Here is a 49,132-nt window from a genome sequence, read left to right as displayed (position 1 = left end):
AACACCGCCCCCTGTAACCCCCCAAATTTTATATAGCAATATATGGTTTATGCCAGATTATGCTTTGTACGCATATCCAACCGTTGAGCGAACAGACTACACTACGTCTGAGCGTCCAACAGACTTACCATGTCTCAGATAGAAACGGTGAACGTGCCCGATTCCAACTCTTCAGCACGCACTGAAGGGTCAGCAGGCCCGTCGTGGACGCTCATGGATCTCGCTGAGCTCGAGAGCGCGTACTGGGATCACATTGCGCCGGCGATCGCCACCGAAGGCCACGATCCACAGTCCCATCGACCCACGCATGAGTGGCTGTCGGCGAATGGCTTTCGCGGTCTGGTGTACGCGCTGCGGGAGTACCACGACACCACCTTCGCCGAGTTCTGGAATGACGTTCTTGACCTCCAATCCCAGGGGTACGACTGGGAGATCGACCATGAACCGACTATCAACTCGCTCGAACGGTACCTCGACCGCCAACAATCCCGGCTCTCCTGGGCCGAGGGGACTGCTCGAACACACCGGTACCGACTTGCACGCTACGTTCGCGCCTACGCCGGCGTGAACGGTACCGCGGACATCCTTTCGCCGATCGACCCGAATGGTGATATCGATGAGAGCGCGGCTGTGGATGCGTGCTGGGCGACGTTCGACGCCCTGGATCAGCGTGTTTCGAGAACCACACTCCAGCGAATTTATGAAACCACTGCCGATTTCTACGAGAGTCTCCTCAACCGGCGGGAAGCCAAACTAAATCCGACCGATGGCTTGGATTACGACTGGACCGACGACGCCGATGACGATACCGGCAGCAGCGAGAATCCGCCGCTGGCTCCCGAGCACGTCCGGGCGCTGTTCGACGCCGCGACCACCACCCGCGAACAGTTAATTGTCGTCGGGCTTTGCGCCTGGGGTCTTCGCTCTGGTGAGGTGGCGTCGCTGCATGCCTCCCAGCTTGTCCTCGACGAGGAGAATCCTCGTATCGAGTTTGACGAGCGGAAGAACGGTCCCGGAAGCGTGGCGGTGATTTACGGTGCTGACGTTGCTCGGGATCGCTTGACCGAACTTGCCGATCGGAACGACTGGAATGGGTATCTATTCCCGTCTGATCGCTCCGAGACGGGCCATCGCCGGCGTGGAACGATTCTTCGATGGTTCGAAGACCTCGCCGGCCAGGCTGAGCTGCCTGAAACGATCGACGGTCACAAGCCGGTGCCTCAGATGGGTCGGCGATTCTGGTATGATCGGTACACGTCGACGATTGAGGACCTCGTCGAGGAACACATCGATGAGATCGCGTCCGACCAGGGCTCGGCCAGTGCGCAGGTCGTAATGGACGACTACCTCTCGCCGGAGCGAAAGCGTGAACTCCGGCGGCAGTTCATGCGCGAAAAACTCGCCGACGCGTTCGAAGGTGTTCAAGATGGGAGATAAATTCTCAAAGATAACTGAATCAGGCTAGCCATCACACTCCACTACAAGAGTCATTCAGATTTTATCGTTGGCCCCTACAGTCAGGAGACCCATCTATACTGTGTAGCCTATCTGAGCAGCCACATCATATAGCTGTACGTACTAACTATCCCATTCAGCTATACCGTATAGCTATACTGTGTAACTATACTACGTAGCTATACCGTCTGACTAAACTTTATATTCTACTGAGCCAGTTACTCTATCATGCTTACTGCAACGGTCTACAGTGAAGCCGGCGGCGTCGGCAAGACCTCGCTGACGGCGAATCTGGGACGTGCACTCAGCGACGCCGGCCATGAAGTGCTCTTGATCGACCTCGACCCACAAGATGCGAGCCTCTCGTACTTATTGGATGTCGACGACGAGCGCGATAATCCAGAGGCAAACAATCTCGTTCGGTATCTCGTCGGTCGATCCGAGGGCTCGCTTGAGCCAATAATCCGCGAAGCCGAAGGAATGGATATCATACCCAGCCACAATATGCTGGAACAGATATCGAAACACCTCCAGCGACGGGCAAACGAAGCTGCGGACTTCGGAGAATCATTCAACGTAAACAAACAGCTGCTTCGAGTTCTTCGGGAAGCTGGAGTGCAAGACAAGTACGACGTAATCCTGATCGATCCAGCTGCGACGGCCGATACTAAGGTCTACAACGCCATTCATGCGACTCGTTCGCTGATTATTCCCTTCGAACCGACTGGAAAGGGATCACAAAGTGTGAGCGGCTTAGAAGACCTCGTATTAGGACTTGAAGAGCAGCTATCGATTGACGTCGGTGTCATGGGGATTGTTCCGAACAAGTACAAGGACACCAGAGACCAGCAGCAGATCATCACCGAGGTACAAGACGGCCCATATGCTGTTCCAGTGGTGTTCAGGGAGCGCTCATCGCTGATCGAGGGGTGCTGGAACAAGCAATGTACAGCCTTCAAATATATTCCCGAGCACCGCAAGCGAGAACGTGACTACGAGCGTGACACTCTCGAGAAGTTTGAAACGCTGGCTGAGTGGTGCGCTAGTGAGGTTGGTCTGGAGGTGATGGAAGCATGAAATCCGGTGCTGGCGCTGATCCCTTCGCCGATGAAGACGAAGAGAGTGGAAGCGAAGTCGAACTCGAGGATCCGATTGAAACAGAGACCCAACGGGAACGCCAGGATGACGAATCAAAGCAGCTCCCGTATCTGTATGCTCGTGATAACGTGAAAGACGACCGATCACAAACGCCGATGTTCATCCAGGAAGACACTGAGGATGAACTTGGGAAGCTACAACGCGACCTGGAAGATATGCTTTCGGACGACCGGGTCTACAAAACTGACGTCGTCGAAGCGGCTCTTCTAGCTGGCATCCAAAATCCCGACGAAACGGCAGCTATTCTTCGGGACTGGGGCTACGATTATTAAGAAATCGGCTTCATTCAATTGCCGACGGCTATTGTACTCTTGATTCCGGTAGTCCGTCAGCTACTCAAGCGAGGTTACTACAGGCGAAGCAATCCAATTGAATCAGAGCTTGTCTGCGAGACGGTTCACATTTTCCGGAGACGATACACCAATAGTGGATATATACTATATGCGCCCCAAATCTACGGACAACCATGTCAATCAAAACAGATTCACTTCTCCGCTGTCGTTGATCGGGATCTGGGTCGTCAAACTTGCCATTCCACACTAAGTCGAGTACCCCTTGGTGTGCCTGTGACGCACGGTATCAGTTTTTCTGCCCCTGCGATGGGCGAGGGGCTCGAGACACACTGAGTCCCTCGTAACTCCAGTGATTCGAATGGCGACCAGCGATAGCTACGACCATCGATTCGACGAAGACGTACCGAGCGGATCAAACACCGGCTGTCCGGACTGTGGTGGCAGGGTTCGAACGAATTCGATCGAGACGGTCTGTGAAGACTGTGGTCTGGTTCTCCACGAAGAACCGATCGATCACGGGCCGGAATGGCGGTCGTTCGAGGACGACCGGACGAATCCTGAACGCACGGGCGCTCCACTCACGCCGACGAGACACGATCGGGGCATTTCGACGGAGATCGGCCGGAAGACCGACGGAAAGGGAAACGATCTCTCGGGTTCAAAACGCAGGCAACTCGGTCGGTTCCGACGTGAGCACAGTCAAGCGCGTTTCCGTTCGAGAAGTGAACGGAACCTAGCTCATGGTCTCTCCGAAGTCAGTCGGATCGTGAGTGCACTCGACGTGTCGGACGTGATCGACGACCAGGCGTGTGACCTCTTCCGGAGCGCACAGAGCGAGGGCCTGTTTCACGGGCGCTCGATCGAGGCGATGACAGCCGGCAGTGTCTATGCGGCCTGTCGGTGCAATCGACTTCCGTGGACGCCCGACGAGGTGAGCGCGGTCTCGCGGGTGAACAAGGAGCGAGTCGAGAACGCCTATCGGACGTTGAATCAGGAACTGGGGCTTCCCACGGTCCCGCCGTCACCGCAGCAGTACGTACCACGGCTTGCTTCCGAATTGGGGGTCTCTCAAGAGGTGCGTCAGGTGGCGGAGCGATTGGCGAAGAAGGCGGAGAAGCATCGCCTTGCGAACGGTCGCAATCCCATCGGAGTGGCGGCCGGTTGTCTGTACGAAGCGATTCAGCGAGGTGACGAAAGCGTGACGCAGTGTGCACTTGGAGAGTGTGCAGACGTCTCACCGAACACAGTACGTGACCGCTGGCAAGAGCTCCAGCGACTCGAATAGACCAAATAGTGTCTATGGTGTTGTACAGCGGGAAAATAGGTCTTCAATAGGTGCTTATAACTCTCTTTCCACGGTCCTGAAGACTAATCCCTGAGACTCATGACGAGAGGTTTTCGAGGCAATCCTCAAGAGTCGTATACGTTTGTTCTACAGTACCGATCGTTCGCCCCTCCCCTAATCCACCTTCGGTGTTCTGGATGACCTGTTGGGAATGTGCAACCGCATTTCGCAACTCGGTCAAGTCATCAAGTTGGCTCGACGCCCGATGATCGCTCGAAAAGCCACAGGCTTTCCAACACGCTTCGATGTCGCTGACGATCGTCGCGAGTGTCGAAAACTGTGCGTAGTGAATTTCATCGAGTTCAATATTCGATCGACGGGCCTCAGCGTGTCGCTTTTCGATTTCCTCAACCACGTCCGGATCGAGCGCGACCCGCTCTTTCCAGTCGGGCGCAACGTCGACGACGAGTTCACGGAGCCGATCCTCGAGTAACGTGATTCGATCGAACAGGCGCATCCTCGCTGGGGATGTATTCAGATCCGCTCGCGTCAGTATCCCTGTCAAGCGATTTTGACCACCGAGGAAATAGAACGGTTCCTCGTAGAGCGCCGCTAGCACTTCTTCGAACGTGGCGTCAGCGGAGATGATCTCTTCGATCGTTATCGGATTTGTATGATCCACAATGCGGTCGTCGGACGGAGCATCCTGTAGCTCCTCCAGAACGACGTATCCCCGAATGTCCTCCCCGTCACTCACTGGTGCAGCGTCGAAGCCTTCAGCTTCGAGCCACTCGCTCGTCTCAGCAACGGACGCGTCGGGAGGTTTTGTCGCGATCGTTTGCGTCGCGAGGTCGTCTGCTGTACAGACGTACCGATCCTGAACCATCGCTTCGAATCGGTGCCGCTCCGAGTATAACAGTTTGGTCGCCACAAGAAATAAGTTAAAGTAATCATTAACCTAGGAATGATGAGTGTAGGGCATTTCACCGATGCAGGTGGATACATTGACCACGGAGATGCTTCCGTCCTGTTTCCGGTCGAAGAGATCGATGCGGTCGTTCACACCCACCGCGACGCGGAACTCGCACTTAAGGGCGCATCAGCCGATTCCGTCCTCGTTGTTCGCCCCACGGGATTTGCCAGCAGTTACGCACTCACCCAACGACCGTTGACGGCGATCGAGGTCTCGGCACTGGATGATGAACTTCGGGAACATCTCGGAGAAGGTATTGATAGCGACCTTTCGAACTTCGAACTCATCCAGGTGGGGAAAGCGGCAGCGCCGACGAACAATCACAGTCTCGCGGAGTTTTGACGAATTGCTACACGCCGACTAAATTACGCCCAGAGTGACGAAAAGACCGATAATCGCGAGGATCGTCATCACGAACCCCTCGACCAGCGGTTTGTTCTCCATGGCATTCTCGTGAATCGGCATGGTGTCATACTCCTCACGGAACGCTTCGAGGTTCTGCTCGTCGTAGAAGTACTTCGTTTTTAGCGCGAACCGCTCGGTGACCGCACAGCCCGTACAAACTGGCTTACCTTCCAGCTGTTCGGTTTTGCTGTGGCTGTGGCAGGCGATCGCCCCCGCAATTGGGACAGTACGTGTAGGTCTTCTCCACATCAATAATTTCACAGTGGACGCCACGATGGATGCCGTTTTCACGAGTCGGCCGTGAGATACCGGCGACATATACAAATTACTCCAAAAGTCGAATTACGAAATTTCCGTAATTTCTACAACTAATTCGCCCTTACTGTTGAGAACAATAAGTCCGTTATCATTGCGTTCGAAATACTCAGTAAGTCCAGTCCGAAGAAATGAATATAATTCTGAACCCGAGTCATAGTTCCATTTTGAGCAGAGCTCGGCGTTCTTCGTTGGTTCCAGATTCGCGATATCATGAAGGCGTCGAAGCTCCTGGTCAGACAATCCATGATCAATTGTAAGTGACTGAACATCAGGTTCCTGGTTAGAACTATCACTTGCAGACTCAGATTTGGTCTCATTGTCCAAGCCGTCCGGGAGCTCTGGAGACGGATTCGAAGAACCATCTGAGTTGGAAGAGGTTAACGACGAAGTAGTTGATGACTGACCGGACTTATCCGATTTATCAGTTCCAGTCGGTCCATCAAAACTGCTAATATCATCATCCCGATCTTGTGCGACCGTGAGCAGGCGCTTTAGCTCTCCGGGGTCATCTTGGTAAATCGGGTACAACCACCATATCTGTTGGATATCGCTTGGGGAGAGAATACTGTCATCACGCACAGTCTGTATTGTTTCTTCCCATTTTTTCTCCGAAAAGTGGTCTGTATCGAAAGTGAGCTCAGAAAGGATGAGTTCGGCTACGTTGGGTGTGATCGAGTTCAAGATCTCATTGAGCTTGAGTGGCCCATCAATGGTCTCGACTTCCTCGTCTGCAACTAAATCTTCGGCCCAAAGCTCGTTGCCCCGCTGTTTGGCCCGTTCGATAATATCCGGATCAATTCCTGCTGATTCAAAAGTAGGTTGCTGACCGATGCGTTCACCAAGTTCACGAACCCAGTAAAGCTGCTTGGCAAATTCTTTGGCATCAACCCCGTCAAGGTGGGTCTCCTCTTCTGGTACCGCTACGTAGTGGTGGAAATGAGGTTTTTGATCAGCGTGACGGCGGAGAATCCTGCCCATCCGCTGAATCAATTGCAGTTCGGTCTTCGTTCCAGCAACATTTATACCGACTTCGGCATCGGGGACATCGATTCCCTCGTCAAGTAGTTTCGGAGCGATCAAAACCCCATTATCAGTCTTCTTGAATTTATCAATTCGCCTTCTAACGATCCGATCTTTCTTCGCATTTGATGTCGCTACCTGACTATGAACTGCATATACATCATCACAAATCTGGGAGAGGGCGGCCTGAATTTCATCGACCATGTCGATATTCATCGTGAACATTACGATCTTTATCCCGTCCCCATCCACTGTTAGGTACTCTTCTGCAAGGTCAATCGCAGCGTCGAGTTTTGGCCGAGACCGATGTCGGATCATATTCCGGCTCATGATCGCTGCATGGAGGTCCTCCCATGAGTCGGGTACCTCATCGCGCTCTATCTGAGCGGCTTTGTGAGCTCGAATGAAGTCCCCGAGATCTTCGAATTCTATGAATGGGACATCTAAAGACTTGAGAAGAGTGGTTGAATGGTCGGAGTACCGAACCTGTTTAAACAGATCAGTAATCCGGTTAGTTTTTTGTTCCCACTCATCGGCCTCTGTGGCTTCAAGTGGCGTCGGATGGACGGTCCATTCGAAACCGGGTATGATGCCGTCCTCTTGGGCGTCTTCGACAGAATACGAATAAACGACATCACCGAGGAGTTCTTCAAGTTCCTTCCGCTTTGTTCCGCCAGCTCGTCCAAGAGTGGCTGATAACCCGAGCAAAGCATCGGTTTTCAATGCGTTAAGCGCGGCACCAAATCCACCGTCACTGGTGTTAGAATAGTGGTGTGCTTCGTCGCAGATTACTAGGTCATACTTCTTGTCGGGCGGACCACCATATCGGGGCTGAAGAGAATGGATCGTATGAAATTCGACAGTCCCAGTTGAAAAACTGAGATCATCGGGTTGTCCCGACGTATCTGCTCCCGCCACGTTCAGTCCGAGCAAGTCCCGGATTTCTCGCTCCCATTGACTCAGAATCGCGTTGGAGTGGGCAATCACCGCGATAGAAGCGTCTTCTGTGCGGGCCCCAGCCCATTCGTCAAACTGGTGGTTTGGTAAGACACCACAAAGGTTAGCAATAGCTGCGATTCCAGCAACTGTTTTGCCAGTCGCTGTCGCCATTTCGAGTGTACCTTTTCGACCTGCTTCGAGCCATGCTTTGAGGCCCTGGCGTTGGTTCCGCCATAAGGAAACCATCAAAACCGGATACTGTAGCGAATCCACGAGATCTTCGTGATCTAACTCATTGTACTCATTCAGCGCGGTCTGCAGTTCAGTTAGTAGTTTTTCATCCTCGTAGACTTCTTGCTGGGCCGCTGTCGCATAGAGTTCAAGAATATATAATGTCCCGTCTCGACTCATATGGTCGAGATCCATCTGACTGGGATCAAAACCTTCCCGCCGAAGTCGTTTGGTCAGGAGACGTTCAGCAGTTTCAGAGAGGACCTCAAATTCAGTATTTTGTCGATTCGTGAGATTTTTGTTCATTTCAGCGATGTCTTCCCGGAACTCAGCAAATTCAGTACGCTCTTGTGAAGCACGTTGTTGATTTTCAGAGAGCGGCGTCGAGAGCATGTTTGAGTGCTTCGTCACCAGGTTTTCTGTAGAGTTCGCGGCGGAGCTGAAAGGCTCTAAGATACGGTGTTAGCTTGTCTTTTGACACTCCTCGGTGGGGCGAGAGCCACCGTCGCGTCAGCGACGCGTGGCTCTCGCAGGTGTTGACGTGGATGTCGCCGTCAGCGTATTCGCCGTCGCCGTGGACGACGTATTTGCGGGTGAATGCGTCGTCTTCTTCGAGCGGTTCGTACGATCGAAATCCGTCCGTATAGACGGTCAGCGACTCCTCATCGTGGTCAGCAAGCAGGAGTCGAATCGTCGATTCGTCAGCGGATTTCGCTGGCACGACATAGCGCTCGTCCGAGCCACGATCGACCAGCGTGAACACCGGCGGTTTGTCGCCGTCGTACGAACCTCGTCCACGCGTGGATAAGCCACGCGAGCGCGACTCCTGGTCGCGCTCGCGGCCTTTCAGGCCGGCCGAGACGTACACTTCGTCGATTTCGACCGGTCCAGACAGTGTGATCGAAGGCGCGTCGAGCGCGCTGGCGAAGCGCTCGACGCGCCGTCTCACCGTTCTGTACGAAAGATCGAGCTCCGCCTCGATCTGCCGAATACTCGTGTTGAACCGTAAGAACACGTAGATCGTGAAGTACCACTCTTTCAGTGAGAGCTTCGAATGAGCAAAGATCGTGCCGGTCTTGTCGTTGAACGTCCGACCGCAATTCTTACACAGATACCGTTGATACTCCCGATAGCTGCCGTTTCTGACCGTCAGGTCAGAACGGCAGCGGGGGCACTCGACGCCATCACGCCAGCGAACCTGTTGGAGCAGGTCCGCTGCAGCCGATTCCGACACGAACCGGCTTATTGGGAACATATCGGGCACCGCTGGCGCGGTGCCCTTGCCCTCTTCGACTTTCAGCCGCAACTCTCGCTATCAACAATCTACTTCGCAAGAGCGTCTCCTCTATATCTGTTTGTCGTCTGGAAATCCGTGTTTGGGAGTAAAGAAGATATGCGGTGATTGCAGTCAGAGTCGCACCTAAGAGAGCTTCATTCACGGCTAGTGGCTTTGATACGGAAATGATCCCAAAGCTGGTTAGTAGCATAAGTCCGCTGAAAGTAAAAATAAGAAGGGCGAAAGCTGCAGTGACGATTTTATGTGAACGGTTACTCATATCAAATATCTTGGCTGATGGCAACATAATAGCATCGAAGAGGGGTACCGAATAGAACTGATGTGTAGCATCGTTTCTTCATTTCCAAGACCCTGTGTAAGATCCTTTTTAATCTGAAGTGGACTATAACGTATTACTCGGTTGGTCCTTCGATGAGGACTATATCGCCATCTTCTAACTCGTCCAAATTCACGTTCACGGCCCTGATTCGATCAAGTACCGTGTTTGCGTCCGATAGCAGTTCGCTCACGCGCTCCTCGCCTGGTCTCTCCTCACTATCGACGACCGTCGTCACCTCGTCGGTAACGTCGGCGTTGGGAAGCTCCTGTCGGAGCTCCTCGGCAACGACCTGCAATTCAGCCCAGACAGTGTCATCGGCGCCAGGTGGCTGGGGATCGTTGGCACGTTCGATGAGTTGGCGAACACGCCGTTCAGTGGGTGGTCGAGAGGAGGAAAGTGCTCGCTCGATTGCGTCAGTAGTCGGTGACTCGGGGTGGTTAGTCCGCAGCGCTTCGCCTGCCTCCTGTAATTGTGTCCAGAGACTCGGACCCTTGGTATCGTCGAGGAGCTCGCGAACCTGCTCATACGTTTCGGCCTGCTGAATGAGGGAAGCATCGATAACATCGCTTTCCGACATGTCATCACCGTCCCAAACAGCCTGAACAAGCTCTTGGAAGTCGTCTAGAACGATATCGTTGAACTCGTCGGTGGCAACATCAAGAATATTCTGAACCTCGCGCTCGTTCGACCGAAGCCACGAGGTGAGTTGCTCACAAATCTCTTCGGGATCCGACGAAATAGTATCACCTGTGATTCGTCGATACTGAGCAGAGACCTCATCGATTCGATGCTCCCCAGCATCCTGGAGTCGAGATTCGACGGTCGCGACGCTTGGCACAGTGGTGCTTTCGGCCGTCGCCTGCATGCTGGTGGTGATCGACGCGTTGGGATAGAGTGACGTCATCGTCTCTAGCTCAGCAGTGAATCGTTGCCAGAGAGACGTCCCTTCCGGTCCGGGCTCAAAGAGCTCGCGAGAATCAGCGAACGTCTTGGCCTCTTCGAGCACCACTTCGAGGTTGTCTTCGCTTCCCAGGTTTGACGTCGAAAGCTCCTCACCGCCAAGTGCTGGCCCGATTGTAGCCTCGAAAGTACCAAGTGAAACGTCAAACTCTCGGGAAGTGTTCTTCAACGTCCGTTTGACAGTCGCACTGTGCCCGTCGATCCACTGGCCGAGTTCATCAAGCCACTCATCTGGTCCATCACCTTCCGGTTCCTCGCCGATCACAGTTGTAACGAGTTCTCGCACCGTTTTCGGGTCGATAATATCGACGCCGAACCGAACCTGGAGTGACGTCAGTCCCCCTTTGGTCCGGACTTGTCGGCCGATAGCGGCGGGATCAGACACGTACTCGGTATCCTGCTTGAGCGCGACCGACTCGTTGGAGGTCGCAAGTGTAATGAGCAGCGCCGCGATCGACTCCTGTGGCGTCCCGCGGTAGTCCCCGTTGGCTGTCTGTGTCTGTTGAAGCAGCGTCTCGACGTCGACCGATTTCTGTTCCTCGTACCGGTTGATGAACTCGCGACACCAGCCCGTATCGGCGACCTCCCTCCTGGCTGTGTCGACCCCAAGCATCGCTGCGTCCGCGCTTGAGAGCGGCCACTCACCGCTCCCGCGGAAGAACGTTGCCATAGCCTTTGCGTCGTCGACTTCGACGAGCGGCCGCGAGAGCGTTTTCCGGGACGACCCGAAAACCGCATTGATCTGGTCCTCGACGACGCCATCAAGCTCGCTAGAGCGTGCGCCACGATGTCCATTGGCCGTGTAGACCGACGCATCATCGAGAATCTCGGTCACCGACGATTCAAGCCGACGTTTGTCAGCACGGTGTTCACGTTCGAGTTCCTCGTGGGACTCGGTCTCTTCGTCCAAGACTTGTCCCATGCCGATGACGTTCTGAATCCGCTCCAGCATCGTCTCGGGAACGTCGATAGTAAGCAGAATGTGTTCGCCACCATCGCGACCATTGTTCACGTCCTGCCACGTCTCGACCTGCTTTGAGACAGTATCGTGATCATCAGCCAGCACGCGAACACGTAGCGCGTCGTATACAGGAGCCGGCGCTCGGTCAACCGGTTCGAGGATGGAGTAGTCGTACCGTAGCGGAACGAGGCGTTCGTCGCCGACATCGACTTCGTGGCGCTTTCCGTCACTTCTGAAGAAGTCGTCGTTCTCGCGCAGCCGTGTCTCTAGCCACGCCGACAGCTGGTGCGGCGAGATCTTTGCGGCCTTATCCTGCGCACGACTGAGGATGCTCTCTTGTTCCTCGGAGACGAGCGTGTATACCTCATCGCCCTGGTCGTTCGTCTCGGTGAGGGCTTTCTGCTTGTCGACGAGGGTCTCTAGCCCCGATTCGGCTCGCTCGACAACGTCGTCGACAGACGCTGTGACATCGTTGACCATCAACCGACCGAGGTTCTCGGGTGTCGAGGGAACAGCAGGCGCCTGGTTCAGAAGGTAGAGCCCTTTCGCAAGGCGCACTTCCCACGCGTCCTCGTCACCGTCGAACGTCGGCACAAGGGTATTGTCGATCATTTCTTGGACCCACAGCGGGAGATACGTCGTCTCCTCGACCAACAGATCAAACAGGACATCCCACGTTACGAGCGCACCCTCTTCCCTCGACGCCCACCCGAACTTGGTGAATAGCGACCGAACGAGAACAAGCAATGCTCGACCCTGGATGTAGTCTCGATCGGTCGAGCGACCCTGTGTGATGAGCTCCTGCATCACCGCCCGCAGAAGCGACAGATCATACTCCCGGAATGGGTAAGACTCGATAGGGTCTGGATCTGCGCTCGTCACAGGGGAGTTTGTTTGGAGTGTGAGATCGGGCATCGATGCCACTAGCGACTCGACACGATCCCTACCTCCAGAATCTGACTTCTGGAGCCACCGTTTTCGAACAATGATCTCGGTATCCGCTCCTTCGAGCTGGACCTGTTGGTGCGTCCAGTGGTCTTCGGGTGGCTCTCCGATGAGGCTCTCGCGCGTATCCGGGAGTGAATACTGCCCTGTGGTGACGACGACTGGATTCGGACCACGCTGGAGTGCCTCCATCGTCTCTTCGAACTCACGGTATCGGGGGCGACTGTCGCCGACGAAGAGCGCTACTTCGTCCAGACCGAGCAGCAATTCGGTCCGCTTGTTGCCGTCATTGAGCGAGTCAACCGCCGTTTCTACGCGTGAGACGAGCTCTTCGGGATCAAATGACTCGGAGTCGACGTCAGCTTCCGCGGTCTCGATAGACGCTTTCACGCCCGAACGACTGTCGAATTCAGTCCCGGATGTCTCTGGCATCGCCGGTAACGCCTCGTAGAGCCAGCTGCGGAGCGATGCCCGTTCAGCGAGTACGTCTTCGAACGTCTTCCCCTCATGCTCGAACGCTTGGAGGGCTTCCCAGACCCCATCGTACTCCATGTCTAGCGTCCAGGCCCACTCAAGCAGCCAGTTCGGGTCGGTCGGATATCCGAGTTCTCGACCGATCGCCTCAAAGATCAGGAACGGGAGCGGTGGTTCCTTCGATGCGTCGCGGTCGAGCAGGTTAAGGAAAACCGGTTTGAGGCGGTCGACGTGAGAGTCTGTGATCGACTGCTGGAGTTCATCGAACCCAGGCCACTGTTCGGCCAGTCGATCACCCAGGTAGGCAAAGTCGGACTCGTCATCAGCGAGGAGGCCGACCAGCTTCAGGAGGTGGGTCTTTCCTGACCCGAACGTCGCGTGGATATAGAGGAACCGCGCGGCCTCACCGGGATGCGTCTGGATAGCCTCGCCAAGCGATTCGAGTACCTGCTCGGCACTGTCGGTTTCATAGAACTCTCTAACGTCAGTCTCGGCACGTTCACGGGCGTTTACCTTCTGTACTTCTTCGAGCTCTCGCGTCGGATCGCTGTGGAAGAGTTCGTCGATGCTCATTGGAGATGCACCCCCTGGATCTGGCCGTCAATTTGGTGGGCCGGATAGTAATGCCGCGATTCGCCGCCGAAGAAGCTCAACTTCCCACCGACGACATCACCCGGGAACGGGATGCCGATCGTGGACTTGACGTTCCGTCGGTCGAGTTCGTCAAGGAGTTCTGAGGCACGTGTGAACGGATACAGACTACCGAGATTAAGCAGGAGTACCACGTGGCTCTGGGTCTCTAACTGGGCTTCGCTGAGCTCGAAGTCGATCATTTCCTCAACGAGTTCCTCGGCAAGCCGGTCCTGCATCGTCTCCTCAATACGCTCACCTGGCGACGTATCGCCCTCAAGTTCAGTTAGGGGATCGCCCAGATCAACGAGGAGTTTGTACACATCGGTCCGTGGAAGGAGTTCATCAAGCCAGATCGGCTGTACGGTTACGTCGTCTGGAATCTCTGGTGCTTCCTTGCGACCGTCGGACCAGGTCTCAAGACGGTCTACGACCCGGTGTTCGACTGATGGGTCAACAGCAGCGATGACGAATGGATTACGGATCCCGTGTTGCCCCTGTGCGAACGTTCGTAGTTTTTCCTTAAATTCGCGATAGGGTGACGAACTACCTTGGCTCATCGAATAATCACCCCTTCGTCAGTCTCCTCGATCTCAAGATCTTGCTGTTCCACGAGATGCTCCAACCGGCGATTTAGTTTCTGCCGATCGTCAGGAACGATGCCGATTTGATCGATGTCTTCGGGCGTTCGATCACCAACGATTGACGACAGTTCGTTGAGTCGGCCATCCAGCTCAGTCGGACTGTACTCGATCGCGTCGACGAGTGGCTCTAACCGCGCTAAATCGTCCGTCACCTCGACAATCTCATCTGTATCTGTATCACTCGATAGCGTTGTGAGCGCGTACTCGATCGTTTCGTACCACTGTTGGAGCTGACGCATCGGCGTGATGTATTTTCGCTCGAAAGCGGCGTGGAGAACGCCTGTAGGGAGGTCAGTTGCCGAGCGTACCCATGGATGCTCCTCAATGCGACTGCCTAGTTCACGCAAGCCTCGCTCGTCGACGAACGTGTTCCACCCCCTCTCAAGTTCGGGTGCAAGATCGGGAACTAATTCCTCGGAAAGTGTACTCCATCCGTCGGTCGTCCACCACTCACCATCGAAAGAAGAAACCGCAGATGAGCGGGACTCGATGGATGCTTGAGCGTCCTCGTCTACCCAGTCGAATTGGCGGTTCCGAATCGTTAGTATCGCATCGAGCCGTTGTAGCGTCGAAAGACGTCGGTTCCAGACGTCAGTTACCTCTTCGATCCACTCTTGGGCCTCATTAGTTTCGTCGATAACATCCGCGATACCGTCATCTTGTGACTTAACGGCTGAGATACGATTTTCGGTAGCATTGATTCGTTCTGCCAGCTCATCAGCAAACGCATTGAGTAAGCCAGCGACTTCGTCGGTTCGCACGTCAGTGTCGGCGACCAGGGTGATGTCTTCGCGAAGTCCGGTCAGCTTCGAGCGCATCTGCTGGTTAGTTTCTTGAAGGTGGATGAGACCATCAGCGACTGTTTCAGTCGTCTCCTTGAATCCACCCTCTTCCAGCAGCTTGCTCAAGTTTGTGCGTGGAAGGAGTTTCAACCTCGTCGTCGAGAGGCTGTCGAGGGCAAGGACAGCTTCATCCTCCAACGTGTTTCCGTCTTCGTCGATCGGTAGTAGTCGCCCCTCCCGACAGAATCCCCAGATGATCGCACAGAGGGCAGGCCGGGCCTCGTCGTAAAATGGTTTCTCCTCGACGATTCCGTCGAGAACGGTGTTCATATTGAGTCCCTCGTCGCGGCCTTTCAATTGTCGGCCAGTGAGAGACATAACGTTTCGCTGTATGGTTTGTTTGCCCTGCGCTCTATCCTGGTTCGACGAAGGGACTTGAATTGTCCGTGCCCAAGGGGGGAGCGGTGCGTCACCGTCAAGTTCACGTAGTTCTTGAAGCCGACTTTCGTTGACCTGGAGCATCATCGGGTGGAAATCGTCGGGATAGGCGACGTCGACAGTGGCTTGTATCGCCTTTGAGAGACCGCTGATGTCCGTCCGATCTTTTACCGCATAGGTACCACTCATCATTGCGCTCGTCAGCTTACTTCGGACGGCGTTGGCACGTTGTTCGAGGTCACGCTCGACCGCTGGCGGTGCGTCACGAGTGGCAATTGCGTCGCGGAGCGCCCACCACTCAATCATTCGTTTGCGAAGGTCCTGGAGGCCAGCCGTGTCGATCTCCCAGTAGAGCGTGTCCTCGTCGGTTTGCTCCGGTTCTATGTCTGGGCGGACACCCTGCACATCGACATCGATATCCAGCCCTCCCTCGGCTTCGATAGTGCTCTCGAATGTTGTCCCGTCGAGTCCGAATTGATACGATACGGGGTACTCGTCATTAGATTCTCCGTACGGGACTGACTCTGGAAGTGATAGGTCCTGAGTGATGCGATTCCAGAGATGTTTGTCCAAGGTTTCGACGATGTTTTCCCAGTCGGGGTTGGTTTCATTTTCCTCAGTCTCGTCGTAGATGAGGCGTTCTTCCTGCGTCGCGAACCGGTATCGAGCCCCACTTTCGTCCTGCGTCGGTCGAATGTACTTCTGCAGCCGATCCAGTGATTCCTCGACCCGATTGGTCGTGCTAATCCACGATTGGCCGTTCAGATCATCCATAACGGCGACCGCGATATTCCCTTCGTTCAGGGGAACGATTTCGTGGACGTGCTGAAGGAGGAGGACCGCCTTCGCTACGTCGAGGTCGAACTCTTGAAGCTCACCTTCGTCGTCGGCTACTTCGTCAGCGATGCCGGTCGTCTCATCGGCGCCTTCGACGACCCGCATGTCCTGTGGTAAGATTTCACGGAGTTCAGGCTCGATCAGGTCGAAGAAGTCGACCAGCGAGACGATAGTATCCCCCTTGCCCTCGTCGACCCAGTCGTCGAGCAACCTATGCATTAGTGCGAGGATGGCCCGGGCAGTTCCCGAGAAGATCGACTTTGCGGGGTCGTTCGCCTCCCGACGGAGATTGAACAGGATTTCGAGGAATAGTGGGGCGTGGTACGGCAGGAACGGATAGAACTCCACGAGTTCCTCACCATCGATAGCATCGAGTGGCGGCTTCGTGTTCTGTTTAATTTCGTTGTACACGAGCGACTCAGCAGGTTTGACGTCGGCGTCAGCCAAGATGCGCCGAACCGCATCTTCCCCTACGTCAGACTTCTGGAAGAGCCGCCGTTTGGCGATCTCCCCGACATGCTTGCTCGGAAGCTGATACCGGTGCGGGAACCGGTCTTTGACGATACTGAAATCGGCCCCGTGGGCCGCGAATTTGGGTTGGACGTCTTCGATTTTTGCCTGCGCCGTCGCAACGAGCTGAATGTCGCCGTCTCCGATGTCGTCGACGTTTTCCGCGAGCGTCTGCAGCTCTGTGAGCCGTTCGAAGTCGGTTCCGATGAAGAGGCTCACCTCGTCGAGCAGGAGGACGAGTTTGACCGGTTCCTCAAGCTCCGCTTCACGCTCCTGCCGCAGTGATTCCAACCGACTGATAACCTCTTCTGGGTCAATATTCGAGGGTTGAAGGTCGGTGTAGCCGTCGCGTGTACCCGTTACGCCCTCGAACAACTCCGGGAGCACAACATCAGACAGCGCACTGTACTGTTGGATGTCGGTCCAGAGACCATCAGTTCTCCACTCGTATTGCGGTTGGTCCGGTGTCACTCCCTCGACAACTGATGCTGCTCGATCCTGTCGTTCCGGCCAGGATTCGGTCGTTTGATACCAGTCTTCGAAATACGCGATATCAAGCTGGGAGGACAATCCAGTAGAGATACTGTCATTGACGCCCGTGAGAATCGGATTCTGGTGGGCATGACGAAGAACGATCTCACTAAAGCTGCGTTGCTTCTGGCCCTGATACTTGAGCAGGTTGACGGAGACAGGGATGACGTGATACTTGGAATGAACGGCACTCCACTGAGTGCGGAGCGTATCGAGGTCCCCACTCGTTGACGCATCCGGAACGAGGTTTCTCCACACCTTGTCGGAGCGGCCTTGGAGCCACTTGGTATCCATCAGCCCGTCCAAAACTGTTAACAGATGGCTCTTTCCACTCCCATAGTAGCCGTACAGCCAGTAGTTCGATCCCGACCGCATATCTTCGGCTTCGCCAATCAATCGGTTGACGAAGTCCTCGAGGAAGCGTTGAGAGTCAGCCGTGACGTGGTATGATTCGATAGCCTGTTTCCTGTGCTGCATTTCGTCTGCTGACTGGTTCTTTCGGTCGATTCGTACCGATTCCTCGAAATCCTCTGGTAAATCTTCAAACCATGTTGCGTCTACCATCATTCACCCTCCTCACTAGTAATCGATGAGTACGGCCCTTCATTCGGCCGGAGTTGCAGATTCCCATGGAGTTCTACGAACTCCCACGACTCCGTTTCCGCTGCCCTGTTGTAGAGTTCTTCCCAACGAGCACTCGGCTGGAATAGGTACTGAAGACCGATTGGTGATTCAAACCACTCATCTTCGCCTTGCACGTACGAATAACCCATTGCAACGAGGAGTGCTGTCTCTCCGAGCGATGGCGGATCGCCGACGACCGTTTGCTGATTCTTCAAAACACCGATTTCACGCATTACCGACCGGAATCCTTCGCACCATCGCTCCGTCGTCGAGTCGGCATAGTCAAACGATGTCCCGTCAGCGTATTCAAACTGATTCAGGATAGTTATAAGCGTCTCATTAGAGAAGTCAAGTGGTTCGGGATATTCGCCGGAAAGCCGTCGGGCGTATTCGTGGACAACATATCTAACGAGCGGGTCGTCGGCGACGAGATAGGGGTAGAGAACTTGCGCTTTCTCTTGCGAAGACGAACATGCATCCAGCACAGTCGGGAGCTCACTCGGGTTGGGAAGGCGAGCAGGGGTATTTTTGAGCCGTGATGAGAGAACGCGGTATATTTTCTGGGAACTCCCTCTAGTGCTGCGGTTCGCACGTCGTTCCTCGAACCAGATCTCTTTGGCCTCGTTCCAGTTCCCATATACACGGTACAACTCAGCGATCTCTTCCGTTCGATCAGGGAAAAGGCCGCACATGGTCAAATCCATGTTGACTTCCTCGAGAGAGAACGTACGGGAAAGGGACGGCAGTCCGCTATTGCCGTCTGGCTTCTTCTTCATAGCATGGTGAAGTCAACCAACCCACTTTACTATTTGTCATCGTTAGCTATCCCCTCCGAGACAGTTGGAAACTGCGTTAGATAAAAGGCCGAGGACTATACACGATGAACGTTTTGCGACAGTCATCGTTGGTACGCTGCTATCTGATACGCGAGTCATCAATGTCATCAGGCGTATCAGATTCACGTTCGACATCGATCAATTCCGAGAGTTCCCCTGTCGATAGAGCCTCCATCTCAACGCGATCTCCTTTTGACGTATAAAACAGGCTCGTTGAGACCTCCCGATCGGGATACAGTTGCTGAAGGACATGATAGTAGACGCTCAGCTGTTTGCGATACTCGCTTTCGGCGTCCCGGGAACGGTCGGTCTTGTAGTCCACGATCTCGACACAATCGTCGGTCACGTGCAGCAAGTCGATCACGCCGGAGATCGTCACTTTCTGATTCCCGACCGACACCGGCAGGTACGCGTCCTCCTCGACAAGTAGCGTTCCGTCGAGATCGTCAATGAAGTCCCGCACCCGCCGTTCGTCATCACTCTCAGGCTCGATCTTCTCACCGGCAGCATAACGCTCGGCGAAGTCATGCACTGCATTCCCGAACTCGATCCCACGACCCTCCTCACGCTCCTCGAAGACGCGGTCATCCATCAAGGCGTGGGGCGACTAGCCAGCCGGCACGTCGGGCTCCGGGATCGACACCTGCAACCGCGTCTGTTCGGTCTGGTCGATCCCGGACTCCTCGAGGTCCGGCTCGACAGACTTTGGCTCCAGCGGCAGGTTCTCGAACAGTGGACTCGGCTCCGCCCCCGCCGAAAAGAGCAGGTGATCCTGTGCTCGCGTCATCGCGACGTAGAGCAGACGGCGCTCCTCGTCGTAGTCACGACCCAGACACGCCGACAGCACACGGTACCGCCAGTTGTCGTAGAGGTGGGGCCGACCGTGTGCCGTCGAAGACAGTTTCGTCTGGCGCAGGCCGATCGGATCCGCGTAGCGAATCCGATCCGCGCCGCCACCCGATGGCGGGAAGCTGTACCGATTGATATTCGCGACGATCACGATCGGATGTTCGAGTCCCTTGGCCGCGTGGATCGTCTGAACGGTGATGGAGTCCCCACCAGGGTTGTCGTCGATCTCGTGCGTTGCCTCGGCGTCCAGACTCCGCTCGATGAAGCGGATCATCCCGCCGAGATTCCGCGTCGTCCCGTCCGAGACATCCTGGAGGAGGGCGACGAGCGAACTCGCATACGCGTCCTCAAAGCCGTACCGCTCGAAGACATGGCGGGCGATCGCACCGATCGACTCCATCGCCGCGAGTCGCTCGCGAAACGAAACCATCGCGTCGGGATACGCTCGCTCGTCGAGGATCTGCTCAACCTCCGCGAGCGTGTACCCTGCCCGTTCGAGGACGACCGCCCAGCCACGACGGGAGTCCTCGTCGGCGAGAATCCGGAGCCACGCGAGCAACAGGATCGCCTGATCGGTCTCGAAGAGCTTCACGCCACCCTCGTAGGCGACCGGAACGCCGAACTCGTCGGCCGTGGTCTGCAACTCCCGTCCGAAGCGTCGCGTCCGGGTGAGGACCGCGATGTCGTCGTAGCGTGGCGTGCGAAGGTCGCCGTTCTCGTCGTCGACCGCGTAGGCGTCGTTGCCGACGATCGTCTCGATCCGATCGAGGATCACCTCGTGTTCGCTCGCACTCGTGAACGCCGCGATCGTCGAGTGGTCCCGATCGGTCGCCGCCTCGAGCCCGTCGATTTCGTCGACGGTTCGATCGACCGACTCGCTGCCCGTCGCGGGCACCGTCAGGGCGTGCCGCGAGAGGTCCAGGATCGACTGCGTCGAGCGGTAGTTCCGTCGTAGTGGGATCGTGTTCACCTCCTCGACGGGGAAGGCAACGCGTTCGTGCTCGCCGTTGAGTTCGCGTTTGTACGCTTGGAGTCGACGTTCGAACGAGCGAATGTTCTCGACGGCGGCGTACTGGAACCCGTAGATCGACTGCTTCCAGTCGCCGACGACACAGAGGTTGTCGGTCCCGGCGAGCAGGAGTGTGAGCTTGAACTGGATCTCGCTGGTGTCCTGGAACTCGTCGACCATCACCTGCTCGAAGGCGATCGACTCCCGGAGCGCGTGATCCTCACACAATTGGACGAACGCGAACAGCTGGAGGAAACTGAAGTTCAGGTAGTTTCGCCGGAGCGCGAACTGGATATACTCGACGTACACGTCGTGGACGAAGTCCTTCAGCGCCTCACGGTCTTCCACGAACGCTTCCTCCGCCCACCGGTCATCGATTGAGGGATAGCCGTCTCGCAGTTCTTCCTCGCTGGGGGCGTCCGGGAGGAAGCAGCGATCGCGTTCGAAGCCGCTCAGGGAGGACCGCAGGTCCGACTGCGTGGCCCCGTTGGCCCCCTCGTTCGGCGCGTTCGCTTCGGCGAACAGCGTCTCGAAGGCCTCGAGATCCCCGTCCAGAGCGGCCTCGCCGTCGCGATACCACCCGTCTACGGTGGGAAAGACGCCCTTCGCGGCGAGTTCTCTGATTAACTCGAGTACCGATGTCGGATCGTTGAGCACGCGGAACACGGCCTCGTGTTCAGGATGGGCGTCGACGAACTGCGAGAGGAAGGTCCGGAAGCGATCGGCCTCGATGACCTCGTTTTCAAGCAGCTGCGTCGAGCCGGTAATCTGGTCGTCGATCCCGAGGTATGACGGCGCGTCGGCCCCGTATTCGAGCAGCAGGTCGTGACAGAAGCTATGAAAGGTGCTGATCGGCGCGTCCCGGAGCGCGGACATCGAGTAGTCACACCGCGCGACGACGCGCTCTTTCATCTCGGTGGCAGCGTTGTTCGTGAAGGTGACCAGCAGTACGTCCTCGGGCTCATAGCCCTCACTCAGCAGGTTCGCATAACGGCGCGTGATGGCGAAGGTCTTGCCCGTCCCCGCGCCGGCGTCGACGACGTGAATCCCCTCGGTCGCCTCGATCAGCTCGCGCTGTCGGGCGTTCGGCGTGGGCTCAGTCATCGCGACCCCCCTCGGACAAGAGCAGATCACGATGGGTCACGCGATCCAGGTTGGGGTCGCCGACCGGGAACGACGACTCCCGATACTCGTTGATCCGATCGATCTGGGCGTCGAGGAACGCCTCGAAGGCGTCGATGTCGTCCCGGAAGTAGTTCTCGCCGCGCAGGTCAAGCAGCGTCTTGAGGGCGCTCTCGATCCCCGACGTGACGTACTTGTACTCGCCGACGCGGTCGCGAGCATACCTGACGAACGGGTCCGCAAACTCTGTATCGAGGAGTGCGTCCTTCTCGTCGATGTCGGGAAACGCGTGCCCGTCGAGGAACTGGGCATACGCGTCATATCCCAACTTTTCGAGCGTCTTCCGTCGGTTATTGCTTTCCGCAACGCCCGCACAGAGTGCGTCGAAGGCCGTCTGCGTGCCCGCCCACTCGTCGAACGTCTCAGGATAGTACGTCACGCGGACGAGCGCGTCCTCGATGTCAGTGGATCCGGTAATGGCGTCGTCCACCAGATCGAGGAAGTGATAGAACACGAAGTCGATCGGCTCGTCGGAACGAACCTGACGGTGATGGGCAAGATAAAGCATGGCCTGGAAGTCCGGTTTGTCGTGAATCTCTTCGATCGACGAGCGATCGACGACCTGTGACGCGGATTTCGCTGACCCGCTCTTGTAATCGAGAAGTTGCGTCGGGGAGTGGATGAGATCGACCTTGCCTTTCCCGCCGAGTTCCGGATTTTCGAACCACTGCTCGGTGATCGGCGAGTCGATTGGGTGATCGAAATGATCGGCAACGAGATTTCCAAAGGGCAACACCTCGTACTCGCCGTAGTCACGCTCGACCGGCGGATTCTCGTCGATGAATCGCTCGATCAGGTCGAGGCCCACGTCGAACTCCGTTTCGAGGACGTCACGATCAACCTGATCGACGAAGGGCCGGAGTTCGTCGAGAAAGAGGTCGACGAGTTCCTCCCGATCCGCATCGGCGACCACGTCGGGATGGTTGACGTAGAACTCGGCGAAGTCGTGATAGCAATTCCCTTTCCGGAAGTAGTCCTGATCGGGTTGCTCGACGAGCTGGTCGAAGAAGTAATCGCGCGGGCAGTTGACGAACGTGTTGAGACTCGACTGGCTGATCGTCTCAATCGGCTCGGGCGCTACGTTGACGGGGTCGTGCTCGAAACCGGTTGAGCCATCTCCTCGCCGATACGTGTGCGGGATGGTCTCGAAGTCGTCGAACGTCTCGATGCCGTCGTCCAGAAGGTCGTGGAAGTACAGACACGGCCGGACTGGTTCGCCGGCGCTGGTCTCCTGAACGAGATAATACTGTTCGCGACCGTTCTGGAGGAGCAACTGGAACTGTCGGAGGTGCTCGCGGTCTTTCCGTTCGGTGTCGCTCCACGGCCGATCGATGACTTGGTGAGTCCAGTCAGCATCCAGTCCGAGATAGAAGACGGCGGGCCGGTCGACGTAGACCGACGTTTTCGCGTCGGCGAGCAGGACGCCGCTGTCCTCGCGGTCGATCGGCACGTCGAACGCGCTCAGGTAGAACGCCAGATCGTCGAGTCGACCGTCCGTGACCGGCTTGTCCACTAATCCGAGCACGTCGAGTTCGTCTCGAACGGCGTCCAGCGACCGGTCCGACAGCTCCGCGAACTCTCCGAGCGCCTCGCCGAAGGTCCACTCGCCGACGGCCGCACAGAAAGCCTGAACCGGCTCGATAGCCCGCCCATCGAGTTCGCGGAGAAGCTTCTGATCGTCCGTGACGGGGAGATCGATTCCGAGCCCGCGAGCGATCGGTCGGACATCCCCGACGCGGGCTCTCGAATCGGCGTGGGCCAGCCTGAGTAATTCGAGGAACGTCCGCAGTCCCTCGTCGTCGGCGAATCCAGGCCCGCCGTAGAAGGGAATATCTTGTGCCTCGAGTGCGGATTCGATCAGCGCGGGGAACGGCCCGCCACGATCCATGACGATCGCCACGTCGTCGGCGTTGTCGCTGGTCACGTTGTCCACGATCGCCTCGACGATCGCTGTCCGGGACGCGAAGCTGTGGAACGCCGGCAGGTCGAAGGCCTCGCTCGTGAGCGGGTCGATCACGTCATACTCGGCGGGCAAGATCGACCGGTCCAGCTCGCTGAACTGGGATTCACCGATGACGGCGACGTTGAGGTCGTCGTCGATCCGATACTCGTCAAGATCGCGATGCGCACTCTCGACGGACGCGATGACATCAAGTACCTCACGTGTCGCCGGTGTGTCGTAGCGATCGAACTCAAGGATCGCCTGTCGATCACCTGTCTCCTCCCAACAACCGAGGATTAACTCGACCAGATGGGCGGCCTGCTTCCAGGGCAGTGCCGTCTTGTCGATCACTTCGACAAAGAGCTGTCGTTGGTCCTGCGGTCGGAACTCGTCGGCCGCGAGCATCTGTGGCGTGGCCGCGAACCGACCGAGTCGTGGGTGGTCCAGCCGTCGATTGAGCGCAAGACTGAGCGGCGCGTCGACCGTCAACACGAGATCGTAGTCCGCCACCTCCTCGAAGAGATCGTCGATAGAACGAGCCTGTTGCAGTGACACAATTCGTTTCCTGCCCAAGATTACAAAAAGGTAGCCACCAGCGGTGAGCGTTACTCATCAGACAAAATATGTAAATGACTTTACCCAGCATGGGTATCTACAACCAGTGACAATCTTTGTTGAGAAATCGCCGTTTCCAATCGATTCCAGACTGTCTCGAACAACGGTGAGTTACCGGTGAGATCAGGGACCGTTGTCTCCCATTGCTGGCGGATTACGACCCATTGGTCCTCCGTAGCCCTGTCGACAGATCGATGGTGAGATCATCGTGTTTGCACTTCGCCTCAAAGGCAAGCTGCTCCTCAGCAATCTATACGAACTCTGGAGGCATCAAGAAGGAGAGGATAGCCGATCCTCGAAACTCTCTACGCTTGAAATCGAGACAAGATAAGGTCATCAAATTTACTTTCTGACTGAAGAAGTGGATCCGCGATGAATTCCCGATGTTCGAGCCAGAGTTCGTCAAAGACAATGCGAGGAAATCCAGCTTGTTCAGCGGCTTCACCCATAGCAAGCTGCACTTCCTGATAGCCGATACGCTTGTATGGTTCGCTCTCGGGATGCATGTTCACAATTTGGGCTGGTCCACGTTCTCTCTCGGTGTCATCGAGTACAATCGCGCCCATCTTGACCAAGGCCTGGACAACGTTGGTATCTAAGGCAACATCCAGCTGGTCATGCCACTCCGTTCGTCGAATGCCGAAGACATCGACAACTTGTCGAAGAAATTCGTTCGCAATCTTCTGAGCGATATGTTGATGGGATCGAAGCGTATCATATGCCTCTTGATGGGTATCCTGCTCGATGATGTTCTCCGGTGAGACACTGTCGACGACATCGCGATACTGGTCCCGACTCAGCGGTGTCGCGCGGGCCTGGATTACTCGCTTGAAGATCAGATCTAAGTGTTCTCTACCTGCTTCTGGTGTCGTTTCGATTCCGAACACCGTTTCATAGGTATTCTGGGTACTCTGTCGATGTCGTTTGGTGAGATCGTGCTCAGCGATCCGGTCAGCGAGCGTTTGGACTCGATCTTCGTTGAGATACATAGTATACTGTCTCCTGATCAGGTTTCCTTGTACTCTTGCCACTCCTCGCGGGTGTAGGAATTCCCGTCAGCATCGTGCACCCAGTACGAATAGCCCGTTCGGGGTGGTGGAAGATCGAAGGTTGGCTCTTCAAATTCCCCAAGTACATTGACAAAATCCTCGCTATCAGGCGGTTTCATTTCATCCTCGATGATAACCGCGAACCCGTTGTCCGGCCACAAATCATCCATCTCGTCCAGATTTAGATAATCCGGCATCGCTAGACCCGATGACCAAGGCTGGAATCATAAATCCCCCTTCGAAAATAGGACTGTCCCTCGAGAAACGACCCTCCCAACAGAGGACAGATGTGATGACGGTCACCGAAATTTACGATGGCGGAGAATTTAGTGGCACGTATGGTATCACCCAACGCTGCCGAAGGTGTCCTCCTTGGGCTGGCAGGTGGGGACGCACTCGGTCGCCCGCTCGAATTCAAATCTGGTGACGAGATCGATCGACAGTACGGCACTGTGACGGAGATGCTGGCGAACGGGTCACACGGCAAGGCTGCGGGGACAGTCACGGACGATACCGAGATGGCGTTGTGTATTGCCCGGAGTCTCGTCGAGAACGAGCGCTTTGACGGCCAAGATATCGCTAACCGGTTTCTGGAATGGTTCGAAACCGACCCGTTCGATATCGGGTTGATGACCGCCGATGCACTCAGAGAATACGGTCATGGAACGGACTGGCGCTCAGCTGGTCAGGAGGTCTGGCAACATCGATCTGAAGGCTCGAACGCTGGGAACGGCAGCGTGATGCGGTGTTCTCCCAATGCGATCGCCTTCGCAGACGATCCAGACACGCTACAACGAGTTAGCAAGCAATCCTCGGCGATCACGCATTACGACCCGCGGTGCCAGTACGGGTGCGCTATTCTGAATGCGACGATCGCCGGGTATCTCCGCGGTGGTGAGGATCCACTCGCCGACGCACTGGCCCAGGTCGACGATGACGCACCTGATGAGCTCGTCGAATCGCTCCGACTAGTGCCAGATCTAATCGACGAGTCCGATCTCGAAACGAGCGGCTATGTCGTCCATACACTCCAAACATCACTTTACGATGCGATGACGGCCGACACAGCCGAAGAGGCGATCGTGTCGGCCGTGAACCGCGGTGGCGATACGGATACTATTGGTGCCGTCGCAGGAGCCGTCGCCGGCGCTCGATTCGGCAAGGAGTCGCTTCCCGATCGGTGGCTCGAACAGCTTGAGTACCGAGAGGACCTCTCCTTGCTCGGGCGAACGCTCGCGTCAAAGAACATCGACGCGTCGGTCTAGGAATCATGCATAGAGAGGGACACATCGGCGCCGCGTTACTCGCCTACGCCCCGGTAGGATTCGTTATCTTCGTCGTGGGGTTCGAGGGGGCCGCAATGGCCGGAGCAGTCGGGGCCGGTCTCCTCGCCATGGTTCCGGATTACGACCAGCGTGTCCCCGGTATCTCTCATCGCGGAATTACCCACACGGTCTGGTTCGCCGCTCTCGTCGGGATCGGGCTCGGTCTCATTGGCGTCGCGATCGGTTCAAGCGAAGGTATCCTCACGGCGGTTGGGCTCGGCGCGTTCGGCCTGCTGGTCGGGACAGTCACAATTCTCTCACACATCGCCGCAGACGCTCTTACACCGATGGGAGTCGAACCATTCGCACCGGTTCGTGACGACTACTACTCCTACGACGTCGCCCGAGCGGCGAACCCGATCGCGAATTACGCCTTGCTCGCTCTCGGTATCATAGCGTCAGGTGCGGCGCTGGTGGCAGGTAACGTGATTTCGAGTGCCCTTCTCTGATTTGATCGAGGAATTTTGGCCGATATGATCGTTCCCCGTGTATCTGTGAAAGCCGCCTTCAGGATCAAGCTCCGAGGTACTCAGCCTGCTCCGCCTGGAGTGAAGGTCTAATGGAGGAAAGTCCTACCGTGACTCTTCACGAACCAGACTTTTGCTGACGAGCCACTGTTACAACGAGTCGGCATTAGAAAAGAAATACATATTTCCGAAATCTATATTTCCAAATCCGATAGTTCTATAGTAGTCCAAGACCACCACGATATATGGTCGAATTCGTCGATCGAGACGATGAACTCGATCGACTCACAGCGTGTTACGATTCAGACGATGCGGAGTTCTTCGTGCTCTACGGACGGCGGCGTCTCGGCAAGAGCGAGCTCGTCCGGCAGTCCGTCGCGGATCGAGACGAGGCGGTTCACTACCAGGCAGTCGAATCGACTGCACAGAACCAACTCGAGCAGTTTGTCGACACTACGACGGCGCAGTTCCCGTCGGTAGAGAATATTCGTCGCGATTGGGAAGCACTGCTGGAAGCACTGGGGAACGAAGACGCGATCGTCGTCATCGACGAGTTCCCGTTCCTCATCGAAGAAGACGACTCGCTTCCCTCACGGATCCAGCGTGTCTGGGATCAGGCGTTACAGGAGACCGGGATGACGCTCGTCCTCGTCGGATCCTCGATCAGCGTGATGGAGGAGAAGGTGCTGTCAGGGAGCGCGCCGCTGTACGGTCGCCGGACGGCGACGATCGACTTGCAACCGCTCGCTGCGGGTGATGCACGCCAGTTCTATCCTGAGTACGATGCCGAAACGGCGATCAAGACGTGGGCGATCTACGGCGGGACACCCCATTACCTCCAGACGATCGATTCCGAGCGATCGCTTGCGGAAAACGTCGAGGCGTCGATCCTCTCCGAACGAGGACTGCTCTATTCCGAGCCCGAGTTCTTGCTCCGGATGGAACTCCAGCAACCGAATACGTACTTCAGTATCCTGCGGGCACTTGCCCACGGTCGTCGCACACCGAACGAGATCGCCGGCATGGCGGGCATGGAATCACAATCGCTGAGTACGTATCTGCAGAAACTCCGCCGGCTTCGCCTCGTCGAGCGTCACATCCCCGTGACTGAATTACCGACATCGTCGAAGCGCGGTCGGTATCGAATCGCGGCTCCGCTGTTCCGGTTCTGGTTCCGGTTCGTCTACGGCAATCAGGATCAACTACGACTACTCGGCGAGGACGCCTACGACGAAATCGTCGCCCCGGAGATCGCGGATCACGTGAGTCCACTCTTCGAACGGGTCTGTCAACAGGCGTTGCCACGGTTGCTCGATCGCCAGTTCACCGACGTCGGCCAGTGGTGGTTCAAAGAAGAGGAGTTGGATGTCCTCGGATTGAGTCGGGAGGGACTCGTGGCTGGTGAATGCAAGTTCACGTCCCAACCTGTGAGTGAGGGCATCCTCTCGGATCTCGAACCGACAACGGACGAAGTCCGATGGGCGGGCGAACCAGCGGACGCCGACCCCCTGTACGTCCTGTTCAGTCGCTCCGGATACACCGACGATATCGAACGGACGGCAGCTGCCCGAAGCGACGTTCGTCTCTTCGATCTGGACGACGTACTGTCCAAATTATAACCTCCCATAACTCTCCAGATTCATCTGACTACATTGACGTTGACCTGTCTAACCTTTCAAAATGGACGTGTATCCTTCATGGAGTTCGTCGCAGTAGCCCGAGAAAGAGCCATCGCGAACGACCTGTTAGGACGGCAGACGCTCTCGACAATATCGACGTGGGACCGGCGACAGACGGAACCGACACCCACTTCTAGAACACGGGGAGATGCTCCGCTGATTGGAGACAGTATCAAATTAACCAACACTCGACAGCTGTGGAGTCGATCGTTGGTTAAGCCGTGGCGATAGAAGTACCGGAAACGAATCCGGAAATCATTATTCTATCATCATGGGCTGTGCTATGGCCAAATTTGAGCCAATTCCGGATCATTGGAAAGCCAGAAACGACCCAAGATGGCTTAACGAGATAGCATTACTGTGTCCAAGCATGACCACTGCATCGAGTTACAATCAGCAACCGATAATTTGGGGCGAGATCAATGAGTGAGCGCCTCACGCACGTGCCGTTGGATATCGAGACGTCCGGGTTCGAAACGACTGCCAAAGTAACAGTCATTGGCTTCACACTGCCACTCGGTAGTCGGATCTTTCTGAATACTGACGGCCGAGACGTCGATACAGATACCCTTGAAATCCGTCTCAGTAGAACGTTCGGAGAAGAAATCCAACTGAGCGCTCATCAAACAGAAACAGCTCTGCTGGAGGAGGTCGCTGCATTCGCTGATGAGAAGTTGGCTCCACGTGACTATCTGCTGGTAGCATACAATGGGGAACGATTCAACGGGGGCTTCGACCTGCCGTTCCTTCGAACCCGATACACGCTCCAGAACTGCAGGTGGCCGTTCGATGGGCTCCCCTACGCAGATCTCCTACCGGTGATCCAGGACCGCTTCAATACGAGAATCGACGGCGAAGAGCAAACGGGCTCGTGAGTGCATACGATACGCTTGTCGACGGCGAGCTCTCCGATCACGATCCCTTCGACGATAGTCAAGAAGCAGTAGCTGCATTTCAGAACGGACAATTTGAGGACCTGCTCGCACACAATCTCGCCGATATTCTTCGGACGAAAGCGCTCGCAGGCCTTGCAGAACAATACTGTGGGAAGTCCGAGTTCAACCTCAAGTCGCTCACCCCCTCGGCACGCGACCCGTCGCTATCAGACTGAGACCAGGGGTTCTGACCAGGTTCGTGGTCGAAGTGGACCGTAGGTGGGAAAATGCGGCTAAGAAGCAAGAATGCCTTCTTCGACGTACTGATTTTCCCACTCGCGACGAGCCTCAATCTCTCGTTTGCCCCGCCCGGTGATGGAGTAGATATTGGTTCGGCGGTCTTTCTCTCCTTTCTCGACGAGCCCCTTATCGACAAGGGTGTCAAGGTTTGGATACAGCCGACCATGGTGGATCTCCTTCTCGTAGTAGTCCTCGAGTTCCTCTTTGATGGCTAAGCCGTGCGGTTCTTCCAAACCAGCGATCACGTACAGCAAGTCTCGTTGGAAACCTGTGAGATCGTACATCTCACTAGCCACTCATATATGGTAGATATTAATTTTTACGTGATATTATGAATTGCATTGGAGTTTGGTGACTGAAACAGCTCACAGAAACACTCGAAAATCGATCTGCGGCGGTGGCAGCCGGAAAACTGGAATGGGTGGATGCTTATCCCAAGCTGAATTCATCCAACCCAGATTGTTTGCTCTCTTTTGGCTCGATCACTTGGGGTGAATCGTTACTGGGATCGTTCACTCGGGTCGAAATCGGATAGGCGTCCAGGTCCTCGCCGGGGGAGGGCTGGCAGAGTTCGTGCCGTTCTTCGGGCCCGGCTGACAGCCAGCGGTTTTCTTCGTCCTGGGGAAGGACTACGGGCATCCGATCGTGTATCGGCTCTATCAAGTCATTCGGTTCGGTCGTCAAAATCGTCACGCAGGACCGCGACTCGCCGTTTTCCTGCCATTCGTCCCAGATCCCGGCCATCGCGAATGCCGGGCCACCCTCACGGAAAATCCGATAAGGCTGTTTCAGCCCGCCGTTCCGTGATTGCCACTCGTAGAAGCCCGAGGACAGCACCAAGCACGGCCGGGACTCCCACGCCTCCTGGAAGACTCGCTTCTCGTCGACGGTCTCTGACCGAGCGTTGATGATCCCGTCACCGGGATCGTCTGCCCACGGTGGGATGAGTCCCCAGTAAAAGCGGTCGATCTCGTCCGTGGCCTCGCTAGTGATCACCTCGAGGCCGTCGCCGGGTGCGATATTGTACCGGGGCGTATACCCTCCGTCGGCGACCACCGTCGCGTCGAAGGCGGACTCGAGATCTTGCTGATCGATGAACAGCGAATTCCGGCCGCACATACCCGTGTTTTCTCGGAGATGGGACTTCAACTCCATGATGGCAAAGACGGGGGATAAATCGCATCCAGCTATTGACGTGTTCGTTCAATACAGCCAATTTACTGCGTGGTGTCTGGGTCGATCTCGCGGGCAAATCGATCAAAGAAATCCTCCATCACGTCCCAGCGTGACTCTCCGAGGCAGCGACCTGACTCCGTATACAACGCATCAAGGCGTTCACGCGCCCATTCGCGCAGGAGATCGACATCTGGCAACTCGGGGGCACCGTCAGTGAGTGTTGCTGCGTCATCGATGATGGCGTACTGCTCGCCAACGCGTCCGGAGCGTTCACCGACGATACAGGCGAGGCGAACGAGCCCGATCACGCCAGTTGCGTCGAGTTTGTCAGCGTCGAAGAGTAACTGTGCCTCGAGCGTTTCGGGATCCGGTGAACTCGTCCGGATGCTGTGTGCCCGTAGACAGTGTTCGACCGCCGCGATCCGGTCCGACGCCACCCCCTCTGCCGCGAGGAGGTTCGTGGCTTCGTCGGCCGCCCACTCGTCGTGATCGTCGATTTCCCCGATGCGTTCGAGTGGCCGCCCGATATCGTGCAGCCACGCTGCTGCGGCGAGTACATCCCGGTTGACGCCGTCTGGATGCTGAGTCGCAAGCCGGAGCGCGACGTCACGCACGCGTTTCGCGTGGAAGATATCGTGTGCGGGGAAGGCGTCCTCGTAGTATGGACGCGACAGCTCGCGGGACAAGGGGGCTAGATTGGAGGGCATCACTGTGGAAAATCGCCAGAGAACGCTTAGTTGTTGTGAAGTAAGCACACCCACTGAGCAGCGGATCAGTCAGGACTGCGGGGTAATCAATCGAGGCTGTGTGCCCCAAAGTCGGAAACCCGGAAACATCCCCCTTCCGCTTATCACTCTGGCTTCTGAACCCTCAGTCTGATGATCGAGGACGCCCGCGTCCTTCGTGAAGAGTTCGTCCCGAACGACGTAGTCCACCGAGACGCCGAAGTGAACGCACTCTCGCACGTCCTCGAACCAGTCACCGAGGGTACCCCGGCCGACTCTGCGCTGATCACTGGCCCGTCCGGCGCCGGCAAGACCACCATCACGAAGTTCACCGCCGGTCGCCTTCGCGAGAACGTCCTCGACGTCGAGTACGTCCACGTCAATTGCTGGCAGTCCTACACACGGTTCAAAGCACTGTACCGGATTCTCGAGGGGCTCGGCCAGGCTGTTGACGTCCACCGCAAGTCCACGCCGCATGACGAGCTCCTCGATCGCCTGGATCGCTACGACGGCCCACCCGTGATCGTCGCGCTCGACGAAGTGGATCAACTCGAAGACGGTCACCCGATCTACGACCTCTATCGTCTCTCGAAGTTCTCGGTGGTCCTGATTACGAACGATGAAGAGGAGCTCCTCGCCGGCCTCGACGAGCGTGTCCGCTCCCGACTCCACACGGCTGAAACCATCCACTTCGACCGCTACGACATTGACGAGTTGACCGATATCATGGCCGACCGCGTCGAACACGGGCTCGCGCCCGGCGCTGTCGATCGCGACCAGCTGCGGTGGATCGCCGATGCCGCTGCTGGCGACGCTCGCGTCGGGCTGAGTATCCTCCGGAGCGCGGCCAGTCGGGCCGATCGTGACGTGGAAGAACACATCCGGGACAGCCACATCGAGGCCGCGATCCCGGAAGCCCGCCAGGAAGTCCGCTCGAAAGCCCTGGATTCGCTTCGACAAGAGCAACGACAGGTATTCGAGATCGTCCAGGAGGCCGAGAAGCTGCCACCACGAGAGATCTACGAGCAATATTCCGAACGGGTTGACGATCCCCGGACGAAGCGAACTGTTCGCTCGTGGCTACAGAAACTCGAACGGTATAATCTTGTTGAGGCCGAGGGAAATGGCCCGAATCGGATGTATCGTGTTTGTGCAGCGAGCGAAACCAACTGAGAGAACTGATATCAGTAGCGTGTCATAGAAAGGTCCGTGTATGCCCATATTGTACAATTATTGCCAAGACTTCCGTGCAAGATCCCAGCGCGAATAAATTACTGATCGTTTGCCATCTGGCGAGAGGACGAAGTGATAGGTACAGAGTAACGGGGTTATCGCAATTCACTCAATATTCGACGAATTGGCAGACAGACTAATTTATGACGCTGAAACCCGTACTATCCGACATGAAATCGACGTACCGGTTCGCTCTGGCGGCTGGTCTGGTCGTCGCCTCTTGTGTCGTCAGTGTCCTCGCCGCACCGGATCTCCCCGAACAGATGGCGGTGCACTGGAACGCCGCTGGTGTGCCGGACGACACGATGTCGAAGCCAGTCGCACTCGCCCTCATTCCGACATTAACGGCAGTCCTCCTCGGTATGTTCGCTGTCATTCCCCGTATCGATCCGCTCGGCGAGAACATCGCCGAATTCCGCCCGATTTACGACTGGTTCGTCGTCGGCTTCACGGCGTTCATGGCGATCGTCCACGGCGGCATCGTCGCGTTCAACCTCGGCTACGAGTTCGACTTCGTGTTGTTGCTACTGGCAGCTGTGGCCATTCTCTTCTATCTCGTCGGTGTCCTCCTCGACCACGTGGAACGCAACTGGTTCGTCGGCATTCGCACCCCGTGGACGATGAGTAGTCCCGAGGTCTGGGAGCAGACGAACGCCCTCGGGGCGACGCTCTTCAAACTTACCGCGGCGGTGGCATTCGTGGGACTGCTATTCGAGGAGTACGCAATCTATTTCCTGATCGTCCCGGTGCTGGTGACGGCCAGCATCACGGTGGTGTACTCCTACTATTTGTACGAGCGCCTTGAGGAAGATCCGAGTGACGTATAACGAAGTCCAAGAATCAGATCTCCGCAGTAGCTGGATTTCGGCAGAGCTGGGAATAAATGCGCCCCAGAACAGGTACTATCGGCCGACGGCGATGGGCCGTGGCATTCTCGAGCATGGCGTAGAAGAGCTCATGCGCCGTGAACGGGAATTCAACGACACGTACTCGTAAATGGCTCGGGATCAAGCCTCGGGCATTCGCCTCGACAGCCTGTGAATCGTATGAGGCTTCCGTCGTTCACCGAGAAACTGCGAGATCGTCTCAATCATAGGGTCGGGTACCATCCGATCGCTCAAAACTTTGCGTCAGACACTTCGGCACATGTTGACATCTGTTCGCCCGATTCTGGTTGAGACCCCAATCTTTCGTTAACCAACACACCCGCCCTAAATCCGATTCTGTTGGTTAACCGCTGCTTCGGAAGTGAGGTGGAAGCTGTGATTCTTACCAGTCTAAGAATTCTATCGGCCATACACGGCAATCAACACAGGTGCCTGGAAATCCGGAAACACCCCGACAGACGGTAAGGGAGTGCTCAAGGTAACGTCCACTATGGACCTCACGAGTACTGACCGAGAATCGAATCGGTCTAACGCTGAACAGCGCTCGTCGCTCGCCGGCGATCGCCGCTGGCCGGGCCCGAATCGCGACGATCTCCTCGGCCAGCGAGCCCGGCAACGCTCATCCGCCGAGATCGACGATGCGGCCGTCGCGAACGCTGACGGCGGCCTCTCCCTCCCCGAATTTCCCAGCCTCGATAACGACTGTTACCTCCTCGACCCGGACACCGAGATGCCACGGTCGCGACGGTCGGCGACAGTCGGCACGCTCCACGCGCTCGCACTCGACACCGCGCTTTCGGCCGGGGGCGACGTCGTCTGGATCGACGCGCAGGGACACGCCACGACACACGCGTTCGCGCAGGTCGCCCCTTCCAAGCGGGCCCTCGACCGCGTCCACGTTGCCCGAGCGTTCACCACCCACCAGCACGTTACACTCGTCGATCAGGTCGGCAGGTGGCTTCGAGACGGCGCCACGTCACCGTTCGGCGGGCCCGCGACGGACCGCCCGGCGGTCGTCGTCGCGCCGGCACTGGACGCGCTCTATTGTGGCGGTGACCTGCCGGACGATGACGCACAGCCCCTCCTCCTGCGGTCGCTGGCGACGCTGCAAGCCATCGCCCGCGAACAGGACATCCCGGTCATCCTCACCCGGACCCGGCGTGACGGCCCTGCGACAGCGCTCGAGACGGCCGCCACGACGATCGCTCTCGAAGAAACCCAGTTCGGGCCGCGGTTCGAGTGTGACGAGCTCGACTTCGAGACGCTCGTCTACGATGTCGGCGACGGCATCCAGCAGACTACGATCACTTACTGGGCGGAGATCCTGGCCGCCCGTCACCCGTCCGTCGCGACTGGCGCGTCCTCGGCGGGGCCGTCCAGCCCCGGAAGCTCCCGATCGTCACCGACCATCGCCCCGGGAGATATCCGGTGATCAGCATGGGACGGACGAATCCCACCTTTCGAGACGTGCTCCGGGCGGTCGAAGACCGCTGGCAACCGTTCCGACGAGCGCTCCGCCACGAGGACCAGGAACACTTCGACCGGCTGCTCAAGCACGCCAACACCCATGCCGACGCTGCGGGGAATCTCAACCACCAGTCCCCGATCGTCCCGGTACTGGTCTCAATCGCACTCGCTCAGGAGCGGCGGATCGACGAGTTAGAGCAACGACTGATGGAAATCGAGCGCAAAGACGGTGATCTTCGACGTGAAACCGCGGGGTGAGACGCGGGAACATGGTCCTGACGATCGACTTTCTCGGTGACGGGAAGCCGCTCGTGTGGTCGCTCGAAGGGTCCGTCGACGAACCGGAATGGTCGGCGACGCGGGCAACCGAATATCGCCCGACGGTGTACGCGGTCGCTGCGAGAGGGATGCAACACCGAGATCCCGACCGGACTGCTTGCGTCGACGACCTTGCAGATCTTCGCGAGGACCTCGGGATGCATCCCGCGGTGGCAAACCTCAGCTTCGAGTGGAAGAAACCAGGATTTCGCTTCGCTGACCAGCCCGTACTCCGGATTGCAGTCGATCGGATAGAGACAGTGCGGGAGATCGCACGCTTCATCGAAGATCGCGGGCCGCCAGGACGAGTCCCGTACCGGGCATTCAACGTGGACTTCTCACCCGAATTCCGGTTCTGTCTCGAAACAGATACCGACCCGGCACCGTCGCGACCGCCGCGGCGACTCCGACTGGACTTGCCTCGTGAAGCAGCGGCGAACGAGGACCTCACCGGCCTCGAGATGAGTACCGTCGACGGCACCGACGGCAATCGTCGCGACAGCCGTGGTGAGGCCGGTGCCACCGTCGACGAAGTCCTCCACGCACTCCGGCGACAGCTACGAGAGTTCGATCCGGATATCCTCTCCGTTGAGCGGAGCAAGATCATCCCCCTGGTCGCCGACGCTGCTGACGAGCACGGCATCGACCTGGGCCTGCAACGGGTTCCAGCGGGAGTGTCGAACACGCAGGTTCCCGCTTACCAGCAACTCGCCGGCGAATCCACGTTCGAGTCCTACGGCCGCCGGATGCACTCACCGGCCCGCTACAACGTCCCGGGCCGTGTCGTAATCGATCGCTCGAACACGTTCTTCCTCGAGGAGACGAACCTCGCCGGCGCGCTCGACCTCGTCGAGCGGTCGGGCAAGCCCCTCCAGGAACTCTCCTGGGCGTCGATCGGAAACGTCCTCACGGCCATCCAGATTCGAGAGGCGACCCGTCGCGACGTGCTCGTCCAGTGGCGTGCCTGGCGGCCAGAGCGATTCAAGACCGTCGGAATGCTTCACGATGCCGACCGGGGCGGGACGACGCTCTCGCCGATCGTGGGCGTCCACGATGACGTCCACGAACTCGACTTCGCATCGATGTATCCAAACATCATCTGCGAGCACAACCTCTCGCCGGAGACCGTCCGGTGTCAGTGTCACGACCGCGACGACGTACCTGGGCTGGGGTACTCGGTGTGCGATCGCAACGGGTACCTTCCCGAGGTCCTCCAGCCGATCATCGACGATCGTGCGGCGATCAAAGAGCAACTGGCGAACGAAGACCTCGCCGTCGACGAGCGGAGAGCACTCGAGGGACAGTCGGACGCGCTGAAGTGGATTCTCGTCTCGTGTTTTGGCTACCAGGGGTTCTCGAACGCGAAGTTCGGCCGGATAGAAGTCCACGAGGCGATCAATGCCTACGCTCGGGACATCCTTTTGACCGCAAAAGAACGCCTGGAAGCCGGCGGATGGAAGGTACTACACGGCATCGTCGATTCGATCTGGGTCACCGCTCGCGACGGCGCCGAGCAACGTCCGCTTGACGAGATCGCGACGGAGATCTCCGAGGAAGTGGGGATAGCCCTCGAATACGAGAGTGGGTTCGACTGGGTGGCGTTCTGCCCGCGTCGCGACGGCCAGGGTGGGGCACTGACGCGGTACTTCGGGAAGCGTCGCGACGCCGGCGACGACGATCCGTACAAACTTCGGGGGATCGAGTGTCGCCAGCGATCGACGCCGGCGTGGGTCGCCCGGGTACAACAGAATCTCATCGACGTGTTCGACGATACGCGAGATCCTGGAGCGGTCGTCGCCGCCCTTGAGGATCACCTCGAAGTCCTGAAGGCGGGCGAGGTTCCAGCGAGTGACTTGCTCGTCCGAACGCGAGCATCGAAGTCCGTCGACGCGTACTCACACCGGACCCGGACGGTCGCGGCACTCGAACGGGCCGAGAAACTTGGTTTCGAGTACGCGCCGGGGGAGGACATCGTCTTCGTGGTCAGCGATGACGACAAGGACGGAATGGATCGGGTCAGGTTAGCGCCCGAAGTAGATGATAAGACACTCTACGACCCAAGCTACTACCGAGACAAGACAATCCGGGCGGCGGCCAGTATCCTCGGGCCGCTCGGCTGGACTAAGGAGAGGGTTGTGGACGAACTCGAGGGGCAGCAGTATATGAAGATAGGCAAGCTCCCGACAGAGATACACCACTGCTGCAAGTGAAGCATTACGCAATGACGAGTAAAGCAGTTTCAATTTGACCACACCACCGTTGCAAGTGAAGACACGAAATCGCAACCAGTCGCCGGTTTTACTTGCAAGAGTGGTGTGTCTCTGTTCCCTAAAATTTCGTCGATCCTGGACAGCGGAGGCCTTCTGAATGCAGTATATGAGTTCGGGGGTTTCCGCGAATTGACATCCTCCTCCGCGTGAACGCAGAGGAATCCCGAGCGGTGGGAGTTTCAGGTTTGCAGTCCAATCACCGGACTACCACACCTTTCGGGCACGGGTAGTCCCACAGTCTCGGTGTGGTGGACTGCTGGCGGTGCCAAACCGCCGTTACCCCTATCCTCGACCGTGTATGGCGTCCCGGTGGCAAAAACAACACCGGGACGCCAGCAGGCGTCAGCGGAGTCGGGGGTATCGTGTCGCGTACTTTGAGCAGTCGGCACATGGGCACACCCTTCGAAGATGTGGCGTTCACCGCCCGCTCTTCGGATACTATCGTCCGAGAGACAGAGTCTCTCGTGATCACGAAAATCTGCGATTTTCGAACGACCTCGTTACGTGGGCGGACAGGCCGCCTCCGCAGGACGGTTCGGAATCCGCTCCGTTCCGACCGATTCCTACAGTACTGTAATGCGAGCTGTCACTTAAACGCCGGTATTCTGAAACTCAAGAGGGGGCGTCGAATGTGGATTCTCTCCCAAGCTGACGGCGCGTATCCACGGCCTGAAGGCCGTGGTATTGCGCCTGCTCAGCCTATAAGATGTGGGTTGGGGACACACCACCAGTACATTAACCAACAAACGATGAGATCTGCCAGTGGTGTTGGTTAATAGATGAGATTGTGGGCGACAACGATCAGCAATACACCCCCCGACAGAGTGAAGAGAGTGATACGGGGTACACTAGAGTGTAATCAGTCTACGACCGGACAATATCCACGATATCACCGACACGGCTGTCGTCCTCGAGGGTGTCAAGGACGGATTCCGGATCGACGTCACCAGCGAGTGAATATGTATTTGACATTCCCTGTCCCCGGCCGCGACCATGACGATCTTTCGCCAAGACGTTCGAGTGAACGAGGTCGTTGAGCTTCTCACGGAACGTGTGTTGCTTCAACGTATTCGTATCAATGTATCCACAGAGTTCCAGATACAACCGGTGAAGGTTGGTCGTCTCTCCGGTTGAATCATTTAACTCGGCCGAGACGACAGTCAGCAACGCGATTTTGCGCTGTGTCGTTTCAGCGCCGATTGTATCGATCAGGGCTTCTTTCTCGATTTCCTCTTTCGCGGCGCGGACGTGACGCTCGGCAACAGTGCCGATACCTTCGTCATCAGCAAGGTCGCAAGCGTAGGACAGTAACTCAATGGCTTGTCGAGCGTCGCCGGTCTCTTGAGCTGCCATCGATGCGGCAAGTGGAATCGTCCCACCGTCGAGGACATCACTTCGGAGATGTGTGAAATCCTCCTGGCCATCTTCGAAGTAGGTATCACGAAGCGCCTGGACCGCACGACGCGCAAGGATATTCTTGAGATGGTTAGAATTGTATGGGTTAAACGTAATCTCTCGTTGTCCGAGGGACGAGCGAACGTCAGCGTCGAGATTGTTCCGGAACTGCAAATCGTTGGTAATACCGATGAGTCCGATTTTCACGGGATCTGGGTTCGCTCGCGACAGTTCGTACAGGACATAGTCGTCTTCGCCGATAGCGTCGATCTCGTCGAGAATGATGATGACGGTACCGCCAATAGTTTCGAGTTCGTCAAGCACCATCTCGAAAAGCTGTTTTCGCTGGTAGCCACTCGGTTCGTCGACGCCCTGCCCCTTCCGAATCTCGCGGAGCTCCTTGATGAGCCGTGTGAGAACGTGATATGATTTGTCCGCTCCCTTGCACGGGATATGAACGACTTCGAGTTGGTGATCGTTTTCGTCTGCCCACTCCTGGAGTTGATCGGCTTTCAACTGAACCCCTGCAGTCTTACCTTGACCAGTCGGTCCATACACCAAGACGTCACGGGGCGAACCGTCCATCGTCACCGGGCGCAGTGCCATATGCAATTTGTCGAGTTCGTCCTCCCGCTCGGGAAGTTCCGATGGCTTATATTTCCCGACATCGGCCTCAAGAACGTCGACATCTTGGTAGATAGTATCCTCGTTCCCGAACCCCTGTGACATCTTGGCTGGTGTATCGGTGTCATCACTAATAAAACCCCCTAGTAGAGTGATGAGAGTGATACAGGGGACGGAAGAGTGTAGGAGATCGCCTGGAGGACGGGGGGCGAAAGAGTGTAAATTCTAACGGGTTAAGACCCAGTCTTCGATAAATGAGTAACTCGAACTCCGCCAAAAGAGTGAGTAGTATCAACCCGGGGGGACGGGGGTCAGAAGAGTGTAAACCTCAACCAGTTTCGATCCAGCCTCAAACAAGAGGGGTTGATTGAGTATAAAGCTGGGATTATGAGGTCCTAGAAAGAAGATTAGAAGAAGATCTAGTTCTAGTAAATATCCGACTATAACAGGTTTTATTACCCGTTTCTGCCTTCGTACTACGTACTAGTTAACTAGTACTAACCGAAAAATATATAATAACGCGAATAGAGCTACAAAGATTCTACTTGAACCGTAGATCTGAACTATCAAGGCTTGTTCGGCGTATCTGTAGGGTGTTTACACTCTCATGCCCCCCGTGGGGTTCGCTGAATTCGAACTATTCCCTATCCCTCTCGTTAGAATTTACACTCTCATGCCCCCCGTCCCCCCGTCCGGCCGCACGGAGAAGAGATATTCGTATCCTAGAGCAAGATTTATCTCAGGAATCCCACTATCTCACCACCCTTTTCGGTTGTCTCACAGCTTGTATACCCGATTCCGTGCCTTTCTTGTGGGGAAGACTATCATTCTCCTTTGCTACTTACACTTCGATAACGGGGAGTATGGAGTAAATACGTGGTCGTGGACAACGAGAACACTTCGTGAGAGCGGGTCGCGTTGGCCCACAGAAGGTAGAGTCGTACGATGCGTCGTACTAAGAGACGCAATTCGTCAGAGCTGTCGAGAGTGTGCTGTCACCGCTTGGCTGGGATCGAACGGCGATTCGTCGAGAACTCGCGGAGACGCGGGTGCCGGAGCTAACCGATTTCTAGTGACCGAGCAGCGAATGGTTCAATAGAGAACTATGATCACGCTCCCTCCCCCCGTCATCGATGTGTAACGAAGAATCGGCGGTCCTTATGTGGGTTTGCGTATCTGTAATTAGAACTAGTTGTTCCACACCCCGTCATCGAAGTGTAAACGCAGGGTCGACCATCCCCCGTCATCGAAGTGAAAATCGGTTCAGTCTCCGTCTCTCTTGATGTTCACCGTTCGAATTTCATTTCGCACACGGGGTGTTTCCGCTCGACTTATTACTCAATTCATCTCTTACACGGAGTCCAGTACGTCTGTGTCATCCCACGGATTGTAGGCCATATTCAATATACAAAACCAGCCTAATAACTCTCTATCGTCGGAATACGGCATATTTACACTTTGCATACGGGGTGTGTGATGAGAACCTATCAGTGGATACACTCGTGATCAGGGGTGTGGTCTGTCTCAAATAGAAAAACCATGCTTCAACTGTGGAACCCTGTTCGACTGTTCGTGCCTAAAAACGGCTCTATCGACTATTAACGGCTTAATCTAATCTCAAATTCTTTCTCGTTCCTACTGTTTTCACTCTGGACGAGGGGTGTGTAGTCACCACTTTTCCAAGTGCACCAAAATCAAATAGCACACGGGGTGTGAGAAATCAATAATCGGATGTATTGACCCCCTCATTCGTCCGGATTGACTGGCCCTTTATATTTGGATGTGACCTTGTCCCCCTCTCTCCACTGCCAGTAGTAGTAGCGGTTGTCGTTAATCTCCTTGATCGTGATCGTGGCCTTCGCCGGGACGTCGTCCGGCAGATCGTCGGGACGTTCTTCGATTTCGCTTTCATCTGAGTCCTCTTCGAGACGTGCCTCGCGAGCTTTGTGCTCAGCTAGCTCTTCAGCGTAGCGGGCAACGTGCTGGAGCTGCTCAGAAGAGGACTCGTTGAGCGTATTGACGAGGTCTGTCGGGAGTTCCGCCGGCGGCGTTGGTGGCTCGTAAGACATCAGCGGTCGCCTCGTGTTAACCAACAAAGTGCGTATCGGCATAGATTTGTTGGTTAATTAGATATCGACTCGTCACGGGTTGAAGAGTATGAATAGCAAACTATTCACAAATAGCAACCCGGGAATGCTGTCGATGTCAAACCAACGGCAATCAATTAAACCTCACCGTGGAGGAGGTCGATAATTCAATTGCTGCTGTGAAACTCACGAGCATTCTCTTTCTGACTCACGGTAGGAAACGTCGAGATCGAGATCGTCGTACATGCGATCGAGCATAGCGAGTGCTGACTGAAACGTCGCATAATGCTCCCGCATGAACGCTATCGTCTCGCGTCGAGAGGTGACTGGATATCCTTCGACGTGGTCGGGGTTGAGCACCGAACGCTCGTTGAGGACGACTTGGAGAGGACCTTCTAATGATTCCTCCGGTTGTCGCTCAAATCCTGTTGGGATTCCAAACCGTTCGAAAAAACGCTGCCAGGCGTCGATGTCCTTCTCAAGGACGGCAAGAAAGAGCGGGTAGTCTCCGGGCTCGCGACCGACCTGGTAGCCCCCTTGGGTCCAGACGTAGACGGCGTCCACCTGTGTAAAGGCGAACTGCCAGTCACCGAACTGTGGGAGTACGTACGCCTCTTCGATGGACGGTGGATTCACGGCAGCACTCGTGGCTAGCAGGTCTCGTGCCGCCTTACGGACGCGATCGTCGGTCACGAACAGTCCGTCATCATATCGAAGATACCCTGCCTCCTCTAGCTTATTGACTGCTTGTCGAACCGTTTCGTAGGGGGTGTGGAGATGTTGGGCTACCGTTCGGATCGAATCTCCAGGATTGACTGCGAGCAACACTCTAACAGCAGTCTCATCAAACGGTTCGTACATCTAATAGGTGCCAATATTCTGGGAACAGTCAAATTATTTACTGTATATTGAGGCTGAAGACGGTCTGGGACCTGAGAAACTCGCTCCAGATTCGTATACTCGATCAGCTGTCGTCGGGACGAAGCGCGTTCTCGTACTTGACCATCTTCTCGGATTTATCGCCGATGGTGTCGTAGATCTGCTGGAGCGTCTCTTCAGCGGCGAGCAGGTTGTGGTCGTTGAGGAACTCTCGCCCCTCCTCCGTGAGACCGTAGAACTTCCAGGGGTAGCCCTGTCGGCGCTGGTCGTCGTCCAGGGCGACCTCCTTCACGATGCCCTCACCGATCAGCTTCTGGATGTGCTTGTAGACAGTGGCGTCACTCACGCTGGGGTTGAGCTCCTCGAGTTCGTACATCGAAGGAAGCTGCTCGGGGTGCTGGAGGATGTTGTTGATCAGGGTAAACCGCGTCTGCTGAGTGACGAAATGGATGAGTTCCCGTGGTGCCGTGTTCTCACCGTTCCCAAGGCCATCGTCCATATTCGTGTGTTCAATCGAGTACGCCAAAGTAGTTTACTTCAGAGTAAACTACTACGCAGAAGCGACTGGGAAGCAAGACAGGAGCTTACGCCTGTGGTGGAAGCTGCCCATCTGGACGTGGGACCTGCCCCTGTTTGATTTCGTGATCGACGCGACGCATATGTTTGCAGCCACCGTCTGGAGCGCGCTGCTGCCAATCAGGACAGGTACAGGATTGCCCAATAATATCGACCTCGTATCGATTTCCTGACGCCGCTTCGACTTCGTAGCGACCACCCTTGGCGAGTAGGGAGACGGTCATCGCTTCCTCGACAGCGCGTTTCGTTCGTGGCTCGAGATCCTCAGCTGAGGTGGAGCCATTCGATACGAGCATTCGGTCGCGGACGTCTCCTGCCTGTCCGCCGTCTGGAGCGACAGCGTCGTCAGTCTCCTGAATCCGGTTTTCCAAGAGTGCTTCCGAAAGGTTCCCCTCCGGCCAGAGAAAGTGGACTTCTCGTCGCTCTCGATGGTCGTAGGAGCCACAGGCAGCGGCATTCCCTTCCCAGACTCGCCATGCCCCCAGCGCGGCCATCACGGTGAGGATGACCCGAGGAACCGGTGTTTGGTCCTCAGGGTAGAACACTCGAAACCGCGTACAGTCGTCCTGTGGCGGTACTGTGTCCCACCACTCGACGTCGGACCCCCAACTGTCGTACATCGCTTTATCTCGGCCGTATCCGACCGTCACGCCATCGACCTGCGGGACCTCCTCAGGGATCGCGTTGGCATCGCCTTCGAGGAGTCGGAGTACAGCGTACCGGAGATACTCGTGTGTAGGGGAGTTCGTGGTTTGGGCGATCTGGTCGTACTGCTCTGCGACTCGCTCCGCTTCTGCCAGAACGGCTCTGAGATGTCGCTCTGTCATAATTCGGTGAGGCTGGAATGCGCCTCCACCCCTCGGCGGGCGCTCAAAAACTTAACCAACGCACCAGCCAGATATCCTGAATTGTTGGTTAATCACAGAGCTCCGGATGCGACACTCATCAGTCAGCGACACCGTCATCGGCCGTTGCCTACGGCGATCCCTGTTGGGAGATCGCCGTGTCCAACTGCTCCCAGACCATTTCGAACGCCGGCGGATCACCGGTCAGGTCCGGCAGCGTGGTCTCCCACTGGTGGCGGATCGTCTCTTGTTGCTCGTCCGGGAGCCCGTCGTTCAGATCAACGGTGAGCCCATCGTGTTTGCACTTCGCGTCGAAGGCGGGCCCCACGTCGGCAAAGTTGATCGCGACCGAATCGGTTTCGAGCAGCTGATAGAGGTCGTAGTAGTCACGGGCGGCCCCGCGCTGGTAGATCGCTCGGAGCTTTTCGGCGAAGATCTCCTCGACGCTGTACGCTTGTAGGTCGAATTCGGGCACGTCTTCGTACGCGTGCGTATGCTGAACAGGGTCGAAGGCGACGTGCTCGTCGACCATCACGTCGATGCTGGTCGTGTTGGGGTGGTTGAGGACGGCGCGGTACTGAATGCTGATGTCGACGTAGTGGGTCGGGTAGTGGTCCTGCTGGGATTCGTGGTGCTCTCGAATCTCGAATTCGATGCCAGAGCGGTCTGCAATCGTATCGAGGACCGCTCGGAGCTCCTGTTTGGACCCCTGGTACTCCCCTTCGACGCCAAAATCGAGGTCTTCCGAGAACCGCCACGACTGCGGGAAATACAGCTTGGACAGCGCGGTCCCGCCTTTGAACAGGAGGTTGTCGCCGTAGTCGCTCGTGAAGATGCCCCAGAGGAGCCACGAATTGACGTAGTTCTTTTCGGCGTACCCTTGCCGAACCCCCAGTTCGCGAGCGAGAATCCGGAGCCGGTCCTGACTGATCATCGCGATCAGGACTCCGTCGGCTCCAGCATGGCTGGCTCGACGTTGATTCGGAGGCGATACGTACTGTCGGTCGATCCAGTGTCGGGCCGCGTGGGGTCCAACAGGGAGTACCCACTCGTGAACGACGCAACGAGTTCTTCGCGGGCGGGGAGGTCGATGCCGAGCTGGTCGGCGAGGTAGATGATTCGCTTGGTCGCAGCGCCGTTGTCGAGGCGTTCGAGGTACTCGCCGACGATGTCCCACTCGCAACCCCGTTCGTCGGCAGTACGCATCGCGGTCGCAAGTTCCCGAAGGCCTCCACAGAACTCGGGATGGTCCGCACAGTCGACCAGCGTCTTCTCCAGGTCGCTGACCTGCACGGTCGTACCCTCGATGGATGTCGGCTCAAAGCCGAAGAACTTCCGCTCGGTGACTGTCGTGACGCGGTACGGGACACCGTGGATCTCTCGGCTTTGCGCTCGGGTCGGCGTGACGACGTACACCGTCCGGGGAACCTGTTCGGTCAGCCCGTGGTGGCTGAGGGCGCTGTAGTAGCCGATGTACATCGGCTCGGCGACGTGGGCGGCGATGAGGTACTCGTGGGTCGTGTACACGGCCTCCTCGCCGGCTGTGAGTGGAATGATGAGATACGTGCCCGGGAAGAGCCGGTCGAGCCAGCCCTTCTCGGTGAGTCGGGAGGCGATCTCGCGGGCGGTATTTGGGGGGACCTCCAGCGTCGTCTCGATGTCGTCGACGGAGATGATTTGGTGACCCGCGCCAGCGAGTCGTGCAAGGAGTCGACTTTCTCGAGTCGAGAGACCCTGGCGTATATTTTGCGTTTGTTCTATGGTACTCATACCTGCGTTTCTTACATAAAGTATAAACACGGGCCTGCTTTAGCCTTGCGACTGTCGCGAACGGCGGAGACGAGCAGACTTAACCAACGAAATTGGGGGTGTCGACTCGAGTGTTGGTTAAGAATTCAGACGGCGTCTTCGAGCACGTCGATGAGCTCTTCTGCTGTGGAACTGATCCGGTCGAGACGGTTACGAACGATCTCGGGATCGTCCGACTCCCACGCGGCTAGGTAGAACGCCGACCCACTGGTATCCAGCCCCCAGTACCGCCCGACGACGTAGGCGACGGCTTCGGCCTCGACTTCGCGTTTCGCCCGCTCGGTGTCGTCGTCGACGTCGAAGTGGAGCAGGGCGTGTGCGTACTCGTGGATCAGCGTCCGCGCAAGGTCGGCATCGTTCGCCCGATCACGCACCTCGACCCGCGGTTGCATATCGACGAGACTCAGCTGCTCGCAGATGCCTTTCGCCTCGCCGTGCGTCCACTCCGCTTCCGGAACGATCCGAACCGTCACGCCAAGTTCGTCGGCGGCACCAGTCAGCCGACCGACGAGGTCGCCGGCGTCCCCGGTCGCTTCCGTGTCCAGGTCAGGAAGCGGCTCGCCCTCGGTCTGGGAGACGTCGAACACCGGCGCGGGCTTGAACCCGACCAGGCCCTCGGACCACTCCTCGGGCGGCGTCTCGTCGTACTCACAGTCGCTGTCCTCGTGGTAGCTCGGCGAGTTCTCGCACTCCGGACACTGCTTGGTGATGATCGGCGCCCAGATCCAGATGGCCGACTCGCCCTCCTGGACGTGCCGGTCGAACTCCTCCTGCCACGTTCGGTAGCCGGCGACCTTTGTCGCGTCGGGGTACTGCCGCTTGATCAGCAGCGTGTTCCGATAGGAGTAGTCGTGGAAGCGGCTCTGGACGTCCAGCCACTCCTGGAACTCGGCGCTGGCCTGTGCGTCGTCGACGCCGGCGACGAGGTCGTCGATCCACTGTTCGATGGTACTGTTCATCTCGTCGGATCGCGTGTCGGTCTGGTCGAAGGAGACCGACGAGTCTCTGGTCGTGGACATGGTGGTCACTGAATCGGATGAACGCGATTTCGCCAGTTCAGAACGCGCCGCACCCCTCAAGGGCGGATGAACAACCCTCGAGGAACGCTATCGAAGCTCGGCTGTATTGTCCGCGAAGCCGACCGTGACGAGATACTCGAGGAATTCGTCGAACCGATCCACGTCGCTGGGCGTGTCGGTCGCGAGGTGTCGGGCCCACTCGATTGCCCACTGAAATGCAGGATCAGCTCCGCCCTTGCCGTGAATGTACCACCAGCGCGCCGCTTTCAGCACGACGAGCGGGTTCGTCGGCGGCTCCGTACTCGCCAGCGCACGGGTCAGCGACTGGATTTCCTCGGGAACGTCGCTTGCGTGGACATCGCCGGACTGCGTGTTCGCGATATCGACGGGAATCTCGTCGATCGAGACATCTCTCGGTGACTGTTGTTGACTCACGGAAATCACCTGACTGCGAGGGCGTTCGCTGAAGCCCTCACCCTCTCAGGGGGCGAAAAAAACCACAGTCGGTTCGGCGGTGTCTCAGCGGCCGATGGTGCCCTGGCGTGTAATCGGCGCGTCTGGGTTGATGCTGAACGCGACGATGGTGGCGTCCTCGGTTGCAGTGACCGCCACATCGTCGTCGCCGGTTACGAGTGCGCTCTCGGTGTACCCGACCGGCTCATCACCGACTTCGACGGCCCCGTCGAAGACGTACAGGTAGGTATGGCGGCCGGATTGCGACGGGAGCGTGGTCGTGGCTCCGGCTGAGAGGCGGCAGTCGTAGAAGTCGACGTCGTTCCGCACGGACAGCGGGGCGTCGGTGCCTTCGGGGCCGAATAGGTGACGCCATTCGCCGGCGACCGGATCGGGAATCGGCTCGTGCTGAATGCCCGGTTCGAGGTTAAGGCTGTGTGGCCGGACGAAAATCTGGAGCATCCGTAGTGGCGGGTCGTCCGCGAGCGTCTCCTCGGAATGCCAGAAGCCGCTGCCGGCGTTCATCACCATCAGATGGTCGGAATCGGTGACCAACTGGTTGTCCTGGCGGTCGTCGTGGCGCATCACGCCTTCGGGGACCCACGAGATGATCTCCTCGTTTTTGTGCTGGTGCATCCGGATCAGGGTTCCGGGGTCCATGAACGACTCCACGACGGTCGCCAAGGGCCCGTAGCCGTGATCGTCGTGGTCGGGGACGGCCCGCCCGGGGAAGTTGAAGTGGATCCGAAACTTGCCCTGGTTCTGCGAGACATCCGTTCGCGGCGCCGTGTAGATACGAGAGTGGGTCTGTGCGGAAGGCGACTCGTCCATTACCCTGTGTAGTCGCTCACCCGCTAAATGGGTTCTGCGCTCCGATTCCTGGCTTCCCACTGAGTAGTGGATCGTATCCCTCACGCCGGCGGCAAGTAGATACTCTGCTCGCCGGCGATTTCCTCGAGGTTGTTCCGGTGACGGTGGCTGAAGTAGCACTCGTAACTGCAGTAGCCACAGATTGCGCCAGTATCGTATTCGGCGACGTACGGGCCGCGGCGAGTTCGCCAGACGTTCGTCCCGCACTCGGTACAGGCGGCGTCCTCGAGATCGGCAGGACTCGGACCCTCGTACCCGACGTTGAGCCCCTCGTCTTGCGGTGTCGTTTCGGGCCAGACCCCGTATTGCTGCCAGAACTCGCGGACGCGGACGAGGCTGTGA

General features: G+C 57.0%; 38 protein-coding genes and 5 pseudogenes. 17 read left to right on the top strand and 26 right to left on the bottom strand.

Going from position 1 to position 49,132, the window contains the following annotated elements; genetic code table 11:
- Positions 1–213 precede the first annotated feature (213 nt).
- The 4 genes from E3374_RS11260 (at position 214) to E3374_RS11245 (ending at position 4,191) form a co-directional block, all read left to right on the top strand.
- The gene (locus E3374_RS11260) at positions 214–1,437 is read left to right on the top strand and encodes a site-specific integrase (RefSeq protein ID WP_136689176.1); all 1,224 of its coding nucleotides are present in this window, start codon (positions 214–216) and stop codon (positions 1,435–1,437) included.
- A gap of 246 nt (positions 1,438–1,683) precedes the next feature.
- Positions 1,684–2,532: a ParA family protein gene (locus E3374_RS11255; protein ID WP_136689175.1), complete on the top strand. Its 849-nt coding sequence runs from the start codon at positions 1,684–1,686 to the stop codon at positions 2,530–2,532.
- Positions 2,529–2,885, top strand: coding sequence for a hypothetical protein (locus E3374_RS11250; protein ID WP_136689174.1), 357 nt, complete (start codon positions 2,529–2,531; stop codon positions 2,883–2,885). Before E3374_RS11255 ends, E3374_RS11250 begins: the two co-directional genes overlap by 4 nt.
- Before the next feature lie 379 nt (positions 2,886–3,264).
- Entirely contained in the window at positions 3,265–4,191 is a 927-nt protein-coding gene (locus E3374_RS11245; RefSeq protein WP_136689173.1) for a transcription initiation factor IIB, read from the top strand.
- A gap of 97 nt (positions 4,192–4,288) precedes the next feature.
- Here the strand turns inward: E3374_RS11245 and E3374_RS11240 are convergent, their stop codons facing one another.
- Positions 4,289–5,077, bottom strand: a complete 789-nt coding sequence (locus E3374_RS11240; RefSeq protein ID WP_211194952.1) for a CBS domain-containing protein — start codon at positions 5,075–5,077, stop codon at positions 4,289–4,291.
- Between the two features lie 81 nt (positions 5,078–5,158).
- On the opposite strand from E3374_RS11240, the gene E3374_RS11235 reads away from it, so the two are divergent.
- Complete coding sequence (locus E3374_RS11235; protein ID WP_136689172.1) at positions 5,159–5,506, top strand: hypothetical protein; 348 nt, start codon at positions 5,159–5,161, stop codon at positions 5,504–5,506.
- 18 nt (positions 5,507–5,524) lie between these two features.
- Here the strand turns inward: E3374_RS11235 and E3374_RS11230 are convergent.
- From E3374_RS11230 to E3374_RS11180, 11 genes and pseudogenes are all read right to left on the bottom strand, one after another.
- Positions 5,525–5,888: pseudogene (locus E3374_RS11230) on the bottom strand (restriction endonuclease); the annotation flags it as partial.
- A gap of 23 nt (positions 5,889–5,911) precedes the next feature.
- The gene (locus E3374_RS11225) at positions 5,912–8,470 is read right to left on the bottom strand and encodes a DUF5797 family protein (protein ID WP_136689171.1); all 2,559 of its coding nucleotides are present in this window, start codon (positions 8,468–8,470) and stop codon (positions 5,912–5,914) included.
- Complete coding sequence (locus E3374_RS11220; protein ID WP_136688597.1) at positions 8,448–9,332, bottom strand: IS1595 family transposase; 885 nt, start codon at positions 9,330–9,332, stop codon at positions 8,448–8,450. The genes E3374_RS11225 and E3374_RS11220 overlap by 23 nt, the downstream gene beginning before the upstream one ends.
- Before the next feature lie 434 nt (positions 9,333–9,766).
- Entirely contained in the window at positions 9,767–13,606 is a 3,840-nt protein-coding gene (locus E3374_RS11215) for a hypothetical protein (protein WP_136689170.1), read from the bottom strand.
- Positions 13,603–14,223 (bottom strand): BREX protein BrxB domain-containing protein, encoded by a 621-nt coding sequence (locus tag E3374_RS11210; protein WP_136689169.1) that lies wholly within the window; start codon positions 14,221–14,223, stop codon positions 13,603–13,605. Before E3374_RS11210 ends, E3374_RS11215 begins: the two co-directional genes overlap by 4 nt.
- Positions 14,220–17,969 carry a hypothetical protein gene (locus E3374_RS11205; RefSeq protein ID WP_136689168.1) on the bottom strand — a complete coding sequence of 1,250 codons (3,750 nt, stop codon included), beginning with the start codon at positions 17,967–17,969 and terminating at the stop codon, positions 14,220–14,222. Before E3374_RS11205 ends, E3374_RS11210 begins: the two co-directional genes overlap by 4 nt.
- Complete coding sequence (locus E3374_RS11200) at positions 17,969–18,805, bottom strand: hypothetical protein (protein WP_136689167.1); 837 nt, start codon at positions 18,803–18,805, stop codon at positions 17,969–17,971. The genes E3374_RS11205 and E3374_RS11200 overlap by 1 nt, the downstream gene beginning before the upstream one ends.
- Before the next feature lie 139 nt (positions 18,806–18,944).
- Positions 18,945–21,827, bottom strand: a pseudogene (locus tag E3374_RS11195) (UvrD-helicase domain-containing protein).
- The gene (locus E3374_RS11190; RefSeq protein ID WP_136689166.1) at positions 21,820–24,402 is read right to left on the bottom strand and encodes a PD-(D/E)XK nuclease family protein; all 2,583 of its coding nucleotides are present in this window, start codon (positions 24,400–24,402) and stop codon (positions 21,820–21,822) included. The pseudogene E3374_RS11195 and the gene E3374_RS11190 overlap by 8 nt, the downstream one beginning before the upstream one ends.
- A 365-nt stretch (positions 24,403–24,767) precedes the next feature.
- Positions 24,768–25,451: a hypothetical protein gene (locus tag E3374_RS11185; RefSeq protein ID WP_136689165.1), complete on the bottom strand. Its 684-nt coding sequence runs from the start codon at positions 25,449–25,451 to the stop codon at positions 24,768–24,770.
- A 17-nt stretch (positions 25,452–25,468) separates the two neighbouring features.
- Positions 25,469–25,708, bottom strand: coding sequence for a hypothetical protein (locus tag E3374_RS11180; RefSeq protein ID WP_211194951.1), 240 nt, complete (start codon positions 25,706–25,708; stop codon positions 25,469–25,471).
- A 141-nt stretch (positions 25,709–25,849) separates the two neighbouring features.
- Between E3374_RS11180 and E3374_RS11175 the strand changes: the two genes are divergently transcribed.
- The 5 genes from E3374_RS11175 to E3374_RS17695 all read left to right on the top strand — a co-directional run bounded on the left by E3374_RS11175 (position 25,850) and on the right by E3374_RS17695 (position 30,093).
- Positions 25,850–26,776, top strand: coding sequence for an ADP-ribosylglycohydrolase family protein (locus E3374_RS11175; RefSeq protein WP_136689164.1), 927 nt, complete (start codon positions 25,850–25,852; stop codon positions 26,774–26,776).
- 5 nt (positions 26,777–26,781) lie between these two features.
- Complete coding sequence (locus E3374_RS11170) at positions 26,782–27,285, top strand: metal-dependent hydrolase (RefSeq protein ID WP_136689163.1); 504 nt, start codon at positions 26,782–26,784, stop codon at positions 27,283–27,285.
- 263 nt (positions 27,286–27,548) lie between these two features.
- A complete protein-coding gene (locus E3374_RS11165; RefSeq protein ID WP_136689162.1) occupies positions 27,549–28,922 on the top strand; it encodes an ATP-binding protein in 1,374 nt (457 codons plus the stop codon).
- Positions 28,923–29,404: 482 nt separating this feature from the next.
- The gene (locus E3374_RS11160; protein WP_248299464.1) at positions 29,405–29,857 is read left to right on the top strand and encodes a ribonuclease H-like domain-containing protein; all 453 of its coding nucleotides are present in this window, start codon (positions 29,405–29,407) and stop codon (positions 29,855–29,857) included.
- Positions 29,854–30,093 (top strand): hypothetical protein, encoded by a 240-nt coding sequence (locus E3374_RS17695; protein ID WP_248299463.1) that lies wholly within the window; start codon positions 29,854–29,856, stop codon positions 30,091–30,093. Before E3374_RS11160 ends, E3374_RS17695 begins: the two co-directional genes overlap by 4 nt.
- 57 nt (positions 30,094–30,150) lie before the next feature.
- On the opposite strand, the gene E3374_RS11155 is transcribed toward E3374_RS17695, so the two are convergent.
- From E3374_RS11155 to E3374_RS11145, 3 genes are all read right to left on the bottom strand, one after another.
- Positions 30,151–30,441 carry a PadR family transcriptional regulator gene (locus tag E3374_RS11155; RefSeq protein WP_136689161.1) on the bottom strand — a complete coding sequence of 97 codons (291 nt, stop codon included), beginning with the start codon at positions 30,439–30,441 and terminating at the stop codon, positions 30,151–30,153.
- 145 nt (positions 30,442–30,586) lie between these two features.
- The gene (locus E3374_RS11150) at positions 30,587–31,276 is read right to left on the bottom strand and encodes an SOS response-associated peptidase (protein ID WP_136689160.1); all 690 of its coding nucleotides are present in this window, start codon (positions 31,274–31,276) and stop codon (positions 30,587–30,589) included.
- Positions 31,277–31,374: 98 nt separating this feature from the next.
- Entirely contained in the window at positions 31,375–32,040 is a 666-nt protein-coding gene (locus E3374_RS11145) for an HD domain-containing protein (RefSeq protein ID WP_136689159.1), read from the bottom strand.
- Between the two features lie 171 nt (positions 32,041–32,211).
- On the opposite strand from E3374_RS11145, the gene E3374_RS11140 reads away from it, so the two are divergent.
- The 6 genes and pseudogenes from E3374_RS11140 (at position 32,212) to E3374_RS11115 (ending at position 38,173) form a co-directional block, all read left to right on the top strand.
- Positions 32,212–33,231 carry a Cdc6/Cdc18 family protein gene (locus E3374_RS11140; protein ID WP_136689158.1) on the top strand — a complete coding sequence of 340 codons (1,020 nt, stop codon included), beginning with the start codon at positions 32,212–32,214 and terminating at the stop codon, positions 33,229–33,231.
- 230 nt (positions 33,232–33,461) lie between these two features.
- Positions 33,462–34,118, top strand: a complete 657-nt coding sequence (locus E3374_RS11135; RefSeq protein ID WP_136689157.1) for an SdpI family protein — start codon at positions 33,462–33,464, stop codon at positions 34,116–34,118.
- A 73-nt stretch (positions 34,119–34,191) separates the two neighbouring features.
- Positions 34,192–34,287 (top strand): annotated as a pseudogene (locus tag E3374_RS18015) (ArsR family transcriptional regulator); the annotation flags it as partial.
- 381 nt (positions 34,288–34,668) lie between these two features.
- A complete protein-coding gene (locus E3374_RS11125) occupies positions 34,669–35,610 on the top strand; it encodes a P-loop NTPase family protein (RefSeq protein ID WP_211194950.1) in 942 nt (313 codons plus the stop codon).
- Positions 35,611–35,615: 5 nt separating this feature from the next.
- A complete protein-coding gene (locus E3374_RS11120; RefSeq protein WP_136689156.1) occupies positions 35,616–35,903 on the top strand; it encodes a hypothetical protein in 288 nt (95 codons plus the stop codon).
- A gap of 11 nt (positions 35,904–35,914) precedes the next feature.
- A complete protein-coding gene (locus E3374_RS11115; protein ID WP_136689155.1) occupies positions 35,915–38,173 on the top strand; it encodes a type B DNA-directed DNA polymerase in 2,259 nt (752 codons plus the stop codon).
- A 924-nt stretch (positions 38,174–39,097) separates the two neighbouring features.
- Here the strand turns inward: E3374_RS11115 and E3374_RS11110 are convergent.
- Entirely contained in the window at positions 39,098–40,357 is a 1,260-nt protein-coding gene (locus tag E3374_RS11110; protein WP_136689154.1) for a Cdc6/Cdc18 family protein, read from the bottom strand.
- Between the two features lie 765 nt (positions 40,358–41,122).
- Here E3374_RS11110 and E3374_RS18010 point away from each other — a divergent pair.
- Positions 41,123–41,325, top strand: a pseudogene (locus tag E3374_RS18010) (type B DNA-directed DNA polymerase); the annotation flags it as partial.
- 672 nt (positions 41,326–41,997) lie between these two features.
- On the opposite strand, the gene E3374_RS11100 reads toward E3374_RS18010, so the two are convergent.
- The 10 genes and pseudogenes from E3374_RS11100 to E3374_RS17690 all read right to left on the bottom strand — a co-directional run.
- On the bottom strand, positions 41,998–42,321 hold the full coding sequence (locus E3374_RS11100) for a hypothetical protein (protein ID WP_136689153.1): 324 nt from the start codon (positions 42,319–42,321) through the stop codon (positions 41,998–42,000).
- A gap of 204 nt (positions 42,322–42,525) precedes the next feature.
- A complete protein-coding gene (locus E3374_RS11095; protein ID WP_136689152.1) occupies positions 42,526–43,200 on the bottom strand; it encodes a MarR family transcriptional regulator in 675 nt (224 codons plus the stop codon).
- A gap of 103 nt (positions 43,201–43,303) precedes the next feature.
- Entirely contained in the window at positions 43,304–43,717 is a 414-nt protein-coding gene (locus E3374_RS11090; RefSeq protein WP_136689151.1) for a helix-turn-helix domain-containing protein, read from the bottom strand.
- 85 nt (positions 43,718–43,802) lie between these two features.
- Positions 43,803–44,621 carry a hypothetical protein gene (locus E3374_RS11085; RefSeq protein ID WP_136689150.1) on the bottom strand — a complete coding sequence of 273 codons (819 nt, stop codon included), beginning with the start codon at positions 44,619–44,621 and terminating at the stop codon, positions 43,803–43,805.
- 148 nt (positions 44,622–44,769) lie between these two features.
- Entirely contained in the window at positions 44,770–45,573 is an 804-nt protein-coding gene (locus E3374_RS11080) for a nucleotidyl transferase AbiEii/AbiGii toxin family protein (RefSeq protein WP_136689149.1), read from the bottom strand.
- Between the two features lie 5 nt (positions 45,574–45,578).
- Positions 45,579–46,409 carry a type IV toxin-antitoxin system AbiEi family antitoxin domain-containing protein gene (locus E3374_RS11075; RefSeq protein WP_136689148.1) on the bottom strand — a complete coding sequence of 277 codons (831 nt, stop codon included), beginning with the start codon at positions 46,407–46,409 and terminating at the stop codon, positions 45,579–45,581.
- Positions 46,410–46,534: 125 nt separating this feature from the next.
- Positions 46,535–47,467, bottom strand: coding sequence for a M78 family metallopeptidase domain-containing protein (locus tag E3374_RS11070; RefSeq protein WP_136689147.1), 933 nt, complete (start codon positions 47,465–47,467; stop codon positions 46,535–46,537).
- 87 nt (positions 47,468–47,554) lie between these two features.
- Positions 47,555–47,902, bottom strand: coding sequence for a hypothetical protein (locus tag E3374_RS11065; protein ID WP_136689146.1), 348 nt, complete (start codon positions 47,900–47,902; stop codon positions 47,555–47,557).
- Positions 47,903–47,986: 84 nt separating this feature from the next.
- On the bottom strand, positions 47,987–48,751 hold the full coding sequence (locus tag E3374_RS11060; RefSeq protein WP_136689145.1) for a pirin family protein: 765 nt from the start codon (positions 48,749–48,751) through the stop codon (positions 47,987–47,989).
- 80 nt (positions 48,752–48,831) lie between these two features.
- Positions 48,832–49,132, bottom strand: a pseudogene (locus tag E3374_RS17690) (DUF6610 family protein); the annotation flags it as partial.

This window comes from Halorhabdus amylolytica, assembly GCF_004944975.1.
Classification (GTDB): domain Archaea; phylum Halobacteriota; class Halobacteria; order Halobacteriales; family Haloarculaceae; genus Halorhabdus; species Halorhabdus amylolytica.
The sequence above is the reverse complement of the archived record's forward strand: the minus strand, read 5'-3'. Positions and strand labels throughout refer to the sequence as shown.

Bases quoted from the DNA above. Each gene is read 5' to 3' on its own strand.
- E3374_RS11260 (WP_136689176.1), top strand. From the start codon at position 214: ATGGATCTCGCTGAGCTCGAGAGCGCGTACTGGGATCACATTGCGCCG.
- E3374_RS11255 (WP_136689175.1), top strand. From the start codon at position 1,684: ATGCTTACTGCAACGGTCTACAGTGAAGCCGGCGGCGTCGGCAAGACC.
- E3374_RS11250 (WP_136689174.1), top strand. From the start codon at position 2,529: ATGAAATCCGGTGCTGGCGCTGATCCCTTCGCCGATGAAGACGAAGAG.
- E3374_RS11245 (WP_136689173.1), top strand. From the start codon at position 3,265: ATGGCGACCAGCGATAGCTACGACCATCGATTCGACGAAGACGTACCG.
- E3374_RS11240 (WP_211194952.1), bottom strand. From the start codon at position 5,077: ATGGTTCAGGATCGGTACGTCTGTACAGCAGACGACCTCGCGACGCAA.
- E3374_RS11235 (WP_136689172.1), top strand. From the start codon at position 5,159: ATGAGTGTAGGGCATTTCACCGATGCAGGTGGATACATTGACCACGGA.
- E3374_RS11225 (WP_136689171.1), bottom strand. From the start codon at position 8,470: ATGCTCTCGACGCCGCTCTCTGAAAATCAACAACGTGCTTCACAAGAG.
- E3374_RS11220 (WP_136688597.1), bottom strand. From the start codon at position 9,332: ATGTTCCCAATAAGCCGGTTCGTGTCGGAATCGGCTGCAGCGGACCTG.
- E3374_RS11215 (WP_136689170.1), bottom strand. From the start codon at position 13,606: ATGAGCATCGACGAACTCTTCCACAGCGATCCGACGCGAGAGCTCGAA.
- E3374_RS11210 (WP_136689169.1), bottom strand. From the start codon at position 14,223: ATGAGCCAAGGTAGTTCGTCACCCTATCGCGAATTTAAGGAAAAACTA.
- E3374_RS11205 (WP_136689168.1), bottom strand. From the start codon at position 17,969: ATGGTAGACGCAACATGGTTTGAAGATTTACCAGAGGATTTCGAGGAA.
- E3374_RS11200 (WP_136689167.1), bottom strand. From the start codon at position 18,805: ATGAAGAAGAAGCCAGACGGCAATAGCGGACTGCCGTCCCTTTCCCGT.
- E3374_RS11185 (WP_136689165.1), bottom strand. From the start codon at position 25,451: ATGTATCTCAACGAAGATCGAGTCCAAACGCTCGCTGACCGGATCGCT.
- E3374_RS11180 (WP_211194951.1), bottom strand. From the start codon at position 25,708: ATGCCGGATTATCTAAATCTGGACGAGATGGATGATTTGTGGCCGGAC.
- E3374_RS11175 (WP_136689164.1), top strand. From the start codon at position 25,850: ATGGTATCACCCAACGCTGCCGAAGGTGTCCTCCTTGGGCTGGCAGGT.
- E3374_RS11170 (WP_136689163.1), top strand. From the start codon at position 26,782: ATGCATAGAGAGGGACACATCGGCGCCGCGTTACTCGCCTACGCCCCG.
- E3374_RS11165 (WP_136689162.1), top strand. From the start codon at position 27,549: ATGGTCGAATTCGTCGATCGAGACGATGAACTCGATCGACTCACAGCG.
- E3374_RS11160 (WP_248299464.1), top strand. From the start codon at position 29,405: ATGAGTGAGCGCCTCACGCACGTGCCGTTGGATATCGAGACGTCCGGG.
- E3374_RS11155 (WP_136689161.1), bottom strand. From the start codon at position 30,441: ATGTACGATCTCACAGGTTTCCAACGAGACTTGCTGTACGTGATCGCT.
- E3374_RS11150 (WP_136689160.1), bottom strand. From the start codon at position 31,276: ATGTGCGGCCGGAATTCGCTGTTCATCGATCAGCAAGATCTCGAGTCC.
- E3374_RS11145 (WP_136689159.1), bottom strand. From the start codon at position 32,040: ATGCCCTCCAATCTAGCCCCCTTGTCCCGCGAGCTGTCGCGTCCATAC.
- E3374_RS11140 (WP_136689158.1), top strand. From the start codon at position 32,212: ATGATCGAGGACGCCCGCGTCCTTCGTGAAGAGTTCGTCCCGAACGAC.
- E3374_RS11135 (WP_136689157.1), top strand. From the start codon at position 33,462: ATGAAATCGACGTACCGGTTCGCTCTGGCGGCTGGTCTGGTCGTCGCC.
- E3374_RS11125 (WP_211194950.1), top strand. From the start codon at position 34,669: ATGGACCTCACGAGTACTGACCGAGAATCGAATCGGTCTAACGCTGAA.
- E3374_RS11120 (WP_136689156.1), top strand. From the start codon at position 35,616: ATGGGACGGACGAATCCCACCTTTCGAGACGTGCTCCGGGCGGTCGAA.
- E3374_RS11115 (WP_136689155.1), top strand. From the start codon at position 35,915: ATGGTCCTGACGATCGACTTTCTCGGTGACGGGAAGCCGCTCGTGTGG.
- E3374_RS11110 (WP_136689154.1), bottom strand. From the start codon at position 40,357: ATGTCACAGGGGTTCGGGAACGAGGATACTATCTACCAAGATGTCGAC.
- E3374_RS11100 (WP_136689153.1), bottom strand. From the start codon at position 42,321: ATGTCTTACGAGCCACCAACGCCGCCGGCGGAACTCCCGACAGACCTC.
- E3374_RS11095 (WP_136689152.1), bottom strand. From the start codon at position 43,200: ATGTACGAACCGTTTGATGAGACTGCTGTTAGAGTGTTGCTCGCAGTC.
- E3374_RS11090 (WP_136689151.1), bottom strand. From the start codon at position 43,717: ATGGACGATGGCCTTGGGAACGGTGAGAACACGGCACCACGGGAACTC.
- E3374_RS11085 (WP_136689150.1), bottom strand. From the start codon at position 44,621: ATGACAGAGCGACATCTCAGAGCCGTTCTGGCAGAAGCGGAGCGAGTC.
- E3374_RS11080 (WP_136689149.1), bottom strand. From the start codon at position 45,573: ATGATCAGTCAGGACCGGCTCCGGATTCTCGCTCGCGAACTGGGGGTT.
- E3374_RS11075 (WP_136689148.1), bottom strand. From the start codon at position 46,409: ATGAGTACCATAGAACAAACGCAAAATATACGCCAGGGTCTCTCGACT.
- E3374_RS11070 (WP_136689147.1), bottom strand. From the start codon at position 47,467: ATGTCCACGACCAGAGACTCGTCGGTCTCCTTCGACCAGACCGACACG.
- E3374_RS11060 (WP_136689145.1), bottom strand. From the start codon at position 48,751: ATGGACGAGTCGCCTTCCGCACAGACCCACTCTCGTATCTACACGGCG.